Source organism: Exiguobacterium acetylicum, assembly GCF_022170825.1.
GTDB lineage: Bacteria > Bacillota > Bacilli > Exiguobacteriales > Exiguobacteriaceae > Exiguobacterium_A > Exiguobacterium_A acetylicum_B.
Genome location: NZ_CP081878.1, coordinates 2,212,306 through 2,269,976, shown reverse-complemented (window position 1 = coordinate 2,269,976; position 57,671 = coordinate 2,212,306). Strand labels below are relative to the sequence as shown.

At 48.0% G+C, this 57,671-nt stretch carries 53 protein-coding genes, 1 other RNA gene, 1 pseudogene and 3 other annotated features (2 of these 58 only partly in view); of the genes and pseudogenes, 50 read left to right on the top strand and 5 right to left on the bottom strand.

The features are described from left to right. From hemA to K6T22_RS11965, 8 genes are all read left to right on the top strand, one after another. Positions 1 to 565, top strand: partial view of a glutamyl-tRNA reductase gene (gene hemA / locus K6T22_RS12000; protein ID WP_238237458.1) — the final stretch only. 776 nt of this gene lie to the left of the window's left edge; the window shows 565 of its 1,341 coding nt (coding positions 777–1,341); its start codon lies off the left edge, out of view; the stop codon is at positions 563 to 565. Between the two features lie 83 nt (positions 566 to 648). Next, positions 649 to 1,575: a hydroxymethylbilane synthase gene (gene hemC / locus K6T22_RS11995; RefSeq protein WP_053453979.1), complete on the top strand. Its 927-nt coding sequence runs from the start codon at positions 649 to 651 to the stop codon at positions 1,573 to 1,575. Continuing rightward, positions 1,565 to 2,245: a uroporphyrinogen-III synthase gene (locus tag K6T22_RS11990; protein WP_238237457.1), complete on the top strand. Its 681-nt coding sequence runs from the start codon at positions 1,565 to 1,567 to the stop codon at positions 2,243 to 2,245. The genes hemC and K6T22_RS11990 overlap by 11 nt, the downstream gene beginning before the upstream one ends. Next, positions 2,242 to 3,231, top strand: a complete 990-nt coding sequence (gene hemB / locus K6T22_RS11985) for a porphobilinogen synthase (RefSeq protein ID WP_023468970.1) — start codon at positions 2,242 to 2,244, stop codon at positions 3,229 to 3,231. The genes K6T22_RS11990 and hemB overlap by 4 nt, the downstream gene beginning before the upstream one ends. Then, positions 3,228 to 4,538, top strand: a complete 1,311-nt coding sequence (gene hemL / locus K6T22_RS11980; RefSeq protein WP_133207589.1) for a glutamate-1-semialdehyde 2,1-aminomutase — start codon at positions 3,228 to 3,230, stop codon at positions 4,536 to 4,538. The genes hemB and hemL overlap by 4 nt, the downstream gene beginning before the upstream one ends. Positions 4,539 to 4,592: 54 nt before the next feature. After that, positions 4,593 to 4,822: a binding site (T-box leader), on the top strand. Between the two features lie 50 nt (positions 4,823 to 4,872). Further along, positions 4,873 to 7,509, top strand: coding sequence for a valine--tRNA ligase (locus K6T22_RS11975; protein WP_425293139.1), 2,637 nt, complete (start codon positions 4,873 to 4,875; stop codon positions 7,507 to 7,509). A 54-nt stretch (positions 7,510 to 7,563) separates the two neighbouring features. After that, the gene (locus K6T22_RS11970) at positions 7,564 to 8,793 is read left to right on the top strand and encodes a bifunctional folylpolyglutamate synthase/dihydrofolate synthase (RefSeq protein WP_238237456.1); all 1,230 of its coding nucleotides are present in this window, start codon (positions 7,564 to 7,566) and stop codon (positions 8,791 to 8,793) included. A gap of 73 nt (positions 8,794 to 8,866) precedes the next feature. Continuing rightward, positions 8,867 to 10,651 (top strand): hypothetical protein, encoded by a 1,785-nt coding sequence (locus K6T22_RS11965; protein ID WP_238237448.1) that lies wholly within the window; start codon positions 8,867 to 8,869, stop codon positions 10,649 to 10,651. A gap of 32 nt (positions 10,652 to 10,683) precedes the next feature. Here K6T22_RS11965 and K6T22_RS11960 read toward each other — a convergent pair whose 3' ends face one another. Genes K6T22_RS11960 through K6T22_RS11950 form a run of 3 tightly spaced genes read right to left on the bottom strand, consistent with a single transcriptional unit; the run spans position 10,684 to position 13,445 of the window. Then, a complete protein-coding gene (locus K6T22_RS11960) occupies positions 10,684 to 12,393 on the bottom strand; it encodes a type II secretion system protein (protein WP_238237446.1) in 1,710 nt (569 codons plus the stop codon). Positions 12,394 to 12,409: 16 nt separating this feature from the next. Next, positions 12,410 to 12,997, bottom strand: coding sequence for a PilW family protein (locus tag K6T22_RS11955; RefSeq protein WP_238237444.1), 588 nt, complete (start codon positions 12,995 to 12,997; stop codon positions 12,410 to 12,412). Further along, a complete protein-coding gene (locus K6T22_RS11950; RefSeq protein WP_238237442.1) occupies positions 12,951 to 13,445 on the bottom strand; it encodes a type IV pilus modification PilV family protein in 495 nt (164 codons plus the stop codon). Before K6T22_RS11950 ends, K6T22_RS11955 begins: the two co-directional genes overlap by 47 nt. 159 nt (positions 13,446 to 13,604) lie before the next feature. Here K6T22_RS11950 and K6T22_RS11945 point away from each other — a divergent pair, with 159 nt between their 5' ends. From K6T22_RS11945 to K6T22_RS11835, 23 genes are all read left to right on the top strand, one after another. Continuing rightward, positions 13,605 to 14,963 (top strand): VanW family protein, encoded by a 1,359-nt coding sequence (locus K6T22_RS11945; protein ID WP_238237441.1) that lies wholly within the window; start codon positions 13,605 to 13,607, stop codon positions 14,961 to 14,963. Positions 14,964 to 14,979: 16 nt separating this feature from the next. Continuing rightward, on the top strand, positions 14,980 to 15,294 hold the full coding sequence (locus K6T22_RS11940; RefSeq protein ID WP_238237437.1) for a hypothetical protein: 315 nt from the start codon (positions 14,980 to 14,982) through the stop codon (positions 15,292 to 15,294). Positions 15,295 to 15,302: 8 nt separating this feature from the next. Then, complete coding sequence (locus K6T22_RS11935; protein ID WP_238237436.1) at positions 15,303 to 16,967, top strand: GspE/PulE family protein; 1,665 nt, start codon at positions 15,303 to 15,305, stop codon at positions 16,965 to 16,967. Continuing rightward, a complete protein-coding gene (locus tag K6T22_RS11930) occupies positions 16,964 to 18,010 on the top strand; it encodes a type IV pilus twitching motility protein PilT (RefSeq protein ID WP_238237434.1) in 1,047 nt (348 codons plus the stop codon). Before K6T22_RS11935 ends, K6T22_RS11930 begins: the two co-directional genes overlap by 4 nt. A 4-nt stretch (positions 18,011 to 18,014) precedes the next feature. After that, positions 18,015 to 19,232: a type II secretion system F family protein gene (locus tag K6T22_RS11925; RefSeq protein WP_238237433.1), complete on the top strand. Its 1,218-nt coding sequence runs from the start codon at positions 18,015 to 18,017 to the stop codon at positions 19,230 to 19,232. Positions 19,233 to 19,370: 138 nt separating this feature from the next. Then, positions 19,371 to 19,880 (top strand): type II secretion system protein, encoded by a 510-nt coding sequence (locus K6T22_RS11920; RefSeq protein WP_238237431.1) that lies wholly within the window; start codon positions 19,371 to 19,373, stop codon positions 19,878 to 19,880. A 56-nt stretch (positions 19,881 to 19,936) separates the two neighbouring features. Continuing rightward, complete coding sequence (locus tag K6T22_RS11915) at positions 19,937 to 20,692, top strand: prepilin peptidase (protein WP_238237430.1); 756 nt, start codon at positions 19,937 to 19,939, stop codon at positions 20,690 to 20,692. Positions 20,693 to 20,710: 18 nt separating this feature from the next. Then, positions 20,711 to 22,450 (top strand): type IV pilus biogenesis protein PilM, encoded by a 1,740-nt coding sequence (locus K6T22_RS11910; protein WP_238237428.1) that lies wholly within the window; start codon positions 20,711 to 20,713, stop codon positions 22,448 to 22,450. Beyond that, positions 22,447 to 23,169, top strand: a complete 723-nt coding sequence (locus tag K6T22_RS11905) for a tetratricopeptide repeat protein (RefSeq protein ID WP_238237425.1) — start codon at positions 22,447 to 22,449, stop codon at positions 23,167 to 23,169. The genes K6T22_RS11910 and K6T22_RS11905 overlap by 4 nt, the downstream gene beginning before the upstream one ends. A gap of 107 nt (positions 23,170 to 23,276) precedes the next feature. After that, positions 23,277 to 23,852 carry a Maf family protein gene (locus tag K6T22_RS11900; protein WP_238237424.1) on the top strand — a complete coding sequence of 192 codons (576 nt, stop codon included), beginning with the start codon at positions 23,277 to 23,279 and terminating at the stop codon, positions 23,850 to 23,852. Between the two features lie 46 nt (positions 23,853 to 23,898). After that, positions 23,899 to 24,531, top strand: coding sequence for a RadC family protein (radC, locus tag K6T22_RS11895; protein WP_050677672.1), 633 nt, complete (start codon positions 23,899 to 23,901; stop codon positions 24,529 to 24,531). Between the two features lie 162 nt (positions 24,532 to 24,693). After that, positions 24,694 to 25,728 (top strand): rod shape-determining protein, encoded by a 1,035-nt coding sequence (locus K6T22_RS11890; RefSeq protein WP_029342258.1) that lies wholly within the window; start codon positions 24,694 to 24,696, stop codon positions 25,726 to 25,728. Between the two features lie 14 nt (positions 25,729 to 25,742). Further along, positions 25,743 to 26,627 carry a rod shape-determining protein MreC gene (gene mreC, locus K6T22_RS11885; protein ID WP_238237423.1) on the top strand — a complete coding sequence of 295 codons (885 nt, stop codon included), beginning with the start codon at positions 25,743 to 25,745 and terminating at the stop codon, positions 26,625 to 26,627. Then, positions 26,620 to 27,123, top strand: a complete 504-nt coding sequence (mreD, locus tag K6T22_RS11880; protein ID WP_023468949.1) for a rod shape-determining protein MreD — start codon at positions 26,620 to 26,622, stop codon at positions 27,121 to 27,123. Before mreC ends, mreD begins: the two co-directional genes overlap by 8 nt. 3 nt (positions 27,124 to 27,126) lie before the next feature. Continuing rightward, positions 27,127 to 27,801: a septum site-determining protein MinC gene (locus K6T22_RS11875; protein ID WP_238237422.1), complete on the top strand. Its 675-nt coding sequence runs from the start codon at positions 27,127 to 27,129 to the stop codon at positions 27,799 to 27,801. Positions 27,802 to 27,851: 50 nt separating this feature from the next. Then, the gene (gene minD, locus K6T22_RS11870; RefSeq protein ID WP_029342255.1) at positions 27,852 to 28,655 is read left to right on the top strand and encodes a septum site-determining protein MinD; all 804 of its coding nucleotides are present in this window, start codon (positions 27,852 to 27,854) and stop codon (positions 28,653 to 28,655) included. Positions 28,656 to 28,718: 63 nt separating this feature from the next. Beyond that, a complete protein-coding gene (locus tag K6T22_RS11865) occupies positions 28,719 to 30,059 on the top strand; it encodes a ribonuclease E/G (protein ID WP_238237419.1) in 1,341 nt (446 codons plus the stop codon). Positions 30,060 to 30,132: 73 nt separating this feature from the next. Next, positions 30,133 to 30,202: a sequence feature (ribosomal protein L21 leader region), on the top strand. 15 nt (positions 30,203 to 30,217) lie between these two features. Further along, a complete protein-coding gene (rplU, locus tag K6T22_RS11860; protein WP_012370978.1) occupies positions 30,218 to 30,526 on the top strand; it encodes a 50S ribosomal protein L21 in 309 nt (102 codons plus the stop codon). A 3-nt stretch (positions 30,527 to 30,529) separates the two neighbouring features. Next, positions 30,530 to 30,868, top strand: a complete 339-nt coding sequence (locus tag K6T22_RS11855) for a ribosomal-processing cysteine protease Prp (protein WP_023468945.1) — start codon at positions 30,530 to 30,532, stop codon at positions 30,866 to 30,868. Positions 30,869 to 30,882: 14 nt separating this feature from the next. Further along, a complete protein-coding gene (gene rpmA, locus K6T22_RS11850; RefSeq protein ID WP_012370976.1) occupies positions 30,883 to 31,161 on the top strand; it encodes a 50S ribosomal protein L27 in 279 nt (92 codons plus the stop codon). A 68-nt stretch (positions 31,162 to 31,229) separates the two neighbouring features. Further along, positions 31,230 to 31,712, top strand: a complete 483-nt coding sequence (locus K6T22_RS11845) for a Spo0B domain-containing protein (protein WP_238237416.1) — start codon at positions 31,230 to 31,232, stop codon at positions 31,710 to 31,712. A gap of 15 nt (positions 31,713 to 31,727) precedes the next feature. Continuing rightward, on the top strand, positions 31,728 to 33,023 hold the full coding sequence (gene obgE, locus K6T22_RS11840) for a GTPase ObgE (protein ID WP_238237414.1): 1,296 nt from the start codon (positions 31,728 to 31,730) through the stop codon (positions 33,021 to 33,023). Between the two features lie 53 nt (positions 33,024 to 33,076). Further along, positions 33,077 to 34,345 (top strand): hemolysin family protein, encoded by a 1,269-nt coding sequence (locus tag K6T22_RS11835; RefSeq protein WP_238237412.1) that lies wholly within the window; start codon positions 33,077 to 33,079, stop codon positions 34,343 to 34,345. Between the two features lie 45 nt (positions 34,346 to 34,390). On the opposite strand, the gene K6T22_RS11830 is transcribed toward K6T22_RS11835, so the two are convergent. Further along, positions 34,391 to 34,933 (bottom strand): transcription repressor NadR, encoded by a 543-nt coding sequence (locus K6T22_RS11830; RefSeq protein ID WP_238237410.1) that lies wholly within the window; start codon positions 34,931 to 34,933, stop codon positions 34,391 to 34,393. Positions 34,934 to 34,957: 24 nt separating this feature from the next. Next, positions 34,958 to 36,040, bottom strand: a complete 1,083-nt coding sequence (locus K6T22_RS11825; protein ID WP_238237409.1) for a cysteine desulfurase family protein — start codon at positions 36,038 to 36,040, stop codon at positions 34,958 to 34,960. A gap of 97 nt (positions 36,041 to 36,137) precedes the next feature. On the opposite strand from K6T22_RS11825, the gene K6T22_RS11820 reads away from it, so the two are divergent. From K6T22_RS11820 to K6T22_RS11725, 19 genes and pseudogenes are all read left to right on the top strand, one after another. Beyond that, positions 36,138 to 37,607 carry an L-aspartate oxidase gene (locus K6T22_RS11820; RefSeq protein ID WP_238237407.1) on the top strand — a complete coding sequence of 490 codons (1,470 nt, stop codon included), beginning with the start codon at positions 36,138 to 36,140 and terminating at the stop codon, positions 37,605 to 37,607. Further along, positions 37,522 to 38,373, top strand: coding sequence for a carboxylating nicotinate-nucleotide diphosphorylase (gene nadC / locus K6T22_RS11815; protein WP_337927078.1), 852 nt, complete (start codon positions 37,522 to 37,524; stop codon positions 38,371 to 38,373). Before K6T22_RS11820 ends, nadC begins: the two co-directional genes overlap by 86 nt. Next, positions 38,363 to 39,460 carry a quinolinate synthase NadA gene (nadA, locus tag K6T22_RS11810; RefSeq protein WP_238237406.1) on the top strand — a complete coding sequence of 366 codons (1,098 nt, stop codon included), beginning with the start codon at positions 38,363 to 38,365 and terminating at the stop codon, positions 39,458 to 39,460. The genes nadC and nadA overlap by 11 nt, the downstream gene beginning before the upstream one ends. A gap of 162 nt (positions 39,461 to 39,622) precedes the next feature. Then, the gene (gene ruvA / locus K6T22_RS11805) at positions 39,623 to 40,216 is read left to right on the top strand and encodes a Holliday junction branch migration protein RuvA (protein WP_023468936.1); all 594 of its coding nucleotides are present in this window, start codon (positions 39,623 to 39,625) and stop codon (positions 40,214 to 40,216) included. A 4-nt stretch (positions 40,217 to 40,220) separates the two neighbouring features. Further along, on the top strand, positions 40,221 to 41,216 hold the full coding sequence (gene ruvB, locus K6T22_RS11800) for a Holliday junction branch migration DNA helicase RuvB (protein ID WP_238237404.1): 996 nt from the start codon (positions 40,221 to 40,223) through the stop codon (positions 41,214 to 41,216). 4 nt (positions 41,217 to 41,220) lie between these two features. Further along, entirely contained in the window at positions 41,221 to 42,261 is a 1,041-nt protein-coding gene (gene queA / locus K6T22_RS11795; protein WP_238237398.1) for a tRNA preQ1(34) S-adenosylmethionine ribosyltransferase-isomerase QueA, read from the top strand. After that, complete coding sequence (gene tgt, locus K6T22_RS11790; RefSeq protein ID WP_029342245.1) at positions 42,261 to 43,406, top strand: tRNA guanosine(34) transglycosylase Tgt; 1,146 nt, start codon at positions 42,261 to 42,263, stop codon at positions 43,404 to 43,406. Before queA ends, tgt begins: the two co-directional genes overlap by 1 nt. 72 nt (positions 43,407 to 43,478) lie before the next feature. Next, positions 43,479 to 43,769 carry a preprotein translocase subunit YajC gene (yajC, locus tag K6T22_RS11785; protein WP_029342244.1) on the top strand — a complete coding sequence of 97 codons (291 nt, stop codon included), beginning with the start codon at positions 43,479 to 43,481 and terminating at the stop codon, positions 43,767 to 43,769. Between the two features lie 153 nt (positions 43,770 to 43,922). Continuing rightward, positions 43,923 to 46,134: pseudogene (secD, locus tag K6T22_RS17325) on the top strand (protein translocase subunit SecD). Between the two features lie 72 nt (positions 46,135 to 46,206). Then, complete coding sequence (gene recJ, locus K6T22_RS11770; RefSeq protein ID WP_238237395.1) at positions 46,207 to 48,516, top strand: single-stranded-DNA-specific exonuclease RecJ; 2,310 nt, start codon at positions 46,207 to 46,209, stop codon at positions 48,514 to 48,516. Further along, positions 48,495 to 49,013 carry an adenine phosphoribosyltransferase gene (locus K6T22_RS11765; RefSeq protein WP_214771006.1) on the top strand — a complete coding sequence of 173 codons (519 nt, stop codon included), beginning with the start codon at positions 48,495 to 48,497 and terminating at the stop codon, positions 49,011 to 49,013. The genes recJ and K6T22_RS11765 overlap by 22 nt, the downstream gene beginning before the upstream one ends. A gap of 141 nt (positions 49,014 to 49,154) precedes the next feature. Then, the gene (locus tag K6T22_RS11760; protein WP_023468927.1) at positions 49,155 to 51,353 is read left to right on the top strand and encodes a RelA/SpoT family protein; all 2,199 of its coding nucleotides are present in this window, start codon (positions 49,155 to 49,157) and stop codon (positions 51,351 to 51,353) included. Between the two features lie 14 nt (positions 51,354 to 51,367). Next, on the top strand, positions 51,368 to 51,817 hold the full coding sequence (gene dtd, locus K6T22_RS11755) for a D-aminoacyl-tRNA deacylase (protein WP_238237390.1): 450 nt from the start codon (positions 51,368 to 51,370) through the stop codon (positions 51,815 to 51,817). A 45-nt stretch (positions 51,818 to 51,862) separates the two neighbouring features. Beyond that, positions 51,863 to 52,084: a binding site (T-box leader), on the top strand. Between the two features lie 42 nt (positions 52,085 to 52,126). Further along, positions 52,127 to 53,407 carry a histidine--tRNA ligase gene (hisS, locus tag K6T22_RS11750; RefSeq protein ID WP_035406530.1) on the top strand — a complete coding sequence of 427 codons (1,281 nt, stop codon included), beginning with the start codon at positions 52,127 to 52,129 and terminating at the stop codon, positions 53,405 to 53,407. Next, a complete protein-coding gene (aspS, locus tag K6T22_RS11745) occupies positions 53,404 to 55,170 on the top strand; it encodes an aspartate--tRNA ligase (RefSeq protein ID WP_238237386.1) in 1,767 nt (588 codons plus the stop codon). Before hisS ends, aspS begins: the two co-directional genes overlap by 4 nt. Before the next feature lie 63 nt (positions 55,171 to 55,233). Then, positions 55,234 to 55,818, top strand: coding sequence for a DNA-3-methyladenine glycosylase (locus K6T22_RS11740; protein ID WP_238237384.1), 585 nt, complete (start codon positions 55,234 to 55,236; stop codon positions 55,816 to 55,818). A gap of 291 nt (positions 55,819 to 56,109) precedes the next feature. Beyond that, positions 56,110 to 57,294 carry a DASH family cryptochrome gene (locus K6T22_RS11735; RefSeq protein ID WP_238237383.1) on the top strand — a complete coding sequence of 395 codons (1,185 nt, stop codon included), beginning with the start codon at positions 56,110 to 56,112 and terminating at the stop codon, positions 57,292 to 57,294. A 74-nt stretch (positions 57,295 to 57,368) separates the two neighbouring features. Continuing rightward, positions 57,369 to 57,558, top strand: a non-coding RNA gene (gene ssrS / locus K6T22_RS11730) — 6S RNA. A 94-nt stretch (positions 57,559 to 57,652) separates the two neighbouring features. After that, on the top strand, positions 57,653 to 57,671 hold the 5' end (the start) of the coding sequence (locus K6T22_RS11725) for a tRNA threonylcarbamoyladenosine dehydratase (protein WP_053453937.1). It continues 746 nt past the right edge of the window; only the first 19 of its 765 coding nucleotides appear in the window; it begins with the start codon at positions 57,653 to 57,655; its stop codon lies beyond the right edge, outside the window.

Sequence of the window (57,671 nt, the reverse complement as noted above, 5' to 3'; positions counted from 1 at the left end):
GGAAGACATCGCGGCAGCGCAATTGTTCCGGCACGATCGCCCATTCCTCTTGATTGATATCGCTGTTCCACGTGACATCGAACCGACTGTTGGTGATTTGCCAGGCGTTCACTTGTATGACGTCGATGATCTCACATCAATCGTTCAACAAAACATGGCGGAACGGATGAAGGAAGCAGCGAAGATCGAACGACGAATCGAAGCGGCGATCGCTGAGTTTGAAGGATGGATGACGACACTTGGTGTCGTGCCAATCATCACGGAACTCCGAGACCAAGCGTTACGGATTCAACAAGAAACGATGCAGAGCTTAGAACGGAAATTACCGGAGATGTCAAAACGAGAGAAAACCGTCATCGGTAAACACATGAAATCCATCATCAATCAGTTGTTGCGTGAACCGTTATCTTATATCAAAGATGCGGCAGCGAAACCAGATGCCGATGAGCGGATTGCACAGTTCATGGATACGTTTGCATTAAATGAAGACTTGTTCGAAGGTTTTGAAGAAGACGTCATGACGTCAGAAGAGACAACACCTTCCGCAAAAGCTGTGAACCGGTGAACAAAGCACGATTTGTGTTACAATAGAAAATGCATGGGGCGGACTTGTGCCGCCCCTTTATCATTGTACAGGGGGATTTTAGCATGCGAAAAATCATTGTTGGATCGCGAAGCTCGAAGCTAGCGATGACACAGACGAAATGGGTCATTGACCAGTTGAAACAAGCCGGCGCACCGTATGAGTTCGAAATTAAGAACATCATCACAAAAGGGGACCGCATTTTGGATGTGACGCTCTCGAAAGTCGGCGGAAAAGGATTATTCGTAAAAGAGATCGAACAGCAGATGATTGATGAAGAAATCGATTTTGCCGTTCATAGCATGAAGGATTTACCTTCTGAATTGCCAGACGGTCTCATCATCGGTGCAACACCGGCACGTGTTGATGCCCGTGATGCCTTGATCACGAAAACAGGAGAAGGCCTTGCTTCCTTGCCAGAAGGTGCAATCGTTGGTACGAGTAGCTTACGTCGCGGATCGCAATTGCTAAAACTCCGCCCTGATTTAAAAATCGAATCGATTCGTGGAAATATTGATACACGACTCGATAAATTAAAGAACGGTCCATTTGACGGGATTCTGCTTGCAGCAGCTGGTCTACAACGGATGGGTTGGTCTGAAGACGTCGTTTCGGAATATCTTTCAACAGAAGACATGATTCCAGCTGTCGGTCAAGGGATCCTTGGCATCGAATGTCGGGAACATGACCAGGAAGTACGCGACCTCTTGCACCTGATCCATGATCAGATGACAGAAAAAGTGGCTTACGCAGAGCGTGCTTTCTTAGCAGCAATCGAAGGTAGCTGCCACGTTCCTGTCGGTGGATTTGCAACGATCAACGAAGACATGTCAACGACACTTGTCGGATTCATTGGATCTGTTGATGGAGAGCAAATCTTACTCGAACGTGAATCAGGTCTGGATCCGATGCAACTTGGTCAAGATGTTGCCGAACGTTTGCTTGCTTCGGGTGGTCGTGAGATTCTCGCGACGCTTCCGGATGACTTATAAGCAGGTTCTGTTTACAGGGAGTCGACCACTGACGAACGAGCAGGTGGCTCGACTACACGCATTTGCGATTGAGAGTGTACACTATCCGGTCATTGAAACGCGACCTGTTTCGTTTACGTTACCGCAGGGAATTGATTGGCTCATCGTGACAAGTCCGAATGGTGTCCACCGGATTGCTGACGCGTTGCCTGAATTAACACAGACCAAGATCGCAGTCGTCGGTCGAAAGACGGCGGACGTGCTTTTAAAGTACGGAAGACAAGCCGATTTCGTACCTTCGACTTTTACAGGAGATGCGCTCGTCGAAGAGCTTGGACCATACTTGTCTGACGGTGATCGTATTGTGTTTGCGCGGGGGAATCGGTCGCGTCAAGCACCAGTCGATCAGTTACGGAAACTGAATCGATTTACGATTGAGGATATCATCACTTATGAAACCGTCACACGTCGACTACCTGAAGCACTTGTCAAAACTGTCACCTATATTGGACTGCAGAGTCCTTCCGCTGTCGAAGCGATTGCTCCGTTAGCCCCGCAGGCGACATTCATCGTTATCGGGACGATCACAGAGCAAGCAGCGAAAGCAGCCGGACTTCAACCGATTCATGTCGCCCGTGAATTCACGGTCGATGGCATGATTGATCGTATCATTGAGGAGGAATCAGCATGAACACATTAGAATACGCACGTCACCGTCGTTTACGTCATACCGCATCACTCCGGTCACTCGTCCGCGAGAATCAATTGCATAAATCGGATTTGATTTATCCAATCTTCGTCGCTGAAGGTGAAGATATCAAACGGGAAGTCAGCTCGATGCCTGGCGTCTTTAACTTATCACTCGATCACTTGACGGCTGAGATTGAAGAAGTCGTCGCACTTGGAATCGAATCGGTCATCTTATTCGGTGTTCCGCACGACCATTTAAAAGACGAGCAAGGATCAGGTGCGTTTCACGATCATGGGATCGTTCAAGAAGCGACACGTCTCGTTAAGAAGGTTGCTCCGCAGCTAACGGTCATTGCCGACACATGCTTATGTGAGTATACGTCGACGGGTCACTGTGGGATCGTCGCTGACGGTACGGTCGATAATGATGCATCATTACCGCTCCACGTCAAAACAGCGATCTCGCAAGCACGGGCTGGTGCTGACGTCATCGCTCCATCATCGATGATGGACGGATTCGTCGCAGCGATTCGCCAAGGGTTGGACGAGAACGGCTTTAGCCACATTCCTGTCATGAGCTACGGCGTTAAATATGCGTCTGCTTATTATGGTCCATTCCGCGATGCGGCAAACTCGGCACCGGGAGAAGGCGACCGGAAAGGCTATCAAATGGACCCAGCAAACCGTCGTGAAGCGTTCCGCGAAGCAACAGCGGACGTTGATCAAGGAGCTGACTTCATGATAGTCAAACCAGCACTCGCGTTCATGGACATCATTCGTGATGTGCGCGAGCGGATCGATTTACCGATCGTTGCGTATAACGTATCAGGTGAGTATGCCATGGTGAAAGCAGCAGCCTTGAACGGTTGGATCGACGAAGAACGAATCGTCCTTGAGACGATGCTTGGCTTTAAACGAGCAGGCGCTGATTTAATCATCACCTATTTCGCAAAAGACATTTGTCGTTACCTGGAGGGGTCGAAATGAGCTTAATTAACCAGAACTCAAAATCAAAAGCAGCATTCGAGCGGGCCCTCCCGCTCATGCCGGGTGGCGTCAACAGCCCGGTACGAGCGTATAAATCGGTCGGGATGACACCGATCTTTGCAGATCACGCAAAAGGCTCAAAGCTCTATGATATCGATGGAAAAGAGTATATCGATTACGTCTTGTCATGGGGACCGATGATCCTCGGGCATGCTGATCCAATCGTCACGTCGGCGATCCAAGAACAGGCAACACGTGGCTGGAGTTACGGGACACCAACGGAAATCGAATCGGCTATGGCGGAAGTCGTCATCAGCCGTGTACCGTCAGTCGAAGTCGTTCGGATGGTCAACTCAGGGACAGAAGCAACGATGGCAGCGCTTCGTCTTGCGCGTGGCTATACAGGTCGGACGAAAATCCTCAAGTTCGAAGGCTGTTACCACGGTCATGGTGACTCGCTCTTAATCAAAGCAGGTTCAGGTGTCGCGACACTCGGACTACCGGATTCACCAGGGGTTCCGGCGCAAATCGCGAGCATGACGTTGACGGTTCCGTACAACGATTTAGACGCTGTTCGGATTGCGTTCGAAAAACACGGCGACGATATCGCCGGTGTCATCGTCGAACCGGCTGCTGGGAACATGGGCTTCGTCCCACCAGAACCAGGATTCCTCGAAGGCTTACGAGAGATCACATCGGAAAACGGCGCTTTATTGATCTTTGACGAAGTCATGACTGGGTTCCGTGTCGGCTTCCATTGTGCGCAAGGACACTTCGGTGTCACTCCAGACATCACGTGTCTCGGAAAAGTCATCGGCGGCGGAATGCCAGTCGGTGCTTACGGCGGACGTCGTGACATCATGGAACAGATCGCACCACAAGGTCCAATCTATCAAGCGGGTACGTTATCCGGGAACCCACTCGCGATGGCAGCGGGTCTAGCGACACTGACACAATTGAAACCAGAACACTATGAAGAGTTCGACCGGAAAGCGAGCCGTCTGTCAGAAGGCTACCTGAACGCTGCAGCGAAATATAACATTCCGCTGACGACGAACCGCGCAGGCGCGATGTTCGGTGTCTTCTTTACGGATGAACGCGTCACGAACTTCGAAAAAGCGAAAACATCGAACCTTGAGATGTTCCGTTCGTATTATCAAAAGATGGCGGCGCGTGGTGTCTTCTTACCACCGTCACAATTCGAAGGTCTCTTCCTGTCGATCGCCCATACGGACGAAGACATCGAACGGACGATTGAAGCCGTCGAATTGACGTTCCAAGAACTCCAAGTTGAATTTGGTCGTTAAGCAGTTCTTGACGATTACTTGAAGTCTCGGCTAAAATGAGTAAAGAAGAAAATGGCAACAGCGATGACGGGAAGAGTAGTCCTGTATTCGTACCGGCGTAGAGAACACATCCTTGGCTGAAAGATGTGACGGGCGAACAGGAGGAAGGTCACCCCACGAGCTGGTATCGTGAGTCTTACGAGCGATATCCGTCCTCCACACGTTACGTGGCTCGAGGGCATCCGATTTTGGATGAACTAAGGTGGTACCGCGGAAAAAAGCAACGGCTTTCTTTCGTCCTTAGCATAGGACGAGAGAAGCCGTTTTTATTATGGACAAAAAGGGAGCGATCAGGATGCAGGAATTATCAATGCCAACGAAGTATGATCCGCAGGCAACGGAAGAAAAATGGTACGACTTTTGGGTGAAAGGTGACTATTTCAAAGCCGATCAGGATCCAGAAAAAGAGCCGTACACGATCGTCATTCCACCACCGAACGTCACAGGTAAATTGCACCTTGGTCACGCATGGGACACGACGTTACAAGACATGCTGACACGGATGAAGCGGATGCAAGGATTTGACGTCCTTTATCTACCAGGAATGGACCATGCCGGTATCGCGACGCAAGCAAAAGTCGAACAAAAACTGCGGGCAGAAGGACAATCACGTCTTGAAATGGGTCGTGAGAAATTCCTCGAGCAATCATGGGCATGGAAAGAAGAGTACGCGTCAACGATCCGTGCACAATGGGCAAAACTTGGTCTCGGACTCGATTACTCGCGTGAACGCTTCACGCTTGACGAAGGATTGTCAGAAGCAGTTCAGGAAGTCTTCGTGAAACTTTACGAAAAAGGCTTGATCTACCGCGGCGAATACATCGTCAACTGGGACCCGGCAACAAAAACAGCGATCTCGGATATCGAGGTCATCTATAAAGATATCGAAGGTGCGTTCTACCACTTTAGCTATCCATTAACGGACGGTTCAGGTCACGTGGAACTGGCGACGACGCGTCCCGAGACGATGCTCGGTGATACAGCGATTGCCGTGAACCCGAAAGATGAGCGGTACGCTCACCTCGTCGGAAAAACAATCACGTTACCAATCGTTGGTCGCGAGATTCCGATCGTTGCCGATGATTATGTCGATATGGAGTTCGGTACAGGTGTCGTGAAGATTACACCAGCCCACGACCCGAACGACTTCGAAGTCGGTAATCGTCACGAGTTACCACGTGTCCTCGTCATGAATGAAGATGGAACGATGAACGAGAACGCAGGGAAATACGAAGGTATGGATCGCTTCGAATGCCGGAAACAAATCGTTGAAGATTTAAAAGCAGAAGGTGTTCTAATCAAAATCGAACCACACTTGCACTCTGTCGGTCACTCGGAGCGTTCAGACGCGATCGTTGAGCCGTATCTTTCACTCCAATGGTTCGTCAAAATGGAACCACTCGCGCAAAAAGCACTCGAGGAACAACAAGGACCAGACAAGGTCAACTTCGTTCCACAACGCTTTGAAAACACGTATGTACGCTGGATGGAAAACATCCGTGACTGGTGTGTCAGCCGTCAATTGTGGTGGGGACACCGGATTCCGGCTTGGTACCATAAAGAAACAGGCGAAGTTTACGTTGGTAAAGAAGCACCAACTGACATCGAGAACTGGGAGCAAGACAACGATGTCCTCGATACATGGTTCTCGTCAGCGCTCTGGCCGTTCTCAACGATGGGTTGGCCGAACACAGACGCAGCGGATTATCAAAAATACTTCCCAACATCAACACTCGTTACGGGTTATGACATCATCGCTTTCTGGGTATCACGGATGATCTTCCAATCGTATGAATTCACGGGACAACGTCCATTCCAAGACGTCTTGATCCACGGATTGATTCGTGATTCGGAAGGACGTAAGATGTCGAAATCACTCGGGAACGGGATTGATCCTATGGATGTCATCGAGAAGTACGGTGCCGATTCACTGCGTTGGTTCTTAACAACAGGATCGACGCCAGGAAATGACCTCCGCTTCTACTGGGAAAAAATCGAAGCAACATGGAACTTCTCGAACAAATTGTGGAACGCAAGCCGTTTTGCTTTGATGAATATGGACGGTCTAACGTTCGATCAGATCGATTTGACAGGTGAGAAATCACTAGCAGACAAGTGGATCCTGACACGTTTACAGACGACGATCGACGACGTGACACGTCTGTCGGATAAATACGAGTTTGGTGAAGCAGGGCGTATTCTCTATCACTTCATCTGGGAAGACTTCTGTAACTGGTACATCGAGATGGCGAAGTTACCACTCAACGGGGAAGACGAAGCAGCGAAGCAGACGACACGTTCGGTTCTCGCGTATACACTCGACCGGATCATGCGTCTGATGCATCCATTTATGCCGTTCATCACGGAAGAAATTTGGCAGCACTTACCGCACGAGGGAGAAACGATCACACGTGCCGCATGGCCAACACGTAATGCGTCACTCGACTTCCCGGAAGCTGTTCCAGCGTTCGAGGCAGTTCAGAATGTCATCCGTTCAGTTCGTAATATCCGCGCTGAAGTCAACGCACCGATGTCGAAACAGATTCAATTGTTCATCTCGACGAACGATGCACGCGTTCAAGACGACTTGTCGTCAAACAGCTCGTACTTGCAAAAATTCACGAACGCATCTGAACTCCGGATCGAAGAACAGATGCCAGCACCTGAAAAAGCGATGAGTGCGATCGTGACGGGAGCAGAATTGTTCATCCCGCTCGCGGACTTGATCAACATCGAGGAAGAAATTGCCCGTTTGAACAAGGAACTCGTCAAATATACGAAAGAAGTCGAACGGGTCGAGAAAAAACTCAACAACCCTGGCTTCGTCGGTAAAGCACCGGCACATGTCATTGATGAAGAAAAAGCGAAGGCACTTGACTACACGGAAAAACGTCAAGCTGTCGAAGCACGCATCAACGAACTCTCACACTAATAACAGCAGTGGCTCAAGTCTCCTTGAGCCACTTTTTTTAAAGGAGCGAACAGCATGAGGACGCGAGAAGATGTATTGGAATGGTTATCGAGCTTACTAGCATTCGGCGTCAAACCAGGTCTTGAACGGATGCAGGCGATGTTACTGGAATTACAGATTGACCCGGACGCGATTCCAACGATTCATGTCGCTGGCACGAACGGAAAAGGATCGACGGTTGCGTTCTTACGTGAGATGGGAATTGCGGAAGGATTACGAATCGGGACGTTTACGTCGCCGTATATCATTCAGTTCGAGGAACGGATCATGTTGAACGGGGTACCGATTGCAGAAGATGATCTCGTCGCAGCTGCGATCGCTGTTCAAGCTGCTATCCAGCACATCGATCCGGCACTCGGTACGGTCACTGAGTTCGAGGCATTAACAGGACTTGCTTTCTATTATTTTGATCAGATTCGTCCCGATTTCGTCATTTATGAAGTCGGACTCGGTGGATTGTATGATTCGACGAATGTTTTCAAGAAGCCGGTCGCAGCGATCATCACGTCGATCGGGCACGATCATCAAGCGATTCTCGGAGATACGCTCCAAGAGATTGCTTTACAGAAGTTCGGCATCATCAAACAAGGGACGCCGGTCATTGCCGGGAAACTGCAGGAAGAACTGACGGTGCCTTTAATGGCGTATTGTGGTGACCGGAATGCGACGTTGAAATGGAGTCAGGAAGCAATCATCCGTTACCGCTTAAAAGAGACGGGGACTTGGGCGACATATGATGGGATTCCAGAGACCCGCTTAGGTCTAGAAGGTCATCATCAAGTCCATAATGCAGCGAACGCTGTTATTTGTGCGCGACGACTCGGATGGTCGAAAGCGGCGATCCGAAAAGGGTTACGGGAAGCAAAACATCCGGGGCGGTTTGAAATCATCTCGCGCAAACCACGGATCATTCTCGACGGTGCACACAACCCGGAAGGCATCACAGCACTCGTCGAACGGTTAAAGGAAGAATCAAAACCGGTGACATTACTCTGTTCAATATTGCGTGATAAAGACCGGACAGCGATGCTTGAGCAGTTACGCAACATCACACCAGATATTTACGAGACGACATTTGATTTTCCGCGAGCGCGGACACTCGATGAGTTAAAACAAGACGGAGCCAACGTAACGACGGTCGAAGCATTCTTCAATCAATTAAGCGCAGAGCGAACATATGTCGTGACGGGATCGCTCTATTTTATTAGTGAAGTACGAAGATACTGGGAATTAATTAAAAAATAGGTAAAAAGTCGTGAAAGGGCGTACAATGAAGTAATAGTGTCATTATAAAATTCATGTACAAGGAGCGTCCTTGATGAAAACTTATAAACTTCTGGCTTCACTTGTATTCATCGTCTTTTTACTCGGTATAGGTCTCGGTTACACGAGTGCGAAAAACAGTTGTTTCGATAATGGAACACCAATTGCCTCCCGCGATTTAAACGTTCAAAAAGCATTCGTGAAAAACACAACGCCTAACAGCGATGACGATCTAGTCGCTATGGACTATTCGATTGAATTAAATCGGATTGGTCAAAAATACATTACCGGTAATTGTGGAAACTCGAAGTCTGGGACGTTCGCGATCGGGGAGCTCAATTTCGAAGAACTTCTACCGGAGGGATTTACGTTTGAAGGGGTTGTCATGGAAGGTCTAAGTACGAAGCTGTTAGCTTCAACTGATTTAATCCAAGACGGGAAGACGGTCTTCTTTGAAAAAATAAATAACACGACAACACAACAAAAAGTAATATTGCATTTCCCGCATGTCGTAGAATTTGAACCGGTACGCGCCGGGAAAAGTGGGAATGGAGCAATTAAGTCATGGGATCCCTATGTTGTTCGCTATGATGAAAATGGGAAACTGATTAGTAAGACTTCAGGAAACACACTGACTTGGCGTTTCATATTACGAACAGCATCAAAAGCTGGAACGGTTACGTTTAACGGGACACAAGCGCTGTTTAATTCGACAGCATCCGTAAATCAATCAATGAAACGTCCGAACGGGAATGCATGGGGCTATTGTAAATTTCCTGATCACAAAAAATGTACATCGGATAGCTCATTGATCGAGTATGAGACACCGTTCGAGACTGCAACACTTCAACTCTACAATCGACCGACACTAAGTAGTTCTAGGTCCGATTTGTATGTCAATGAAACAGCTGCTTATACGTTCAAATGGAGTGAAGCATTTTCCAATACGAAGTCGACTTTTACGACGGATACAAGCTATTTAACGTTTAGTACACCGACTAATACTGCACCACAAATCACGACAAGTCTTTCCGGCGTTCGACCGAAAGAATCATCTGTGATTAACGTGACAACTGTATTCTCAGATTTCAAGAAGCTCAATGGTACGTCGATTTCCTTGAATCATTCTGTACCGATTGCTGTAAAGTTACCAAAAATCGTCTTAGCGGGATCATTTGCCGATTCCTTGAAAAAGGAGATCAAAGTAAATCAATCGGATACCCTTGCATTTCGTCTTGTGACACAAGAGAATCAATCGTTCACACCGACTAAACCATTCACGTACACGGTTACGTCATCACTTCCTGCGGCTCTTCCTGTTACCTCACCGACGAATTTATTTACGGTACCTTTGAATGCTAAAGCAAGTGCCAATGAAGTCACGGTGACGATTGGACTAAAAGATTTCTCCGGCAGTACTGTCGAGAAGAAACTGAAGATCATTGAAGATGGAGTTTCATTAAGTGCAAACGAGTTGAAAGTTCAAGTTGGCTCGAATGCAACACCTCTGTATGGATTCCGGGATCAAGCAGGAAGTAACGCCATTCCGACATGGTTTTCTGGTTATCGTTTAACGATTGAATCAGGCGATACGGATGCGATTGAAATCGTACCATCGAATACCGCTAATCGACCGATGATTAAAGGGAAATCACGTGGAAAAGTTTATGTCCGGTTGACAGCTCTTGAAACGGTCAAAATTGACACGGATAATGATTCGAAAACATCTCCAGTGGATCAGTTACAACCGAAACAAGTGAACGGTAGTGATCTGTCCGTTCGCTTCAAAGTACTCGTTTATGAGGATCCGACGCAAATCAATACAAGTGATTTATATTAAAACGAAAACACACAGTCGCAGCTGTGTGTTTTTTATTGGGTATCTTTCCGTTGAGGTGGTTCGACGTACAGATGAATACGATCGGTTACGGGAAGTGAGGCCAGTTGATTTTTAATGATATTGGCATCGTAATTCAATTGAAGACGTGATTGCTGACGATCGCTCGAACTACGCATCCGGGAAACGAACTCTGTTAAATCTGTTGGACTAGTCGTCGTCGTAAAACTACCACGGAATGTATTGATTGTTAAATTACCTTTCGTAAACAATCCACCAGAAATCGATAAGTTCGATCCAACGGTATAAATGCGATTGTTCGTCATCGCATCACTATATAAAAAGGCTTCAATCTCGTTCGTCGTTTGCGAAAATTTATCAAATCGGTTAATCAATAACTCGCCTTTACTGAGCAAAACCATCGAGTTGTTTTCAATCGATGAGATGTTTGCGTCGTCAATCGTCGTTTTCCCAAGAACAAAAATCGTTGTATTAAACGCTACATTTCCACTGATTTTTAAATCTCCGATGACGATCAAAGGGCGAGAAATCTTCAATGGATTCGTCAACGTACGCACACTTTGAATCGATAGATTACCATTTAAAATAATCGGACTTTCTGAAAAGCTGATATCTTGATCAAGTAAAATTGCTGATAAAGGCGTTGTATAACTAGCATTAGTGACGAACAAATTATCATTCGGATTGTCGATGGTCAGACTCTCGTCGAATACGGTGCTTGTCGCAGTAATCGGAAGAATTTTAATGCCATTTGTTTGTGGCAATGCAGTTCGTAGTTTTTCTACATCGATTTGTTTATCGGCTGTAGCGATATTTGATTCCTGAATCGGTAAGTTATGTCGATGTAAATACTCGATGAACGAGTAGAGATAGTTGAGTGACGAGAACTCGTACGGTGTTGAGACAACACGTGTCAATTCGGAAGAATTAAGCCATGAGGAGACGGGTTCTGAGGCATCTTGCCACGAAGAGACGAATTCGCTACAGAACTTATCAGCCGTATTACAAATCTCAAACGGTTTTAAAGCAGGATTTGGCGTTGGTGGGCTGACGTTAATGACGCCTTCGATGATCGGCTTAGCTGTCCAGTTCCCAGCGATAGATGGCGAATAAGCAGTTCCTTTGTAAGCGAATAACGGAATTTGTGATAAGCGAATCGGTTTAGTCGAAAAGACATTTCCTTTAATGCTTGGGGCACCATTAAGAGTCAACTGATTTTCCGAGCCGAGTACATGATATAAGAAGCTTGGAAGTGTCGAGAGTGAGACACGTTGCGTATACGTTCGTTTCAATTCCGGTTGATCTGAAATATGAGAAGAGACGATGGCTGTGATTTCGACGATCTTGACGTTGTCGAGATCTTTTACTGATGCATTTGCTGAAGTCACGAGTTTATATTGATACGTTCCGATCGACTGTGTCCCTTTTTTTAAGAGACTTTCGTATGTAACGGGTGTTGTCGTGTTCGGTGTATACATCAATTGTTCTAGTTGTTGTTTAAAATCAGCTGAGACAGGACGTGTCGTCGGAAAGGTATTGTATAGTTTCGCAACTCCTTCATTCAGTAACGAACGTGCTTCATAAGAGATGGAGACTTCTGTTTTTCGAATTTCTGTAGAGCGTTTCGTCTGCAGATTAATACCGATGACGACAAGTGCAAGTGTTGAGACGACTGCTAGTGTGACGAGAACAAAAATCAAAGTATAGCCTTCTTGTTTTTTCATAGTTAATATTTCACCTCTAGAAGCCGATACCACTTTGAAGGGAAAGTAATTTCTCTTCTTGTGTGGATTGAATTTTTAAAGAAATTTCTAATATTCCGTGCTGGTAATAGGTGACACCATTGATTGTCATCGGAGTCGCCTTTTTGATCCGAAACTGAGAAGCATCACCAGTATTCGATAACAGTAACTCGTCTTCTCGATCAGTCAATGTCAGTGCCCCTTCACCAAAGCGAAGCACTTTGATCGGATTTGGATTCATGATCATGTTTTGGTCATTGATCCGAACGAGCAAGCCAGAGTCGGGATCGACATTTAACGGGGTTGCGTCATAGAGCGATAACGTCTGACCGTCTTCGCTCAATCGTACGAAATCGTAACCACTCGTCGTAATATCAGATAAGACGGAACTAATCATGATATCCGCCTCCGTTCGAACGTCACTGATGGCATCCGTTTCCTTAAAACTTTTTGCACCAAGTAGGAAAACGGTTAAAACGACCGCACTCAGTATCGATGCAATGACGATACTGACTAAAATCTCAACCAGTGACAAGCCTTCATCGCGCCGATAAATCAAACGGAAATTCTTGATTAAGCTGTTCATTACTTAAGACTCCTTTTAAGGAAAATAGAATATCATTCGATTGATCCTGTTTGATTGTAAAGGTGGTGTTTAGTAAGCGAGGATCGTTACTTGTAGTTGAATTAACTTGTAGGTTGATTCGGTATTGTGTTCCGTTGATGACAGGCGCGAATACTTGATTACAGATGGCTACATTCGAATCACTAGATGGACAGATATCAAATGTATCTTTTCCGACCTGTGTCTTCAATTGATTGAAGTACAGGGGAGAGGTCTTGACGAGTGTTTCCCGCTGTAAGTAAGAAGCCGCATAGGAAGTAAGATTGGCCGCTGTCGTCTCATCCATACTCGAGTGGCTTGAACGTAAAGATTGAGAAAAGATACTGATTAAGGCAATCGATACAATCGACAAGATAACGACGCTGACGAGTACCTCAATTAAAGAAAATCCGCTTTCTTTCTGAACCATGAAATGAACTCCTTTTGAAGAATAGATATAATGCCACATATTTTTAAAATGCAAAAGAAAACAGTATATGTAAGGAAAAGGCTACGCTTTCACTTATTCATTCATTATAATGGAAATACTAGATACCTGAAATGATTAATTGATACAGAAAGGAAACAGATGATGATTAACTTTAAGCGTTTTGCTGTACATACTCTTTTACTCGTTTTACTCGTCGCCCTCATCTATGTCCCTTCGTTTGCCTTGATTTCATTTACTGGCAAAGCGACAGAAACTACAACGTTTTCGGAAACGGCACGAATCGGATCTGTACCCGTTAGTGGTATGGAGCGTAACGAAGCGAAGTCAACTGTGGAAAAAGCAGTGACAGAATGGACGAAGAAGACACCACTGACGACCGGGACCGGGGAAGAAACGACACCGATTCCAACGAATGTCGTAGCAATTGACGTTGCGACGGCCGTCAAAAAAGCATCTTTGAAAAAAGGTGGCGATTTGGTTGTCCGAATTGAAAAAGTGAATTTAGAAAGTTATTTAGCGTCGCAACCGATTAGTTATACAGCGGAACAAAAACAAGCATTTGAAGGATGGTTAATTAAAACAAGTAAGACGTTAGCTGAAGGCAATTATGATCCAGCTGAAACAGACACGACGTCGGATACTTCTGAAACAGTCGTCTCAAGCGTCGCATTTACGACACGTTCTGCTGCTGAAGAGCAAATGATCACTGCGATGGCAAACGTCGAGATTAAAGCAGGTCAACTGATGAACGTTAAGACATACGGCATGGACGCTGTAGCAGGATCCTACGTCGGTAGTAAATTGTATGAATTGTTTGCAAAAACACCGTTTGAGATTGTGGAACGGATGCCACACAGTACGTTACCAGACGGGATCACACTCGGCTATGATGTACGAATCGATGAAAAAACAGACTTCGCCGTCCGCAACACACAAGCCGTGTCGTATCGACTGGTCGCAGTTCAAAACGGCAGTGACGTCACGTTGGAACTTCGTGGAACGCCATTCAAAGAGACGGTCACCACTGTCTTAGAAGGAGAAAAAACGATTCCTTATCGGACGATCACACGTTACTCGTCAACATTGACAGCGGGATCAACAAGCGACACACAAGCGGGTGAAGACGGAAAATCAATTGAGGTCTATCGTGTCGTGAAGTCAGTGAAAGGCGAAAAGAAACAATTGCTAGCGCTTGACTTTTACGCAGCGATTCCTGCAATCGTCACAAAAAGTAATCAAGCTGAACCTGTACCAGTGACACCACCAGTTGATGAAACAACAGACGATGGCGGAACGAATACGACAGAACCATCTACAGATACACCATCTACAGACACGCCAGCAACTGACACGACGGAACCAAATACGACTGTGGATACGCCAGAATCACCAACGACACCGGATAATCCGACATCACCAACATCTCCGAGTAGTGATGAGACAGGCGACCCAGCGTCACCAGTCGATGACGAAACGACTGGTGAACCTGTCGGCTAAGAAAGGGGAAATAGCGATGAATTGGACGACGATTGCGATTGAATTAGGTATCATCATCGGTCTCGCTACGATTGTATGTGGCTTAATGTTTGCCGTTAACATTCCATATGTCACTTCAATGGCAGCTAAAGCAATTTTATCGATAGCAACGATTGTCATCGTGACATTGATTTATTTCAGTATTCAACTTGATTGGATGACGAATCCAATCGTACCGGTTGGAATTTTCATGTTGTGCGTGATCACGGCTGCTGTGACGAGTGTGATTGATGAAAAGAAACAACGACCGGATGTGTTAGAAGCAGAAGAAACATGGCACGCGGAAGGATGACGATTTAAATGGCAATGAAGCGAAAGCGATTGGGTGAAATGTTAATTGAAGAGAGTGTCGTGACAGAAGCGCAAGTGAATGAAGCGTTGACCGTCAAACGTTCGACTGAAAAATTAGGAGATGCCCTTTTACGATTAGGTCATTTGACGGAACAACAACTATTGGAAGCCTTACATCATCAACTTAACATTCCAATCATTCAGTTATATAACTACCCGGTAGATGTCGCTGTCACGAAATTGATCTCAAAAGACTTAGCTCAGCGCCACAATCTTGTTCCGATTTATCGTGAAGGGAACCGGCTATTCATTGCGATGGCTGATCCTTTGGACTTGATTGCCATTGATGACTTACGGATGCAAACCGGTCTATTGATTGATGTCGGAATTGCTACACGTGAAGAAGTCAGACGAACGATTTTAAAGTATTACGACATTGATTCCTCATTACGAGAGTTGCTTGAGTCGGACGACGTCATGACGAATGAACAGATTGCTGACGTCGTGAATCGAGAAGAGGCGCCTGTCATTCGTCTCGTCAATCAAATTCTTGAAAATGCCATTGCACAACGTGCGTCAGATATTCACATGGATCCGCAGGAATCGTCGATGACGATTCGGATTCGGATTGATGGTGAACTTCGGACGGAAAACAACTATCCAAAACAAGTACAAAACATCTTGACGACACGAATCAAAGTCATGAGTGAACTTGATATTACAGAATCCCGTTTACCGCAAGATGGACGAATCAAGTACGTCTTCAATGGTTTGCCGTATGACTTCCGGGTTTCAACCTTACCGACCGTTTACGGCGAAAAGGTCGTCATTCGGATTCTCGACAGCTCGAACTCGAATATCTCAATCTCAAAAATCGGCTTTAGTTCGCGTAACGAATCACAATTCAGAGATATGCTGAAGCGTCCAAACGGGATTATTTTGATTACCGGTCCAACCGGTTCCGGGAAATCCTCGACGTTATATGCAGCGTTGAATGAATTGAATGATGAGTCACGCAATATCATCACCGTTGAAGACCCAGTCGAGTACCAAGTTGACGGCATCAATCAGGTGCAAGTCAATGCGAAGATTGGTCTGACGTTTGCAAGTGGTCTTCGCTCGATTCTCCGTCAAGATCCAAACGTCGTCATGGTCGGAGAGATTCGAGACATTGAGACAGCGGAGATTTCAATTCGTGCCTCGCTGACAGGGCACCTTGTCCTTTCAACTTTACACACGAACTCTGCCGTCAGTTCAATCACCCGATTAATCGATATGGGTGTTGAACCGTTCCTTGTTGCGGCATCCGTCAGTGGTTTGATTGCACAACGACTCGTTCGTCGAGTTTGTCGCGATTGTGGAGAAGTGCATCCAATCTCGAAGCGAGAACAGGAATTGTTTGATCAAGAAGAAATCGAGGCGACGACAGTCATGCGGGGACGCGGTTGTCCGTCATGTAACATGACAGGTTACCGTGGACGTGTCGCGATTCAGGAAGTGATCATGATTGATGAAGTCTTGCGGCGGATGATCATGAACCAATCGACAGAGGGCGAAATTACCGCTCATGTCAAATCACAAGGACAACGTTTTTTACTCGCAGATGGGTTATCGAAAGTAGCACAAGGCATCACGACGACAGAAGAAATATTACGGACGGTGATTTCTGAATGAACAGTACGATTGAACGTGCGCAAATCGAGGACATATTACGTTCCTCCAAAGAACGAGATGCATCCGATGTCCATATTACGGCGGGGTCGCCACCTGTTTTTCGAATCAATGGAACGTTAGCCCCGTTTGGTACGGAAAAAATGAAGCCCGTCATCATTGATGGATTCGTTCGCTCCTTGATTACAGACGAGATGTATCAACAGTTAAAGCAAGATCGGGACATTGATTTTTCGTTTGGAGTACCGGGCGTCGCTCGGTACCGGGTCAACTGTTTTTATCAACGGGGCGCATTATCGATGGCTTTTCGAACGATCCCGACGGAAGTGCCGACGCTTGAACAATTAGCACTGCCTCCTGTTCTGAAACGTTTTTTGACGAAACCGCACGGCTTGATTCTTGTGACTGGTCCAACCGGATCTGGAAAGTCAACGACGCTCGCAGCGATGATCAATGAAATCAATCAGACGATGTATAAACGAATCATCACACTTGAAGATCCGATCGAATACTTACATAGTCACCATAAAAGTCTGATTGATCAGCGGGAAATTGGAATCGATGCGCCACGCTTCGCAACCGGATTACGGTCGGCACTTCGTCAGGATCCGGATGTCATCTTGCTCGGTGAGATGCGAGATCTTGAGACGATTGCAACTGCCGTTACGGCTGCTGAAACCGGTCACCTCGTCTTCGCAACGGTCCATACGTCGACGGCTGCCTCAACGGTTAGTCGGATCATTGATGTTTTCCCGTCAGAGCAACAAGACCAGATTCGGGCTCAGCTAGCGAACGTCCTGGCTGGCGTTATCTCGCAACGACTGATGCCCCGTACGGACGGAACAGGGCGTGTCGCGGCACTTGAAATCATGGTCGATACACCAGCCGTTTCAAACTTAATTCGGACCGGTAAGGAATATCAGATTCAATCTGTCTTACAGACAGGTAAACAATATGGCATGCAGACGATGCAAATGGCGTTGCAGGACCTCGTTAGCCGAGGATTGATTCCAGCATCTGCTGCAACGCCGTACATATCGGGGTGAAAACATGGCAGTATTCACGTATGAAGGTCGCACGATGGCCGGTAAACGAAAGAAGGGTAAAATCACGGCGCTGACGAAACGAGAAGCCGCAGAAAAATTGCGAACGGATCAGATCGCTGTGACATCACTTGAGAAACAAGAGTCGAAAGGACTGAATACGGAGATTACGTTTCTTAGTCCTAAACCGAAAATCGAACATCTCGTCATGTATGCGCGTCAGTTTGCAACACTTGTGCGGTCGGGTGTCTCAATCGTCAAAGCAACGGAGATTCTTCGGAAACAGACGGAATCGAAGCCACTTGAGCGAGCACTGATTGAAGTCGAGGATGACTTACGCAGTGGAATTCAATTTTCAAAAGCGATCGAAAAGCATCCCCGTGTCTTTGATACGTTTTTCGTCAGTATGGCGATGGCAGGGGAAGCGAGTGGTAACTTAGAGGAAGCACTTGAGAATATCGTGACACAGCTTCAAAAACAGTATGAGATCAAACGGAAGGTCATCTCGGCACTGATTTACCCGGCAGTCGTTTCGCTTGTTGCGGTAGGAGTCGTCGTATTCCTGATGATGAACGTCGTACCGACGTTTGCGTCGATTTTCGATCAACTCGGGAGCGAATTACCGTTGATTACGAAACTCGTCGTCGCAGTATCAGATTTCTTTGTCGCATACTGGTGGGTCATGTTGTTAGTGTCCTTTGGGTTGATTGGATTACTCTACTTTAATTTAAAGAACGAGCGACAACGTCTCTTTTTTGATCGTTTTTTACTAATTATCCCTGTTTTTGGTCCGCTGATTCAAAAGTCACAAATTGCCTTGATGACGCGTGGTTTGTCTGTTCTGTTGAACGCATCGGTCCCGATTTTGGCATCGCTTGATATTACGGAACGGATCGTTACGAATCGGATCATCCGTAAAGGGATTGCTAGTGCTAACGAAGCAATGGCACGCGGAATTCCAATGCACGAGCCGCTTGAGAAAAACAAATATTTTCCACCTCTCGTCACGCAGATGATTGCGATCGGAGAAGAGACAGGACGTCTCGATTCAATGCTGACAGAGGTCGCGAACTTCTATGAGACGGAGGTTGAGACGACGACGGACCGATTGAAGTCGATCATTGAGCCATTATTAATCGTTGTCTTAGCGGCAATTGTTGGTGTCATCGTCATTGCAGTCGTCGTACCGATGTTTAAAATTTACTCGGATATACAAGCGAGTTGACAATTGTAAAAACATTTACCTGATATGAAAAAAAGTCATTTTCTACAAAAAATATGGTGCTACTATAATAGTATTCATATGGATAGTATTACCTACTAACCAAAAACAGTGAAAAAGTACTAGGGAGGCATAACAAAAATGGTAGAACGTTTGAAAGAAATCTGGTTAGATGCAAAACAAATGCGCGATGAGCGCGGATTGACGTTGATCGAGTTACTCGTCGTCGTCGTTATCTTAGGAATCATTGCAGCAATCGCTGTCGTCGCAATTGGTGGATTGATCGAGAACTCACGTAAGGATGCGCAAGTATCGAATGCGAAACAACTTGTGAGTGCAGCAAAGTTGAAGGCTTCTGCTGATGCAGCCGGAATTAAAACTGGTGATGAACTTGATTTCAAAGACGATGGTACTGGCGAATTAGATAACTATATTGATTCGTTAAAAGACCCAATGAACGAAGATAAGGATTATAAGACTGCTACTGTCACAGTTGCTAAAGTGGACGGTGGAAAATTCACTTATAAAGTGAAACTAGTTGGAGCTAACGGAGTCGCTTATTTTGAAAACGTAAAAGATACTGACTTAAAACGTGCAACGGTTTCAGATGATCAAGAAACTGTTGCTGCAACACCAACACCAGAATCATAATAACACCCCCTCCTCGGGGGTTTTTTTCTGAACTTTTTTGAAAGGGAGGTCGTGTTATGACGATCGTCTTCACGGTTTATTTTTTCTTGTTAGGCTTACTCATCACGTCGTTTACGAACGTCGTCGGTCTGCGCGTTCCGATCGGGGAGTCGATTGTTCATCCGCGCTCCCATTGTCCGACGTGTGGACATGTCTTAGGACCGCTCGAATTGACTCCAGTACTCGGTTATGCTGTGCTCGGAGGGAAGTGTCGCTCTTGCGGACAGTCAATCTCAATCAAGTATCCAGCGCTTGAATTACTCGGAGGGATTCTCTACGCCTATGCCTTTTGGCAGTTCGGCTGGTCGATGGAACTGGCGTTATCACTCGTCTTGACGAGCTTGCTGTTTATCCTAACGATGTCGGACTTAGCGTATATGCTGATCCCGAATAAAATTTTACTAATCTTTTTGCCGATTGCCTTGATTGTGCGCTACCTTTCTCCACTCGAAAACTGGTATAATCCAATTATTGGTGGAATCGTCGGGTTCGTTCTATTATTCGTCATTTTTCTTGCTTCCCGGCGTGGTATGGGGGCAGGGGATGTCAAGCTGTTCGGACTGCTCGGAATCTTCCTTGGACCGCTTCACGTCGTCATTGCCTTGTTCGTCTCGGCATTCGTCGGATCCGTCCTTGGCTTAACGTTACTTGGACTCGGACGCGTGAAGCGAAAACAACCAATTCCCTTTGTTCCGTCGATTGCTGTCGGAACATTACTGACATATTATTTTGCGGATGATTGGGTATCGTGGTACCTCGATTTACTGCTTTAAGAAAGGAAGAACGTACATATGGCGCAACGGCGTAAAGGTACTTATATCTACTTTAATTTCACCGATGTCGCAATTTTCGGTGCGGTCGTCAAAAAAGGCGTCATTAAGCGCCGGGCAGTCGTCGCGCTGCCGCCAGGAACACTGCAAGGGGGCTGGTTACAGCCGGAAGCTTCGCTTGATTTCATCTTTGATGGGCTACTGACGAAACTGAAAGTCCCGCGTGGTTCGCAAGCCGTACTTGCGCTTGATGGTTCACTCGTCCTCGCCCGGAAACTGGATATTCCGGAGACAATCGAGACGAATCAAATCCGCGGCTACTTGTTCATGGAGATCGGACATAGCATCGTCTTACCGTTTGAAGAACCGTACTTCGATTACACCGTTCTTGAAGAGGACGGGAAACGAGAAATCATGCTGTATGCCGCACCAAACGAAGCGCTGAAGCAGTATACACAACTGTTCAAACAAAAACACTTGCGCCTCGTTGCTGCCGAACCACAGCCGCTTGCGACCTATTTCGGAATTGAAGCCCATCATCCGGTCACGACGGACGCTGATACGTTATTGATCTGGAATGCGAATGCGACGAATCACCAGTTGATCATCATCGAAGATCACGTCCCGCGTCTGATTCGCTCGGTCGATACGTTTGCGGCTGACGCGTGGGACGTTGACGTCATCGACGATCAGCTGCATTATCGCTATCGCTCGGATGATCCGACAGTCGAACTCGTCTTAGACGAGATGTTGCTTGAGTTCTCGCGTGTGCTCGATTTCTATCGCTTTTCGCTCGCGCGCGAAGGGCGAGAAATCACGAACGTCGTCCTTGCTGGGGACTTCCCGTTCCGTGATGAACTGGCGACCCGTTTCCGATCAAACTTTGATTTAAGTCTCGATGAGATTCCAGATATGATGACAATCGACGGGCAGTCGATTCCACGGGCATACTTACCGCTTGCTGGTCTTGCCTCACCACGAAAAGACCGGATCAACTTGTTACCCGAGAATGATGAAGCACCGAAGTACCCACTTGTCGCTTCACTCATCCTATTATTGTTCGGCGGACTCGCTGGTGGTTATCTCTACTGGCAAACCGATCAATTCGCTGACCGCGTCGAATCAACGAACGATCAAATCCAGATCGTCCGTCAGCTGCAGTCAGAGTCGGATCAATCCGCGAAACAAGAAGTTGCACAACTCAAACAGACGGTCGAAGGACTTGAGACGACACCACGTCCTGCCGTGCCGACGCTTGAGCGGATTACTCGTTATCTACCAGAACGCGGTTATATTCTTCAATTCGCCTATGGTGCGGATCATGCCGTGACAATGACGACACAATTCGAGACGCTTGATGAACTGAACGATTTTTACCGCGAGCTGTTGACGGATAAAGTCTTCTCAGGAACGAATCTTGCGAGTGTGACGACACGAACGATGAACGAAAAGGCAGACGTCGTCACGACAACGACAGTTGACCCGACGACCGGACAAGAAGTTCCGACGACGGAAATTACACCGTCTGACGATGCCAAATCAGAAGAACCACGTTATATCGGACAATTCTCGTTGAACGTCAATCCGACGGAAGTCGTCAAGGGTGAGACGAACGAAGCCGATCCAGAAGTACCGAAGGAAGATCAGCCAGCTGAAACGGAAACGGATAGCTCGACGGAAGCGACTCCTTCGACCGATTCGACGACGGAGACGACTGATCCGAATGTAACGACTGAAATCGAGGAGGTGCCGGACAATTGAAACGTTATAGTAGCTATATCCTCCTCGGTCTAACGATTATAATCGTCCTCGGTGCGGTCGGTTACTTTGGTTATACGACGTATACGACGCATCAAACATTGCAAGAAAAAGAAGCGACGCTGAAGCGAGAACAGATGGTGCTCGAGCAAGCGAAAGCGAATGAACAGAAAGTTGACGTCGCCGAGTCAAGCTTCTTGCAGCAAAAAGTGCCGGTGACGGCGTCAAACGATGACGTCATCGATGCGATCAATGCATCGAGTCAGATTGCCGGTGTCAAAGTCCAGTCGATCACGTTTGGTCAGGCGACAGAAGTAGCACCACAGTCACCGGTGACATCAACACCTGCTGTTGACGGAGCGATGGCGACGGAATCGGACCAGGCTGAAACAACTGCCGCCGCACCCGTCACCGCTAACGCAACGCCATTGCCGGCATCACTAACGGTCGAAGCCCCATCTTATCTTGAACTGATGGCATTCTTAAAGCAAATAGAACGGACGGATCGGATTACGGTCTTGCGTCAGATCCAGTTATCGGGACCGGAAGAACCGGGGCCAGGTAGTGGGACGGTCTTACTTGAGGATGAGATGCTCTCGTTCACAGTGGAAATCGAATCGTATTATCGTCCGGATTTGACGAAGTTGTCACCGGATAAACAAACGCCACTCGAGGAGAAGACACCGAAGTCAGATCCATTTGTCGATGTGACAGGAAATTAAGATTAAACAAGCGGTTCCTAGTCTATTAGGGACCGCTTGTTTTTTGTTAGACTAAACGATGACTCGAATTATCCGATTCGAAATTAACGGGAAAGAACGTGATACTAATGATAACGCAACCACACTTGATTCTAGCGTCGGCTTCACCACGCCGGGCGGAACTCTTGCAACAAATCGGAATCCCTCATGCAGTCGTACCAGCGAACGTCGTCGAAGAGGCACCGTACCCGATGTCACCACATGAATACGTTCGTCATTTGTCGCAAAAGAAAGCGCGAGCGATCACAGCGGACGGTGTCATTCTAGCTGCCGATACCGTTGTTGCAATTGACGATCTGATCCTCGAGAAGCCGGCAGATATGGTCGAGGCACGAGCAATGCTTGCCCGTCTATCAGGACGCGCTCATGAGGTCGTGACAGGGGTGACGATTCGCTTTGGTGAGAAGGAAGAGACGTTCGACGTGACGACACATGTCCGTTTTGGTGCATTGCCAAACGAGTGGGTCGAAGGCTATATCGCGACGGCCGAGCCCTACGATAAAGCAGGCGGATATGGTATCCAAGCGATGGGTGGTCTGTTCGTCGAGGCGATCGAGGGCGATTACTACAATGTCGTCGGACTGCCGATCCACGAAATCACGAAACGTCTCGCGTCCTTTGAAATCAAGCCGATGTTTGCGTAATTCTGAAACAGAGAGGTCGGATGCTGTGATTGAATGGCCGAAGGATATGGTTCAGTTGAAAGGCTTGGCACAAGCGACGACAGTCGAGTTGCTGGCGTGTCTCGTCCGAAGTGGAACACGCGACCGGACACCGCTTGAAATCGCGGAAGAATTACTGCACATCTATCCTTCATTGATCGAACTCGAGGCAGCTGGAGTCGGTGGACTTGAAAAAGCCCCTGGGGTCGGGAAGGCAAAGGCATTACAAATCATGGCTGGACTGGAACTCGGTCGGCGTCTCGTCACAGAACCGAAATGGGTTCGACCGACGATCCGCTCACCGGAAGACGCGGCGGAACTGTTGTTAGAAGAGATGCGTCTCTATCAGCAGGAGCACTTCATCTGCCTGTATTTGAATACAAAAAATGAGGTCGTCTCGAAAAAGACGTTATTCATCGGAGGATTGAACACGTCAATCGTCCACCCGCGAGACGTTTTTCGGGAAGCGATTCGCTGCTCGGCTGCGAACTTCATTGCCGTCCATAATCATCCGTCCGGTGATCCGACGCCAAGTCGGGAAGATATTGAGGTATCAGAGCGACTTGTTGAGGCAGGTCGGCTCATTGGAATCAGTTGTCTTGACCATATCATCATCGGGCACGGACAATTTATTAGTATGAAACAGCGCGGATTTATGTAAGAATAACGTCTGAAGGGAAAGGTTCGATTCTTTCCGTCAGACGTTTTTTTATGTGTTTTCTAAGGCGAACTGTAAACAAGCTGTAACGTTTTAACGCTTTCCAATGAAGGCTTTTCCGTTATAATTAGTGAAGTGTATTCTCAGAGAGGGGTTTTTTGAATAATGTTTGGATCATTCAGCCGTGAAATCGGCATTGACTTAGGTACGGCTAACACGCTTGTGTATGTAAAGGGGCAGGGAATCGTCGTCCGCGAACCGTCCGTCGTCGCCTTCCGTACGGATACAGGAAAAATTGAGGCTGTCGGTAACGCAGCGAAAAACATGATCGGTCGTACGCCGGGTAACGTGACTGCACGACGCCCGATGAAAGACGGGGTTATCGCGGATTATGAAACAACCGCTACGATGATCAAATATTTCATGGATCAAGCTTCGAAGAAAAAAGGCTTGTTCTCTTCCAAGACGAACGTCATGATCTGTGTACCAAGTGGTATCACATCAGTCGAAAAACGTGCCGTTGAAGATGCAGCGAAACTCGCAGGTGCGCGTGAAGCGTACACGATCGAAGAACCATTTGCAGCAGCAATCGGTGCCGGTCTTCCAGTTTCAGAACCAACAGGCTCGATGGTCGTCGATATCGGTGGTGGTACGACAGAAGTTGCTGTCATCTCACTCGGTGGTATTGTAACAAGCCAATCGATCCGTGTTGGTGGCGATGAGATGGACGAATCAATCATTCGTTACATCAAATCGAAATACAACTTGATGATCGGGGAGCGGACAGCTGAGACGTTGAAAATGACGATCGGTTACGCTCGCATCGATGAAGAATCAGAGAACGAAACGATGGAAATTCGTGGACGTGACCTCGTGACAGGTCTTCCGAAACAGATCGAAGTCACAAGTGCAGAAATTTGCGATGCACTTTCGGATACGGTCGAAGCGATTCTTGCAGGTGTCAAACACACGCTTGAGCAGACGCCTCCTGAATTATCAGCAGACGTCATGGACCGCGGAATCGTCTTGACAGGCGGTGGGGCACTCTTGAAGAACCTCGACGCTGTCATCGAAGACGAAACACGTATTTTGACACTCGTTGCGGAAAACGCACTTGATTGTGTCGCAATCGGTACAGGAAAATCACTCGAGATGATGAATGTCCTTCGTTCGAAATCAGGCATCTCGCAAAAAAGATAAGGACGGGATGAGCGATGAAGCGATTTTTAAATAATCGAAAACTGCTCATCACACTCCTTAGTTTTCTCCTTTTGGTGATCTTAATCGGGATTTCGCTGCAAGGGCGTAACCAATCCCACTGGTATCAAAGCTTCGTGCGGGATACCGTGGGCGTCGGTCAACGCCTTTTCGCGACACCGATTGGCTGGATTGATGATACGGTCACTTCGATTAAAGAAGTGCGTGACGTGTACAAAGAGAATGAACATTTGAAATCACGCTTGAGTGACTATGCCGGTAATGCCGTCAAAGTCCGTGATCTTGAACGTGAGAATAAAGAATTGAAAGATATGCTCGACCTGAATGGATCGATTCGCGACTATAAATTGTTACCAGCAGAGATGATCGGTCGGACATCATCCGAATGGCAACGGTTCGTCACAATCAACATCGGCGAACAAAAAGGAGTCAAACCGAACATGGCTGTCGTAACAGCAGATGGACTAATCGGTCGCGTCATCCAGGCGAGCGCTTATACTTCCCTCGTGCAGTTGATGTCGGATACGAGTCGAACGAATAACGTCTCGGCAACGGCTGACGACACGAAAGGAAAAGGAGTCTTCGGTACGATCGAAGGTTTCGATGAAGAAACGAAATTCCTCAAGTTCACGAAAATTCCGAATGACGCGAAGCTGAAAAAAGGGCAGACCGTCACGACGTCTGGTCTCGGTGGAAAATATCCGAGTGGGATCGTCATTGGGAAAATCGAGGAAGTGAAAGCCGATCAGTATGGGGCTTCGAAAATCGCATACGTCAAACCGGCAGCAGACTTCGAACAGTTCGGTCATGTCTTCGTGATTGAACGCGAAGCGAAAGAACCTTTCGCTGAGACCGATAAGGGAGGGGACACTCGTGAATAACGTTAAGTTGTTTTTCGCCGTGTTCCTTCTTTTTATCTTAGAAGGGACGCTGTTCGCTGGACCGCTCGGTGATGGTTCACCGTATGTCATTCATGCGACATTGATCGGTTTAATGTTCCTCGGTCGGTACGGAAAACTCGAACAGGCACTCGGATTCGGACTCGTCTTCGGATTGCTCTATGATTTCGTTTACTCGGATATCATCGGCATTTACTTATTTGCGTTATCCGCCATTCCGCTTTTTAGTAGCTTCGTGCTAAAATATGTAAAGGAGAACGTATTGACGATTCTCGTCACGTTCACGTTTAGTGCCATTTTGTATGAACTCGATATATATTTCTTCACGGCTTCGGTCGTTGGTGTCGGGGTTTCCTTCCAGGAACTTGCGACACAGATCATTCCAAGGAGTCTGGTTGCCCAGTTGATCGGGATCATCATCCTGTATTACCCGATGACCCGACTCGTGCAGTCGACCCTTGACGAGAAAAGAGGATGAGTCATGATTGAGCGTAAACGTTATGTAACGATGAAAGGTCATCGTGGTGGCCTCGCCGTCTATGTGAATGAAAGGTGCAGTGTGGATGAATTTCTTGACGATTTAGAGTTGACGCTTGCGGACAAATCCGTCGAGAACGGACGCGCCGTACCCATCACCTTCTTCTTCGGTCGACGTTACGTCGATGAAGGGGTGTTGACGGCCGTCGAATCTATCGTCGCGCGACATGATTCCTTCTCTTTCAAAGGTTATGACAGTGAGTGCATCACGAAGGACGAGGCAAAAGCCTTGTACGGAGAGCGAACGTTTCATTACTTCGGTGGAACGGCACGCAGTGGGCACGTATTAGACGTCGAAGGTTCGATCGTCATCATCGGAGATATCAATCCGGGAGCGGTCGTTCATGCGACAGGAAGTATCTATTGTCTCGGTGCTTTGCGTGGTACCGTTCATGCGGGGAAAGGTGGCAATACGGAAGCGGTCGTCGCGGCGAGTGTGCTCCAGCCGAAATGGGTTGCGGTCGCTGGAACCATCCACGAGGAACCGGATGACGCACCGATTCCTGCGCTTGACATGGGTTGTGCATTTTTAGGTGAAGACGGGGTCGAATTCTCCCGCCTTCAAACCGTTCCGCTCGCGCGGATGGATCAGTTTGCGATTGATAGTGAAAGAGGGTGACGGATATGGAACAAGTGAAAGAACAGGTACATATGGAGGCGAAGACGAACATGGGACGCGCCATCGTCGTCACATCCGGAAAAGGCGGCGTCGGGAAAACGACGACGACTGCAAACATCGGAACAGCACTTGCATTGATGGGACATTCGGTTTGTCTCGTCGATACGGATATCGGGTTACGCAATCTGGATATCGTGCTTGGTCTCGATAACCGGAGTATCTATAACATCGTTGACGTCGTGACAGGGCAATGTAAGTTGCACCAAGCACTCGTCCGCGATAAACGTTTTGAAGAGATGTATCTGTTGCCTGCTGCTCAATCAAAGGATAAGTCCTCCGTCACACCCGAACAGGTGAAGGCAATCATCGATACACTAAAACTCGAATACGACTTCGTCTTGATTGACTGCCCAGCAGGGATCGAACAAGGGTTCATGAATGCGATTGCTGGAGCGGATGAAGCCGTCGTCGTGACGACACCAGAAAAAGCAGCTGTCCAGGATGCGGACCGGATCATTGGAATGCTTGAGCGCTCAGAACGTAACATCGTTCCGAAACTCGTCATCAACCGGGTCCGTTCACACATGATGGCGTCTGGCGATATGCTCGACATCGATGAGATCATGCGCATTCTCTCGATTGATCTGCTTGGTCTGATCATCGATGATGAAGAAGTCATCGCTGCTTCGCACCGTGGTGTCCCTGTGACGATGAATCCCGATAACCGGGCTGGACTCGGCTACCGAAACATCGCGCGCCGGATTCTTGGCGAATCCGTACCACTGCTTGATTTAAATGAACAACCGCAAAAAGGGTTCTTCGTCAAATTGAAGAAGATGCTTGGGATGAAATAAGAATGGGAAATTAGACTAGGACGACATCGTCGCGCCTAGTCTAATTTTTTTGGAGGGATCAGTATGCGATGGATTAGTGAACAGACCGCCTCGCTCGAACGACTGGCATTGGTCGAAGGTGGTCGATTGATTGAATACCATGAACGGATGCGCGACGAGATTCGCGTTGGTACTTTCGTCTATGCTAAGGTCGATCGATTGCATCCGACGCTCGGGGCAGCGTTCTTAATCGCGACCGACGGTACACCGCTGTACTTACCACTTAATGAGACGGTAGAAGTACTGCGTCGTTTTCCGGATGTACCGACGATCGGACAAGCTGTTCAGGTCGGGCAGACGTTACTCGTCCAAGTCGTCAAGGAAGGCGTCGCACCGAAACAGCATAAGGTAACGCAGAACATCACCTATGGGGGGCGTTATCTCGTCTATTTCCCGTACGGTCGGCGGGTCCGTTTTAGTCGGAAGCTGGATTTAGTCGTTCAGCGCCAACTAGCGGAGCAACTGACGACGACAGACGAAGAAGGCATTCTCTACCGGACGGAGGCAGCAAAAGCGTCAATCGAGGAATTAAAGCAAGAGCTGCAGTCGTTGCGGACACGGCATAAAGAACTCATGCAGTCTCCTCGTCTCGAACAAGATGAGGCGTTGATCGTCCAAGAAGCAAAACGGCTTCCACATGTCACAGAAGCGCTCGTCATGACACGTCAGGAAAAGGAACGACTCGAATTACTTGGTCTGTCTGTCGAACGGTCGTTGCGAAAAGGACGCTTGCCAGAGATGGAGAAGATTGATGGGGCAATCGAGAAAGCGATGCAACGCGTCGTCTGGCTCGACGGAGGGGCGTATCTCTTGATTGAAGAAGTTGAAACGATGACTGTCATCGACGTCAACAGCGGGAAGACGATTTCCGTTAAGGAACAAAAGCGGACGTTTGACCAAATCAATGAAGCGGCTGCCGTCGAAGTCATGCGTCAATTACGATTGCGCAACATTAGCGGTATGATTGCGATTGATTTTCTCCGTGGCTCAAGTAAAGGTCAGACACGTGTGACCCAGCTCTTAAAAGAGCGAGCAGCACTCGAGACAAAACAAATCGAAGTCTATGGCTTTACGAAAATGGGTTTATGCGAACTGACACGACAACGCCATGGAAAATCACTACAGGAACGCTCGCAGGAATCCGGTCAGTGGACACGATTAAGCGTCTATCGGTTAATCGAACCGAAGTTGCTTGAGATCGCGACTTACGCGGAAGCAGTCGTGATTCGGGCACCGCGTCATCTGCTGCAAGACGAATTCGTCTCCCGCCAACCGCTCGAAGTGCATGTGCTTGAAGGCGATCCAGCCGTCCTGTTCACGGGGTCGTCACAGGACTGTCTCGATTTCGTCAAGCGATCGGAATAATCCTTCAGAACAGCATTGACAAGGTGGAAGAACGTTTGGTATTCTGAATAACGTTAGTTCGTTTGGAAGCACCAAATGACTACAACCGCACAGACCGGGTTTTAAAGCATCTGCTGCCCGCGATGGCGAGTCTGAGTTCCTAAGAGGAGGTGCACGTAATGTACGCAATTATCAAAACTGGTGGTAAACAAGTCAAAGTCGAAGCTGGCCAAGAAATCTACGTTGAGAAATTAAACGCAGACGTCGACAGCACAGTTGAATTTGGTGAAGTATTGATCCTTGGTGGTGACGATGTTAAAGTCGGCGCTCCACTCGTAGAAGGTGCGAAGGTCGTAGCAACGGTCATCAAACACGCTCGCGCGAAAAAGATCACTGTCTTCAAAATGAAAGCGAAAAAGAACTACCGTCGTAAGCAAGGTCACCGTCAACCTTACACGAAGGTCCGCATCGAGAAAATCGAAGCGTAAGCCATGATACGTGTCAAGATTCGACGAGATGAAGCGGAACTCGTCCGCTCCATCGAAGTGACAGGACATGCCGAGTTTGCAGAACCAGGTCTCGACCTTGTCTGCGCCGGCGTATCGTCGGTGATCTTCGGGGCATACAATGCCATAGAAGCATTACTCGGGCAGGTCCTGCTCCTTGAAATGGCAGAACAACAAGAGGGTGGCTACTTTTATGTAGAACCGTACGCTGACTTAGCACCGGATGTCAGTGAACGCACCCAATTGTTACTTGAGGCGACTTTGGTCCAGCTTGGTACCATCGCTGAAAGTTACGGTGAGTTTATCCAACTTGAACAAGTATAGGAGGTGGATTCCACATGTTGAAACTTAATCTTCAGTTCTTCGCATCGAAAAAAGGGGTAGGTTCGACAAAGAACGGTCGTGACTCGCAATCGAAACGCCTTGGGGCGAAACGTGCAGACGGTCAAACTGTTTCTGCTGGTTCAATCCTCTACCGTCAACGCGGTACGAAGATTCACCCAGGTATGAACGTCGGACGTGGTGGCGATGATACACTTTTCGCAACTGCAACTGGTGTCGTTCGTTTCGAACGTCTCGGACGCGACAAGAAACAAGTCAGCGTTTACCCAGCATAAGGATCGACGAAGCAGACTCTAGCCACTTTCGAGGGTTAGGGTCTGTTTTTTTTAGGAGGGAACGACCGATGGAGGAACAGCAGGTACTTGATCTTTTAAAGACTCTTCGTCACGAGTGGTTGAACCGGATACAACTCGTCCGTTCGTATGGCGCGATCGGAGACGAACAAGCAGTCGAGTCAATCTGTTCGGCGTACCGGGAGCAAGCATCTCGGGAAGGACGTCTAGCGCAAATCGGATTGCCGAAAACCGCACTGGCGTTACTGCAAGCTGAATGGTCAGGCAAAACTGTGACGTATGATGTCATCGGAGCACCCCACATGGAAGATGAGCGGTTGAAACGACTCGTCGAAGCAGCCATCGCCATGATTGATGTAGGAGTAGGAGAAGTATCCGTGACCTTCCACGAGGGCGTGACCATCGAGATCTATCGGGATCTACTAGATATGTCGCGCCTTGAGAATCTAGTGACGCCGATGGAAATCGAGTCGCAGACGGAAAATGAGTGTGTGATTGAGATTGAAAGTCTTCCATTTGAGGAAGAGAAGTAAGAGGAGGGATCCGACATGTTTGTCGATCAGGTAAATATTTATGTAAAAGCAGGTGACGGAGGACGTGGGCAAGTAGCGTTCCGTCGCGAGAAATACGTTCCAGACGGTGGTCCAGCCGGCGGTGACGGTGGTCACGGGGCTCACGTCGTCCTCGAAGTCGACGAAGGACTTCGGACATTGATGGACTTCCGTTACAAACGTCACTTTAAAGCAGTCCAAGGTGAAAACGGAATGTCAAAAGGGATGCACGGTCGTAAAGCTGAGCATTTAGTCGTCAAGGTTCCACCAGGCACGGTTGTCTACGATGATGATACGGACGCGGTTATCGCGGATCTCGTCCATCACGGACAACAAGCAATCGTCGCAAAAGGCGGACGTGGCGGACGTGGGAATACACGTTTTGCAACACCTGCCAACCCGGCGCCTGAGCACGCAGAAAACGGTGAGCCGGGAGAAGAAAAATACTTGAAGCTTGAACTGAAGATGCTAGCAGACGTTGGTCTCGTCGGCTTCCCGAGTGTCGGGAAATCAACGATGTTATCCGTCGTTTCAGCAGCACGTCCGAAAATCGGAGCGTATCACTTCACGACGATCACACCGAACATCGGTGTCGTCGAAACGGAAGATAGCCGTAGTTTCGTCATGGCTGACTTACCAGGATTGATTGAAGGCGCAAGTGAAGGTGTCGGACTCGGTCACCAGTTCCTCCGTCACGTCGAGCGGACGAAAGTCATCGTCCACGTCATCGACATGAGTGGAATGGAAGGACGCGATCCGATTGAAGACTACAATATCATCAATAAAGAACTCGCAGACTATAATCTTCGTTTGACAGAACGTCCACAAGTCGTCGTCGCAAACAAGATGGACATGCCGGATGCGGCAGAACATCTCGAAGCATTCAAGGAAGCTTTCCCGGATCTTGAAGTATTCGAGATTTCAGCAGCAACCCGTCAAGGATTACGTGATCTCTTATTCCGGATCGCTGACCTCGTCGATGCGACACCAGAATTCGGTCTAGAGGAACTCGAAGAGAAAACAGCGACACCACGTGTCGTCTACGGTTACGAAGCACCAGAAGCCGGCTTTACGATTTCAAAAGATGAAGACGATTGCTTCGTCATCAAAGGACCTCGAATCGAAAAACTCTTCACGATGACGAACTTCATGCGTGAAGAGTCGATTAAACGTTTCGCTCGGACACTTCGTCAAATGGGTGTCGATGAAGAGTTACGTCGTCTTGGTGCGATTGACGGTGATGTCGTTCGAATCCGTGATTTCGAGTTCGAATTCGTCGAGTCATCATTCTAAGCGGTTTATTCCATTAGGAAACGGAGTGTGAAAGCATCGTGGACCCATTGCCCATGATTTCATTCGTTTGGTTAATTCCGATTCTCGTGTTATCCGCGTTTTTCTCCTCATCCGAGACAGCACTCGCGAGTGTCAATCGGTTGCGGTTGTTGCATCAGTCAGAAGCGGGGGACGCGCGTGCGTCCCGCGTGTTTCGTTTGCTTCAACGTTATGAGGAGACACTGACGTCGATTTTGATTGGTAATACACTCGTCAATGTCGGATTCGTCTTGTTTGGTGGCTGGTGGATCATCCAGTTCGTCGAGACGGTGGCGACGCAGACTGTTGCGTTTCTTGCGCTGTTCTTTCTGTTGCTGTTGTTTGGCGAATTGATTCCGAAATCGTACGCTCGTGAGCATACAGAGCGTTACGTATTACTGATCGGACGTCCACTTCGTTTCTTCTTACTGTGTTTTCGACCGCTTGTTTTCCTGTTACTCCGCTTACGCCAGTTGGCACTTCGGTTGATGGGAGCGGATCCGAAAGGACCGCTCGTGACTGAACAGGAACTCAAGGCACTCGTTGATATCAGTCAGGAAGAGGGCATCATGGGTCTTGCAGAGGCTGAACTCGTCCATCAAGCGGTTGATTTTCAACATGCGACGGTCGAGGATGCGTTGACGCCACGAATGGACATTCAGGCGATTGATATCGATGCACGATTCGAAGACATCCTCGCAGAAGTGCAAAAAGGCGGCTATTCCCGTCTACCGGTCTATAAGGACTCGATTGATCATGTCATCGGTGTATTATCGGAACGGGACTTTCTACGAGCGTATGTGAAGAACGGCTCCGTTGATATCCGAGAATGGATTCGACCCGTGTCATTCGTCGTTCCACAGACACGGTTGATGGATTTGTTACCAGAACTTAAAATCAAGCAATCTCATATGGCTGTCGTCCTTGATGAATTCGGGGGCACGGCTGGTCTCATCACCCTTGAGGATATTTTAGAAGAGATCGTTGGTGAGATCTGGGATGAACACGATGAATCATTGGAGTACACGAAACGAATTGGTCCAGAGCAATATGAATGTCTAGCGGAGTATGATATTGAAGACTTCTGCCAGCAATTTCAATTGACGATGCCAGATACGGATGCCCAGTCTCTGGGTGGATGGATCATGGAAGAGAGTGGACAGCTACCGGAAGTCGGAACAGCGATGCAGTATGAACGTGTCACGTTGACCGTCTTGCATATCGAAAACCGACGTGTCCGAAAAGTCTTAGCGACCTTTGATCGTCCATCTGCGATGCCAGATACACGACTTGAACCGATTTAAATACAAAAACCGCTTATTCCTTAGGAATAAGCGGTTTTTGTATGTTCAGACATCAAGTTCTGAAACGAGGATTCCGAGACGATCGAGTTTTGCAATCGCTGCTTCGAGTGCTTCCTCATAATCGGCCTCAAGAGTATGGATATGGACTCCGTCCGTTAGGCTCGAGAGTGGAGTAGCTTGTGTCTCCTCCAGTTGCTCGAGTAATACGCGGACATCGCGACGACTTTTCAGCATTAGTTCTCCCGTAATGAAGCCATAGACCGGATGTTCAATGATGACATCGCGAACGACGACTCCTTCATCGACGATGGCGTCACACTCATCCTTTAATTGATCGATGCCATGACGACAAACGATTTTCCGGCGTAATTTCGAACCGTCGACTTCCGGGTCATTGATGAAATAACCACGAGCTGTCGCAATGACAGGATACCCTTTTGCTTTTAATAACGATAAATCTTGAACGATGACTTGTCTGCTAACGCCCGCTTGTTTAGCGAGTGCTGTTCCCGTGACAGGCTGTTCACTTTCTTCGATCATACGAAGTAATGATTTCCGGCGTTCTTCTCCGGAGATGCGTTTCCCCATCATGTCTCCTACCTTTCTCCAGTGTCATGAGATCGTGTTTAACGCATCGATGCACTGTGCGATTTCTTCGTTCGTCGTTGTTCTTCCAAAGCTAAGTCGAATCAACCCATGAGCAGATGATTCATCAAAACCAATCGCACGCAATGTCGCGTTCGGACCGTTTTCTCCGGCTCGGCAAGCACTACCAGCGGAAACTGCGATTCCAGCACGATTCAAAGCGAGTAATACGTATTGACCATCGCGTTGTTTCGTATGGATGGCACAGATGGAAGCGAGTTGGGTCGGCGACTCAATCATCGTGTAACGAGACGAAGACAATGTTTTTTTTAGCATACCACGAAATTGACGGCTTGAAGCTTGGATTCCTGGATTTTCTAATCGAGACGCCTCACAGGCAGCGATGAATGCCGCAATTCCTGGAATGTCAACTGTACCCGGACGAATTCCGTACTCGTGATGTCCTTCGTAATAGGGACTAAAGAGTGGTCGCCGCAGATAGAGGGCGCCTAATCCTTTGGGTCCATATACCTTATGGCTACTCATCGTATAGGCGTCAAAGGCGTCGATGTTGATCTCATCTTTTAAAAACCCTTGGACTCCATCGCAATGAAATAGAACCCCGTTTGATTGACAATATGCCGCAATTTGCTCGACTGGAAACCGGAAACCCGTATCCGAATTAATGTGTTGAATTGAGACGACACCGATCTCATCTGTACAAGCCGTGACGAATTGTTCCCAATCGAACGTTCCGTCTGGTAATAAAGAAAGGTGACGTGTTTCTTGCGCCCAGCGCGCAAGCGGAAGCAAGACCGAGTCGTGTTCACATTGAAGTGTCAAGACAACTGACCTGTTACTTTGTCGCATCAAATGTGTCAAAGCGATGTAATTCGCTTCTGACCCGCTCCCTGTAAAGATGACGGTTCCTTCCTGTTGATTCAATTGTTGCATCAGATATTGACGCGCACGCTTTAGCAAACGCTCTGCGTCACCACCGATGTCATGAAGAGAAGAACTGTTGCCGTAGAACGACTGAGCGGCTTGTTGATAATGTTCAAGCGCTTGTGGGTGTAGCGGAGTCGTCGCTGCGTAATCGAGATAGATCATGAAAAATCCTGTCCTTTCGTCTTGTCACTCAGCTAAAAGTATGCCAAACTTATTGTCAAGTCAATAGTAAACTTTTAGGTATAGAGGTGTAAAACATATGTCTTTACATAAAAAGATCGAGACAGATGTATTGATCATCGGAACAGGGCTTGCGGCAATCTCTGTCGCTTTGCATTTACCACCAGGAACCGAAGCGTTACTCGTCACGAAAGGTACTCGTTTTGAGACGAACTCCGTCCGAGCGCAAGGTGGCATTGCTGCAGCTTACGCTGAAGTTGATCATCGAGGTCATTTTGAAGACACGTGTCAGGCAGCAAAAGGAAGATTCAAGGAGACTGTCGTTGATTACGTGACGCGATCTGGAACTGAGGCGATGGAATTTCTACTACGGTATGGTGTCAAGTTCGATCAAGATGATGCTGGTTATATGCTTGGTCGAGAAGGGGCGCACCGTTTACCTCGTATCTATCACTGTGGCGGGGACGAAACCGGTAAACGGATCATGGAAACCTTAGTGCCACGTGTGCCGTTCCCAATTCTTGAGCAGACGTGTATTACGGAATTGATTCAAGTGGATGGACAGGTGTTAGGTGCAGTCGGATATAGAAACGGCGAACCAGTTGAAATTATGGCGCGGGCAACGATTCTTGCAACTGGTGGAGTGGGTGGATTATTTGCTGCATCAACGAATGATCCTACGATTCAAGGAGACGGCATTGCCCTCGCCTTTGAAGCAGGGGCGAGTATTCGCGATCTTGGATATATCCAGCATCATCCGACAGTACTCGTTCATAATGGACGTTCGGAAGGATTGATCACGGAAGCGTTACGTGGAACAGGAGCAATTCTTGTGACGAAAAGCGGCGAGCGCATCATGGCGGATCATCCGATGCGAGATTTAGCGGCGCGAGATGAAGTCGCTAAACGAATCCATGAGGTGCGAAAACAGGAACCAGTCTATCTCGATACGTCAAACGTCGTCGACCGGACAAAACGGTTTCCAACGTTTGTTGAAAAATGTGAAAAACTGAACATAAATCCAGATCTCGTTGAAATCGCACCAGGCATCCACTTCCTGATGGGCGGGATCGAAACGGATCTGACAGGGCGGACGAATGTCGAAGGACTTTACGCGGTCGGCGAGACAGCATCGATTGGACTACACGGTCGAAATCGCCTGGCGTCGAACTCGCTCCTTGAATGTGTTGTCATGGGAAAAACAGTAGCAGAACAGCTCGAGTTGTTACCTGAACGTACAGTAGAACGAGTTAGACGACGTCCTGGACCCGTGTGTTCTGTGACAGCTTATGTGTCACAAGTGATTGGTGTTGAGATGAATGTCGAACAGATACAGAAGAGCTTGGATGAATTAAAAAGTTGGACGTTAGAGAAATTTGGACAGGATGCGGAAGAAAATCGATTACGTTACGTTACGGCATGTTTGTTGCTTGAAGGGGCACGGATTCGATTGACAGGAGAGGATGAGAACGTTGAACAAGTGGCAGTTACGGCAACAGCTGGAAGCATTTTTAGTGGAGGACATCGGACACTGGGATATCACGAGTGAAGGATGTTTGACAGGAAAAGAGCGTGGGACGGGTCGTTTTTTAGCAAAAGAAGACGGTGTCTTTTGTGGAGCAGACATCATTCGGGAGATGGCGTATCTTTTACAGGTCGACGTAACCCTTCATGTAGCAGAAGGCACTGTCGTGACGCGTGGAACGCTCCTTGCCGAGTGGTCGGGTTCATTACAGGACATCTTAAGCGGGGAACGAGTCGCCTTGAACCTTGTTCAGCGTCTGTCCGGAATCGCGACGAAGACACGTCAAGCGGTCGAGGTAACAGCAGGACGAATCCGAATCACGGATACACGAAAGACGACACCTGGATTACGAATGTTAGAAAAACACGCGGTCCGAGTAGGTGGTGGATACAGTCATCGCGGGCGGCTCGATGATGCGGTCATGATCAAAGATAACCACATCACAGTCGCGGGATCGATTACGGAAGCCGTGACGCGAGCAAAACGTGTCGCAGGTCATACGACACCAATTGAAGTCGAAGTCGAGACGGTAGCGGAAGTGCTCGAGGCAGTGGCAGCAGGAGTCGATATCATCATGCTCGATAACCGGACACCAACAGAAATCAAACAGCTCCGACAATTGATTCCACAGCATATTACGGTCGAACTTTCTGGCGGTATCACGATTGAAACGTTACCCGACTATGCAGATAGCGGCGCAGATGTCATCTCGCTTGGGGCACTCACGCATTCAGCAACAGCGCTCGATATCAGCATGAAAATCGAAGGAGGAAAAAAAGATGTCATTTGATCTATTACGTCACGAGGGAATTCCGGCGTCGTACTTACAGCAATCAGAAGCAGACTTGATCGCCATCATCGAAGGGGTCAAAGAACGGATGGGCAGTCGCTTGTTCTTACCTGCCCACCACTATCAAAAAGACGAAGTCGTCCAGTTCGCGGATGCGACGGGAGATTCGCTCCAGCTCGCGCAAGTCGCGAAGCAGATGACAGGAGCCGAATACACAGTCTTCTGTGGCGTCCACTTTATGGCAGAAACGGCAGATATGTTGACGGATTCGTCACACACGGTTGTCTTACCTGATATGCGTGCTGGTTGTTCGATGGCAGATATGGCGAACGATACGCAAACGGAGCGTGCCTTTACAATCTTGACGGAACGGTTCGGGGAGTCGATCTTGCCGTTGACGTACGTTAATTCAACAGCAGCGATCAAAGCTTTCGTCGGTCGTCACGGTGGGGCAACGGTAACGTCATCGAACGCTGTCCAGATGGTCGAGTGGGCACTTGCTGAACGAGACATCTTATTCTTCTTACCCGATCAACACCTCGGTCGCAATACGGCACACGCTCTTGGGATTCCGCTAGAACAGATGGCGATTTGGGATCCGATTAAGGATGAACTCGTTTTTGACGGAGAAGATCAAGATGTCCGCGTTATTTTATGGAAAGGGCATTGTTCGGTGCATGAAAAATTCACGGTCGGTCAAATCGAGCAGTTCCGTAAGACGGATCCAGAGCGAAAGATTCTCGTTCACCCGGAATGTTCGCATGAAGTCGTGTCGGCGTCTGATTTAAACGGATCAACGGCGTATATCATTCAGCAAATCGAGCAGGCTGCACCGGGAACAAAGTGGGCGATTGGAACAGAGATGAACCTCGTCAATCGACTCGCAACGACCCATCCAGAACTCGATATCGTGTCGCTTAATCCGTTCATGTGTCCTTGTCTGACGATGAACCGGATCGACTTGCCGCACTTAGCATGGGCGCTTGAACAAGTCGAAGCAGGAGAGCCGGTTAACATTATTACGGTCGACGCAGAGACGACGCGGCATGCTGTGTTAGCACTCGAACGGATGCTCGAAAGATCGTAAGTACAGATGAGTAGCGTGGTCGCATAAGCGATCACGCTTTTTGGTTCCATGTTCTCGAGAGCGAACGTATGTATTGATTTTTGCTGAAGAACGCTTTGAAGCCAAACGAAGATGTATGCTACAATAACACGAGAGTTTGTTTAAAGATGGGAGCGTTCCACATTGATAGAATTCGTACGCGGCGAAGTCGCTTATGTCTGTGCAGAATTCGTGACGGTAGAAGTCGGCGGGATTGGCTACAAAATCGTAGCACCGAACCCGTTTTTTTATCGGACCGGAGACGAACAGATCATCGTATATACGTATCACTATGTCCGTGAGGACCAAGAAGTCCTATTTGGATTCCGTTCCCGTCGTGAGCGTGCTTTGTTCACGAAGTTGCTTGGTGTAACAGGGATTGGACCAAAAGGAGCACTCGCAATCGTCGCATCGGGGAATGTTGATGCGCTCGTTGAAGCGATTGAACAAGAGAAGGAAAGTTATCTCGTCAAGTTCCCAGGTGTCGGTAAGAAAACAGCGAAGCAAATGACGCTTGACCTAAAAGGGAAATTAGCGGAGCTTGCACCAGATTACGTGCCGAGCGAAGGCTTGTTCGCGCAAGGTAACGCTGAGTTGAACGAAGCCTGTGAAGCATTGACAGCACTCGGTTACAGTGATCGAGAAGTCGAAAAAGTCAAAAAAGCGTTGCAGGCAGAAGTCCTGTCGACGGATCAATATGTCAAACGGGCACTCCAGTTGTTATTGAATGTGAGGTGAGGACATGGAAGAGCGCATTTTGTCAGAATCCGCCCATGCGGAAGATCAAGAAGAGTGGAGTCTGCGTCCTCAGACGCTCGAGCAATACATCGGGCAGGAGAAAGCGAAGGGAAACTTGAGTGTCTTCATCGAAGCGGCAAAAATCCGTCAGGAAACACTCGATCACGTGCTTCTCTATGGCCCTCCGGGTCTCGGTAAGACGACGCTTGCAACAATCATCGCGAACGAGATGGGAGTCGGCATTAAGACGACAGCCGGTCCTGCAATCGAACGACCGGGTGATTTAGCGGCAATCCTATCATCACTTGAACCAGGAGACGTGCTCTTCATTGACGAGATTCATCGATTAAGTCGATCGATTGAAGAGATTCTCTATCCGGCGATGGAAGATTATTGTCTCGATATCGTCATTGGTCAAGGGGAACTCGCGCGAAGCGTGCGGATCGATTTACCACCGTTCACACTCGTCGGTGCGACGACACGTGCCGGGATGCTATCAGCACCGCTACGTGATCGTTTTGGCGTGACGCTGAAGCTTGAATATTATACGATGTCAGAGTTGTCTGCCATCGTGACGCGGACATCGCGTCTGTTCGGATTTGAAGCAGATCGTCTCGCGGCAGAAGCAATCGCGCTTCGTTCACGCGGAACACCGCGTGTCGCGAATCGCTTGTTACGGCGTGTTCGTGATTTTGCGCAAGTCGCGCATCAAACCGACATCGATGCCGCGCTTGCGACGAGTGCGCTTGATCGGTTGCATGTCGATGCGCTAGGACTCGACGATGTCGACCATCGTTTATTGCGTTCACTAGCAGAACGGTTTGCTGGCGGTCCAGTTGGACTCGAGACGATCGCAGCGACGATCGGGGAAGACGCCCAGACGATCGAGGATGTCTATGAACCCTATCTATTGCAACAAGGCTTTTTACAACGTACCCCGCGCGGACGTGTCTTAACACCGTTCGCCCGCCAACATTTAGGACTGAAAGAAGGAAATTGAACCAATGGATGTAAATTTATTTGATTTTCATTTACCAGAAGAACAAATTGCCCAAGTGCCATTGCTCGACCGGACGAGTTCAAAATTGATGGTCCTTGACCGGGAGACAGGTGCGATTCAGCATCAGCACTTCCATGATATCGTCGACCATTTTCGCGAAGGCGATACGCTCGTCATCAACGATACGAAAGTCTTGCCAGCACGCCTTTTTGGTGTGAAGGAAGAGACAGGTGGGAAGATCGAGTTGTTGCTCTTAAAGCAGACGAGTGACGATGTTTGGGAAACGCTTGCGAAACCAGCAAAACGGGTTAAACCAGGAACGATTTTGTCGTTTGGTGACGGATTACTCCGCGCTGAGTGTGTCGAAGCACTGGAAGACGGTGGACGAATCCTGAAGTTTTTCTATGACGGGATTTTCTACGAAGTGCTCGACCAACTCGGAACGATGCCACTGCCACCATACATTCATGAACAACTCGAAGATCAAGATCGTTACCAGACGGTCTACGCACGGGAGCGCGGTAGTGCTGCAGCACCAACAGCTGGTCTTCACTTCACACCGGAATTGCTTGAAGCATTAAAAGCGAAAGGCGTTCAAATCGCACCATTGACGCTACATGTCGGACTCGGCACATTCCGTCCTGTCTCGGTCGACGACGTCGATAGTCACAAGATGCACAGTGAGTACTACGAACTGCCGGAAAGTTCAGCCGCTCTGCTACGTGAAACACGCAAACAAGGCGGACGGATCATCGCGGTCGGTACGACGTCGACGCGGACGCTTGAAACGGTCATCCGTGACCATGGTGACTTCGTCGAAGCAACAGGCTGGACGGATATTTTCATCTTCCCTGGGCAAGAAGTCAAAGGGATCGATGGATTGATCACGAACTTCCACTTACCAAAATCGACATTGATCATGCTCGTGTCCGCATTATCGACACGGGAACACATTTTGCACGCCTACGAAGAAGCTGTCGCGAACGGCTATCGTTTCTTTAGTTTTGGTGATGCGATGTTCTTAACGAGAGAGGAACGAAACTAATGACAAAACACGCGGTAACATACGAACATATCAAAACATGTAAACAATCTGGAGCGCGGTTAGGAATCGTCCACACGCCGCACGGTAGTTTCGAGACACCGGTCTTCATGCCGGTTGGAACACAAGCGACGGTCAAGACGATGGCGCCGGAGCAAATCAAGGACATGAACGCGAACATCATTCTCGCGAACACGTATCACCTATGGGTGCGTCCTGGACACGACGTCATCAAGGAAGCGGGCGGTCTGCATAAATTCATGAACTGGGATGGCGCGATTCTGACGGATTCAGGTGGCTTCCAAGTCTTCTCGCTCGCTGACTTACGTAATATTTCGGAAGAGGGCGTTCACTTCCGGAACCACTTGAACGGGGATAAACTGTTCTTGTCACCGGAGAAAGCGATGGAAATTCAAAACGCACTCGGTTCAGACATCATGATGGCGTTTGACGAGTGCCCACCGTATCCTGCTTCTCATGAGTACATGAAAGCATCCGTCGAACGGACAAGCCGCTGGGCGGAACGTTGTCTTGCAGCGCACGAACGTCCACACGACCAAGCGCTGTTCGGTATCATCCAAGGGGGAGAATACGAAGACTTACGTCGTCAAAGTGCAAAAGATCTCGTAGCCCTTGATTTCCCGGGTTATGCGGTCGGTGGTCTGTCAGTCGGTGAACCGAAAGACGTCATGTACCGTGCACTTGAATTCACGACACCACTCATGCCGGAAGATAAACCACGTTACTTGATGGGCGTCGGTTCACCGGACGCATTGATCGAGGGCGCGATTCGCGGAATCGATATGTTCGACTGTGTCTTGCCGACACGGATCGCACGAAACGGAACGTTGATGACATCACAAGGACGTCTTGTCGTCCGAAATGCCAAATATGCACGCGATTTCCGTCCACTCGATGAGAAGTGTGACTGCTACGCATGTAAAAATTACTCGCGTTCGTACATCCATCACTTGATCCGGGCGCAAGAAACGTTCGGTCTACACCTTTGTTCGACACACAATCTTCACTTCCTCGTCAAGTTGATGGAGGGCGTTCGTCAAGCGATTCGTGAGGATCGTCTGCTTGATTTCAAGGAAGAATTCTTCGAAGAATACGGTTACAATTTACCGAACGCAAAGAATTTCTAACAAATCGTCTGACAAATCAATTCTTTCACGGTATAATGAACGTGATTTGAATGATAAAAGGAGCTGAATCAGATGGAAGGCTTAATCACATTCCTCCCGATGATCTTGATCTTCGTGGTGTTCTATTTCTTGTTGATCCGTCCACAGAACAAACGCCAGAAGCAAGTGCGTCAGATGCAAAATGAACTCTCACGCGGCGACTCGATCGTTACGATCGGTGGTCTTCACGGGGTTGTCCAAAAAGTTGACGACATGACGGTAACATTGAAGTCAGGCAATGCACAATTGACATTCAACCGGAGTGCTGTCGCAGAAGTGACGAAAAAATCTACTACTGTCATGGACGACGAAACTGTCGAATAAGGCATCGAAAAGGCGCTTTCCGAATTCCGGAGCGTCTTTTCTGTTTATATATGAGAAAAACGTTTGCTAAGATTACCATTTCTTTTGTAAGCTAGGGTAGGAGAACAAAGTTGTCTGAAAATATACTGGGAACTAGAGAAAGGACAATGTAGCATGATCAAGAAAGGGAAACTTGCCACATTCTTCATCGTCGTCATCGCGGTGCTCGTACTGATCGGTACGACATCGTCATGGTTGTTGAAGGATACGAAGCTCGGCCTTGACCTTAAGGGTGGCTTTGAAGTCTTGTATGAAGTACAACCGCTGAAAGAAGGAGACGTCATCGATCAAAATGCGATGAGTGCGACGCTGACGGCAATCGAGAACCGTGTCAACGTCCTTGGTGTCTCTGAACCGGATATCCGGATCGAAGGCGATAACCGGATTCGTGTTCAGCTTGCTGGCGTCAAGGATCAGACGGAAGCACGTCAAATCCTATCTTCGACAGCACAATTGTCATTCCGTGACATCAACGATAAGTTGTTGCTTGACGGTTCAGACTTAAAAGCCAAAGGGGCAAAAGTCGGTTATGATCCGAACACGAATGAACCACTCGTCGAACTGACGATGAAATCAAAAGAAAAATTCTATGAAGTAACACAACAGGTTTCGCAAATGCAACCACCTGCGAACCGTCTCGTTATCTGGCTCGATTACGAGAAAGGTGATTCGTACGAAAAAGAAATTCAAAAAGCGAACTCAAAAATCGTCTCGGATGCATCAGTCACACAACCGATCAACTCGGATAAAGCGATCATTTCTGGTGGCGATATCGATGCTGAGTATGGGAAACAATTATCGTCGATCCTAAACGCAGGAGCACTACCGGTCAAACTCGAGGAAATCTACTCGACATCCGTTTCGGCAGCGTTTGGACAGGATGCGCTCGATCAGACGCTCTTTGCGTCAGCAATCGGTGTAGCTGCGGTCTTCTTGTTCATGCTCTTGTTCTACCGAATCTCTGGATTCGTGTCGATCATCACGTTGCTGTTCTATATTTATCTCGTCATGATCTTCTTTAACGGGATCAATGCCGTCCTCACCTTACCAGGGATTGCGGCACTCGTTCTTGGAGTCGGGATGGCGGTCGATGCGAACATCATCACCGCTGAACGAATCAAGGATGAATTACGAAGTGGTAAATCGGTCTTGTCATCATTCAAAGCCGGTAACCGCCGTTCGTTCGGTACGATTCTTGATGCCAACTTGACGACGTTGATTTCTGCTGGTGTCTTGTACTACTTCGGTACAAGTACGGTCAAAGGATTCGCCATCATGTTGATGGTTTCGATCGCTGTCACGTTCGTCACGAACGTCTTTGTCTCACGTTACCTGATGCAACTCCTTGTCAGTAGCCGATGGTTCGATAAGAAGAAATCATGGTTCGGTGTAAAGGAGAGTGAAATCCGTGAGCTTTAATCCTACGAAATTCGATTACGTCAAACATCGTAAAGTCTATTTCGCAATCACGATTGCGCTTGTCATCGTGTCGGTCCTCTTGTTGTCGTTCCGAGGTCTGAACCTCGGGATTGACTTCACGCAAGGAACGCGCGTCGAGATTTCTTCTGAGAATCAAATCAAAGAAACGGATGTCCGCTCTGTCATCGAAGATGCCGGAATCGATGCGGAAGAAATCGATGGCATTCAATTCGCTCAAGGCGGAAAGTTAGCGAACGTCACGTTCGTTGGTGAATTCAGCCAAGAACAAATTTCTGAAATCAAACAATCGGTTGAAGCGGAATACAAAAAAGAACCGAGTATCTCGACAGTTTCGGCACAAGTCGGTCGAGAAATCGCCCGTAACGCGATCTATGCGGTCTTACTTGCGTCACTCGGGATCGTCATCTACGTCTCGTTCCGATTCCAACCGTTATACGGGATTGCAACAGTGCTCGCCCTATTACATGATGCGTTAATGATCATCGCGTTCTTCTCGTTGTTCCAGATTGAGGTTAATCTTTACTTCATCGCAGCCGTACTGACGATTATCGGTTACTCCGTCAACGATACGATTGTTACGTTTGACAGGGTACGAGAAAATCTTGGATTGGCTGAAAAAGGTGGACGGAAAGTCTCGTTTGATGAATTGGCACATATCGTCAATGAATCAATCCAACAGACGATCATCCGCTCAATCAATACGGTTATCACGGTCATCATGACAGCAGCAGCGCTCTATATCTTCGGTAGCGAAGCAATCCGTGGATTCAGTCTTGCACTGCTTGTCGGGTTGATCATGGGGATGTATTCTTCGATCTTCATCGCCGCGCAGCTCTGGCTCGTCATGAAAGGTCGGACGCTCGGTCGGACAAAACGTGCTTCTTAAAAGAGTATCCGCATCAGCTATCGCTGATGCGGATTTTCTATTATAATGGGGAAGTTGATTGGAGGGTTTGAGATGTACCATGCTAAAAAAACATGGCTTGATAAAGTCATTGATTCAGAACAGATCGAACAATTGACGGCGGATGGCACGATCTCTCCGCACGTCGCACAACTACTAGTCCAACGGGGGTTCACGACACGTGAAGCAGCCCGTGATTTTTTAGAGACCGATCAAATGGCATTCCATGACCCATTTGCTTTTAAAGACATGCCAAAAGTCGTCGAGCGGATTCAACGTGCCGTCAACGAGGGTGAGATGATTTTGATTTATGGTGACTATGATGTCGATGGCGTTAGTTCAGCAGCGATTCTCTGGCACGCCTTGATCGAAATCGGTGGCATGGCAGAGTGCTACATCCCGAACCGTTTCACAGAAGGGTATGGACCGAATGAAGCGGCATTTCGCTGGGCAGCAGAAGAAGGGTTCAGTCTCGTCATCACCGTTGACTGTGGGATTTCCGGCATCCACGAAGCAGATGTCCTCAAGGAACTCGGTGTCGACTTAATCATCACCGATCACCACGAAGCAAAAGAAACGTTACCGGATGCGTTTGCGTTGATTCATCCGGGTGTTGATCCAGACTATCCATTCTCGAAGCTTGCTGGAGCGGGTGTTGCCTTTAAAGTCGCGCATGCACTTCTTGAACGTGAACCAGTCGAGTTACTTGATCTTGCAGTGCTCGGAACGATTGCCGATCTCGTCCCGCTCGTCGGCGAGAACCGATTGCTTGCAATTCGTGGTATCGAGGCGCTGAATGCAAGTGAACGTCCAGGCATTCTTGCGTTACGTGACGTCTGTAGTTTAACTGAGGACGAACTAACCGAAGAATCAGTCGGATTTGCATTCGGTCCACGGATCAATGCGGCAGGTCGTCTTGATTCTGCGATGCCGGCGCTTGAGATGTTGCTTGCTGAAAGTAAGGACGAAGCACTTCATCTAGCAAAACAGCTCGATCAACAAAATAAACAACGCCAGGATATCGTTAAGCAGATTGCGGAAGAAGCAACGGCACTTGTCGAAGAACGATTCAAAGAAGACCGTGTACTCGTCGTCGATGCGGCAGATTGGAATCCAGGTGTCGTTGGGATTGTCGCGTCACGACTCGTCGAAAAATATCATCGTCCCGTCATCATGCTGTGTCATGATGCTGAAAAAGGAACAGCTAAGGGTTCAGGACGGTCGATTCCAGCCTTTGATCTTTTCGCTGAACTGACAAAGTGTGAAGACATCTTGCCGCACTTCGGAGGACATCCAGCTGCTGCCGGAATGACCTTATCCTCTGATGACGTCGAGATGTTACGACAACGACTGAATGAACAGGCAAGTACGTTACCGGATGATGCTTTCATTGCGACGATCGATGTCGACTTACGTCTGCAAGTCAGCGATATTTCAATCCAGTTGATTGAAGATATTCAGCGACTCGCACCATTTGGAATGGGGAATCCTGCGCCTCGAATCGTCATCGAGCAGGCGAAGATTCGTGATATGAAACGGATTGGTCGCGACTTGACGCATGTCAAGGCACTACTCTCGGGCGATGGGAAAGAACTTGACGCGATTGGATTTGGGTTTGGTGATCTCGTCGATGAAGTTTCGACTTTATCGGAAATTCACTTGATGGGGAGTCTGAACATCAATGAATGGAATGGGTTCCGTAAACCACAGTTGATGATTCAAGACGTCGCCGTCGAAGATGTCCAAGTATTTGATTATCGTGGGGGCAAACGTCCTTTAAGTGAGCTGTTCGCCTTACCTCATGAGACAACGACGTTCGTTGCCTTTACCGATGAGGTGAAAGAAAAGTATGCGGAACGTCCATTGAATGGTCCAATCCGACAAAATATCGTTTTCCTTGATCTTCCGGAAGAGGAAGCAGCATTTCATCCATACGTGCAACAGGCAGAACGGATTTACTGTGCCTTTAAGGATGAGGGCTATTATTTCGAAACAATTCCATCGCGTGAGGACTTTAAGCATTACTTCCAATATTTTGCGAAATGTCCACGTGATGAGCTCCGGATGGGTCTTGTACGTTTGTCGAAATCGCGAAAATGGACGAAACGATCGATTAACTTTATGCATTCGGTATTCTCGGAACTTGATTTTCTTGTTACAATGGAGGACGGGCTGCCGGGTGTGAACCCAAATGCTGCAAAACGAGATCTGACGGAAGCTCCGACGTATCAGCGTCATGAAGCGCGTCAAGAGCTCGAGCAACAATACATTTATTCGTCACTCGCTCAGTTGAAAGAGCGTTTTGATACTTTGGTAGAAGCGGCGAAGCAGGAGGAAAAGACATGGAGTTCAAACAGCATATAAAAGAGGTCGAAAACTGGCCGAAAGAAGGAATCAGTTTCAAAGACATCACATCACTCATGCAAAACGGACCAGTGTACAAACAATCGGTTGATGCACTTGTCGAATATGCGCGCAGTAAAGGTGCTGATGTCATCGCGGGTCCGGAAGCACGTGGATTCGTCGTTGGTTGCCCGGCAGCTTACGCGATGGAAATCGGATTCGTACCTGTACGAAAAGAAGGGAAATTACCGCGTGAGACAGTCCGTGTCGAGTATGGTCTTGAGTACGGAAAAGATGTCTTGACGATGCACGAAGATGCGATCCAACCGGGACAACGTGTCGTCATCCTCGATGACTTACTTGCAACAGGTGGTACAATCGAAGCAACAATCCAAATGATTGAAAAATTAGGCGGAACGGTTGCCGGAATCGGATTCTTGATTGAACTCGATGGTCTTGGTGGGCGCGAAAAACTCGAAGGTTACGATATTCTCTCATTGATTCGCTACGAAGACTAAAGCATGCATACTCTCTTGGTACATGGTGACCAAGGGGGTATTTCTTTTTATTTTGACATCTTCTCAAGATTTCACGATAATAAGAACTATATATTAGGGATTCCGTTGCAGACGATCCCGGGGACTGGGTGAGGAAAAGGGATGACAAACAAACAAATCGTAAATGTAGAAGACCTTCTCGCTCGATGTGCGGAATACATGACGCAAGCTGAAGTCAAAGACATCGAACGGGCTTACCAATTCGCGAAAGACGAGCATGATGGTCAATTCCGCCGCTCAGGGGAACCATACATCATTCATCCGGTACAAGTTGCCGGTATCTTAGTCGATATTGGTTTGGATGCAACGACAATCGTTGCTGCGCTTCTTCATGATGTCGTCGAAGATACGGACATTACACTCGAAGAATTAACAGAACGATTCGGCCCTGACGTCGCGATGCTCGTCGATGGCGTCACGAAACTCGGGAAAATCAAATATAAATCAAAACGTGAAGAGTTAGCGGAGAACCATCGTAAGATGTTCATCGCGATGGCAGAAGATATTCGCGTCATTTTGATTAAGCTCGCTGACCGTCTGCACAATATGCGGACATTGCAACACATGGTCAAGGAAAAACAAGTCCAAAAAGCAGAAGAGACACTTGAAATCTTTGCGCCGCTTGCCCACCGTCTCGGGATTTCGACGATCAAGTGGGAGCTTGAGGATATCAGTCTGCGCTATATCAATCCGCAACAGTACTACCGGATTGTCTCGATGATGAAACAAAAACGGACGGAACGAGAAGCGCTCGTTAGTTCGGTCATCGAAGAGGTCAATGAAGTACTCGATGATGTGCAAATCGCGGCAGAAGTCGATGGACGTCCGAAGCATATCTATTCCATCTATAACAAGATGCAAAACTCGAAAAAAGAGTTCAGTGAAATCTATGACTTGATGGCTGTCCGCATCATCGTTGATTCGATCAAGGACTGTTACGCTGTTCTCGGAATCATTCATACGCAATATAAACCGATGCCAGGACGCTTCAAAGATTATATCGCCATGCCGAAGCCGAACATGTATCAATCGCTGCATACGACGGTCATCGGACCGAAAGGCGAGCCGCTCGAGGTCCAAATCCGGACACGAGACATGCATTTCATTGCCGAGTACGGGATTGCCGCTCACTGGGCGTATAAAGAAGGTAAGGAACAAGAAGCAAAATCAGGCTTTGAAGATAAGATTGCCCATTTCCGTGAAATCCTTGAATTACAGAAGGATACGGCTGATGCTGAAGAATTCATGGAATCGGTCAAAGTCGACTTCTTTAGTGACATGTTGTACGTCTTTACACCTAAAGGTGACGTCATCGAACTCCCGAAAGGCTCTGTTCCGATTGATTATGCGTACCGGATCCATACGGAGATCGGTCACCGGACGATCGGGGCGAAAGTCAACGGACGAATGGTCCCGATTGATTATAAGCTGAAGACCGGCGACATCATTGAAATCGTCACTTCAAAACACAGTTATGGTCCAAGTAAGGACTGGCTCAAGATTTGTGTATCGAGTCAGGCGAAGAACAAAATCCGTCAATGGTTCAAACGTCAGCAACGCGAAGAGAATGTCTCAAAAGGACGGGAACTGATCGAAGCGGAAGTCAAGAAACTCGGATTCGAGCCGAAGGAAGTCATCAATGAGAAGACGCTCGAAGACGTGACGCGGAAGTTCAACTTCGCGCAAGAAGAAGACATGTATGCTGCTGTTGGCTATCATGGTCTAACCGCTGCTCAAGTCGCGCATAAATTGACGGAAAAATTACGCAAAGACAAAGAATCAAAAAATCTTGAACTCAACGAAGCAATCAGTGAGATGAAAACATTCGATCGTCCGAAGAAAGAAAATCCAGAAGGCGTTCGCGTCAAAGGCATCGACAATATGCTCGTTCGGATGAGTCGTTGTTGTAACCCGGTTCCAGGTGACGATATCGTCGGCTATATCACACGTGGACGTGGCGTCTCGATTCACCGGACCGATTGCTTGAACGTCATTCATGAACAAAATCCGGAACGTCTGCTTGAAGTCGAGTGGGAACATGAAGGCAAAGCAGTCAAAAGCTATAATGTTGAAATCGAAATTTCCGGATTCGACCGGGCAGGATTATTGAACGATGTCCTGCAGTCGGTATCTGCGACGAATACGAATATCGTTGCCGTTAGTGGGAAAGGCGACGACAGTAAGCAAGCAAAAATCACGATGACGATTGCGATCAACAACGTCAATCATTTACAGAAAGTCGTCGATCGCATCAAACAAATCTCTGACGTGTATGCTGTACATCGCGTCATGATGACGTAAGGAGCGGATGAGTCATGCGAGTCGTATTACAACGAGTCAAAGAAGCAAGTGTCACAGTCGATCAGGAGGTCATCGGTCAGATCAAGCAAGGATTCCTCTTGCTTGTTGGGGTCACGCATGAAGATACGATCGAACAAGTGAACTGGTTAGCTGATAAAATCGCTGGACTCCGCGTATTTGAAGATGAGGAAGAACAGATGAACCGCTCGTTGCAAGATGTCGACGGTCAGATTTTATCCGTCTCGCAGTTCACGCTGTATGGCGATGTTAAAAAAGGGCGTCGTCCTGCCTTCACGGAAGCGGCGAAACCGGATGTTGCCAACGAGTTGTATGAAGCGTTCAATGAACGCCTTCGGTCGCAAGGACTGACTGTCGAAACCGGACAATTCGGAGCGATGATGGATATTGCGCTCGTCAATGATGGACCGGTGACATTGATTCTTGAAAAAGAAGCAAACGCTTGACAGGAACCGAGAGACGAGGCAATATTAGACGTAACCAAATGATTCATATGACCGAAGACGAAGAGGAGTAATCAAGACCTCGTCTGCTTAGAGAGTTGCCCCTTGGCTGAAAGGGCGAACAGACGAACTCGATGAAAGACCCTTCCGAGGTATCTTCCTGAACCGATAGTAGGGAAGGTCGTACGCAGGCGTTAACTGCACCGAGTGGTCAAATGTGATTTGACAACCAGGGTGGTACCACGGGATCTTCAAGTTCTCGTCCCTTTGCGGACGAGGACTTTTTTGTATTCAAAAAAGGAGGAATTTGAGATGAAATTACCACGCGGTACGTTTGATGTCCTTCCAGGGACCGTCGAACGCTGGCAGTACATCGAACAACAATTACGTGAAATCAGTAAGCGTTACAACTATAAGGAAATCCGGACTCCGATTTTTGAGGAGACAGAACTCTTCAAACGTGGCGTCGGTGAGACGACGGATATCGTTCAAAAAGAGATGTTCATGCTTGAGAAACGTGGGAAAGATCAGTTGACGTTACGTCCAGAAGGAACGGCTGCCGTCGTTCGTTCATTCGTGACGAACAAGCTGTTTGGCTCACCGAATCAACCGACGAAATTGTTCTATATCGGACCGATGTTCCGCTATGAACGTCCGCAAGCAGGTCGTTTCCGTCAGCTACACCAATATGGAGTCGAAGCACTCGGGAGTGAACAACCGGCGATCGATGCAGAAGTCATCAGTCTCGCAATGAGCATCTACCGTTCATTCGGATTAAAGCACCTCAAGCTCGTCATCAACACACTAGGGGATAACGAAAGTCGTGCGGCACACCGGGCAGCACTCGTCGAACACTTCAAACCGGTCGTTCACGAGTTATGTCAGGACTGTCAGAACCGTCTCGAAACGAATCCACTTCGTGTTCTCGATTGTAAGGTCGACCGCGATCACCCGAGTATGGCGACGGCACCATCGATTCTCGATTATTTAAACCCAGCATCAAAAGCTTACTTCGACGAAGTCTTGCTTCACTTAGATGCACTCGGTATCGAGTATGTCGTTGACCCGACGCTTGTCCGCGGAATCGATTATTACAATCACACGGCGTTTGAGATCATGTCGGAAGCAGAAGGTTTTGGAGCAATCACGACACTATGTGGCGGTGGACGTTACAACGGTCTCGTCGAACAAATCGGTGGACCAGCAACACCAGGAATTGGATTTGGAATCGGCATCGAGCGCCTCTTGATGGCACTTGAAAACGAGAACGTCTTACCAGCAGTGGACGATCAAATCGATGTCTTCATCGTTGCGCAAGGTAGTGACGAAGTCGAAAAGACGGCAACACGTCTCCTACAATTGATGCGTCTTGAAGGACTCGTCGCGGATCGGGATTATCTCGGTCGGAAATTCAAAGGACAATTCAAAGCGGCGGATCGCTTGAAGGCACGTTATACAGTCATCCTTGGGGATGAAGAAGTCGAGCGTGGCGCAGCAGCGCTCAAGAACATGGCTACAGGGGAGCAGACGGACGTTCCGTTATCAGCAGTCGCTGATACAATCGTCGCGAAATTAAAGGAGGAAGCACAATGATCGGACGCACGCATATGAACGGTCAGGTGACGGAAGACGTCATCGGACAACACGTTCAACTTAAAGGATGGGTTCAAAAACGACGTGACTTAGGAGGATTGATCTTCCTAGATCTCCGCGACCGGAGTGGTATCGTCCAAATCGTCTTCCAACCGGAAAATGAGCAGGCACACCGCCTCGCAGAATCGATTCGTTCAGAGTATGTCCTCGACATCAAAGGACACGTCATCGCCCGTGAGAATCCGAACCCGAACATCCCAACTGGGCAAGTCGAAGTCGTCGCGGACGAAGTCGTTATCTTGAACGCAGCGAAGATGACACCATTCCCGATCAGTGAAGAAGCGGAGCAGACATCAGAAGATTTACGTCTCAAATACCGTTATCTCGACTTGCGTCGTCCTTCGCTCCAAGAGACATTCCGTCTTCGTTCGAAAGCATCGAACATCATGCGGAACTTCCTCGACGAGCAGGACTTCCTTGAAGTCGAGACGCCGATCTTAACGAAATCAACACCAGAAGGCGCACGTGACTATCTCGTCCCAAGTCGTGTCCACCCAGGTGAATTTTACGCCTTGCCACAATCCCCACAATTGTTCAAACAATTGCTGATGGTGTCTGGTTTTGAGCGCTACTTCCAAATTGCACGTTGTTTCCGTGACGAAGACTTACGGGCAGACCGTCAACCGGAATTCACGCAAGTCGACATCGAGACGAGCTTCATGGACATCGAAGACTTATATGCGATGATGGAGTCGATGATGACGCGTGTTATGAAAGAAACGCTTGGCAAAGACATAGTAACACCATTCCCACGCATGCCGTATGCAGAAGCGATGAGCCGTTATGGTTCGGATAAACCGGATACACGTTTCGGTCTCGAATTGATTGACGTTGCGGAAGCGGTCAAAGGTGCAGGATTCAAAGTATTCGACATGGCGCTTGAAGCAGATGGCGAAGTCAAGGCGTTGAACGTCAAAGGTGCCGCTGAACGTTTCTCACGTAAAGACATCGATAAGTTACAAGAATTCACAGCAATCTATGGTGCAAAAGGTCTTGCTTGGGTCAAAGTGACAGCAGAAGGACTAAACGGTCCAATCGCGAAATTCTTTGACGAAGAAGCAACGGCTCGCCTGATTGCGGCGACCGATGCAGAAGCAGGCGACTTGTTATTATTCGTCGCAGCCAAAGCATCGATCGTAGCAGACAGTTTAGGGGCGCTCCGTCAGAAGTTAGCGAAGGAACTTGACTTGATCGATGAGTCAGTCTTTAACTTCCTTTGGGTGACGGACTTCCCACTTGTCACGTATGAAGAAGAGGATGGTCGTTTCTACGCGAACCACCATCCGTTCACGATGCCGCGTCGTGAAGATCTCGAATTACTCGAGACGGATCCTGGAAAAGTCCTCGCAGTCGCGTATGACCTCGTCTTGAACGGATATGAGCTTGGCGGTGGATCACAACGGATCTACGAGCGCGATATCCAAGAGCGGATGTTCAAATTGCTTGGCTTCACAGAAGAAGAAGCAAACGAGCAGTTCGGCTTCTTGATGGAAGCATTCGAATACGGAACACCACCACATGCGGGGATCGCACTTGGTTTAGACCGTCTCGTCATGTTGCTCGCAGGACGTTCGAACTTACGCGATACGATTGCGTTCCCGAAAACAGCATCAGCAAGTGATCTGTTGACGGCAGCACCGAGCCCGGTTTCAGATGCGCAATTGAACGATCTCTCGATTCGGACAGCAGTTAAACAATCGTAAACTTCGACAAGCGAATCTTCCGGTATAGGAAGGTTCGCTTGTTTCATGGAGGAGGAAGAACGAATGGAACGACAGTTTTTTGAACGCTCACCCGTTGAAGTCGGACCAGATTTCTTAGGGACACAGATCACGGTTGATGACGTGACGATGCGAATCGTCGAAGTCGAAGCTTATCTTGGTCCGCACGATCAGGCAGCGCACTCGTTTTCCGGTAAACCTACGAAACGGACAGCACCGATGTTCGGTCCACCGGGACATCTGTACGTTTATTTCACATATGGTATGCATCACTGTATGAATGTCGTCTGTGGGCATGAAGGGGAAGGATATGGACTCTTATTACGAGGGGCTGAAATCATAAGTGGGCATGATCTTGTCGCAAAACGTCGTTTTGGTTGTTCTTACGCAGAGTTGACGGCAGTTCAACGACGGAATCTCGTCAATGGACCGGCAAAATTGTGCCAAGGGTTCGGTCTAACGACAGCAGATTCGGGTCAAGATCTTTATCAAGCCCGTTTTCGACTCGTTGCCGACCCGGTCGATGCGATCGTCGAGACGACACGAATTGGTATTCCAAATGCCGGAGAAGCGACAGCATACCCTTGGCGTTTTTATGTAGATACGAGTGAAGGTGTCAGTAAACGCTAAAAAAATGGACGCTCCGGTGAGGAGACGTCCATTTTTTATTTAGGATTGTTGATTGATTTTTTAGATTGTTGCTTTTTATAGAATTTATAGACGATTGGTCCAACCGTCGTTACAAGCGTCATTAATGTTCTGAGTTTACCACGTTTTGCTGCCATTGATTCATTCACTCCTCTAGTTTGTTGTACTAATCATATTCCACGAAAACAACGTCTTAAAACCTCATAGGCACATCGAGTGGTTTTCCGGGTAGCATAGTCGGGTCATAGTATAAGGAGAAGGGAGACGATCAATATGGGAGCAGTCGTTTGGTATCGCAATGATTTACGAGTGGATGACCATGAAGCACTTCGGAGCGCGTGTGAAGAACATGACACGATTCGTGCTGTGTACATCAAACATCAGAAAAAACGGGATTTTGAAAGAGGGACGCAACAAGCAAGATTCGAGCAGGAGACACTAGAGAATTTAGCAAGTCATCTGTCCCAAATTGGGATCACGTTAGATATTCTAGAGGGTAAGGTGCATGAGGTGCTCGACTCTTACGTGCAACCGGATGATACGGTCTATTTCCATAAGATGACCGGAACGGAAGAAGCAGCAAGTGAGAAGTATATCGAAGACAAATATTCGACGCGTTCTTTTGAGACGCAGACGTTGCATCGTCGAGAAGATATTGGAAGTGATGAGCTAAAGCGTGTCTTTACGGCATTTCGAAAACGTGTCGAAGCAAAAGGTACGTTTTACGATCCGCTTGATCCACCGTCAGGTATTGATGTAATGAAAGAAGAGTCGGTTGCAGCAAATCCAGAAATTGCATTTCCGTTTCGTGGAGGAGAATCAGCAGGGAGGGCACGTTTGCGAGAGTATCTTGCTGAGCCTGTGTTTACTTATAAAGAAACACGCAATGGCTTCTTACGAAATGATTCTTCGAAGTTATCTGCTTGGCTAGCGAACGGGTCACTATCATCACGTCGCGTCATGGCTGAATTGCAAAAAGCCGAGCGAGAAAAAGGAGCGAATGAATCGACGTACTGGTTGTATTTTGAGTTATTGTGGCGTGACTTCTTCCATTTGACGATGCGCGAGACAGGAAGTCGTTTATTTCGATCAGGTGGACTACAAGAAGGGCAACGCACTTGGAAGAGGGACGAGGCAGCAGTCGAACGCTGGATAGAAGGTGAAACGGGAGTTCCATTCGTCGATGCCTTCATGAACGAGATTCGAGAAACCGGATGGATGTCGAACCGAGGAAGACAGATCGTTGCGAGTTATCTCATCCACGAGTTAAAGCAGGACTGGCGTATCGGAGCACAGTATTTTGAACAGCAATTAGTTGATTATGACGTCGCTTCAAACTATGGTAACTGGGCGTTTATCGCGGGTGTCGGAAATGCGACACGGACACCACGATTCGATCCCGTATTCCAACAACAGCGATATGATCCGAATCAAGATTTCACGAAACGCTGGACCTGAAAAAAGCATTCTTTTCTGGAGTGGGAAGTAGTTGCATTTCAGAAGGGAGGATGCTATATTAAATGCATCAGATGGGGTTCCTGAATTGTACGAGAGCCGCCTTTTATCTTTGAGCCACTCTTTTTTGATAGGGAGTTTGACGTTCCAACTAGTAGTACATGCCTCGTAACACAGCAGGAGGACGTACGAATAGGAATCGGATAAGACACCCACCTGCACAGCAGGTTCAAAAATAAGGTATCGACACGGCACTTCGGGTCCCATCGTCTTATTATTTTTATCGTTTGACACGTCGCATGACGTTTTTTTTTATGATATAATTCCGAGTAAAACAGTATGAGTATTGTGAGGTTATGAGATGTTACATCAATTTTCGC

Coding starts and splice junctions, on each gene's coding strand:
- radC (WP_050677672.1), top strand. CDS start 23,899: ATGGTTCAGTTGAAAGGCTTGGCACAAGCGACGACAGTCGAGTTGCTG.
- dtd (WP_238237390.1), top strand. CDS start 51,368: ATGCGAGTCGTATTACAACGAGTCAAAGAAGCAAGTGTCACAGTCGAT.
- K6T22_RS11855 (WP_023468945.1), top strand. CDS start 30,530: ATGATACGTGTCAAGATTCGACGAGATGAAGCGGAACTCGTCCGCTCC.
- hemB (WP_023468970.1), top strand. CDS start 2,242: ATGAACACATTAGAATACGCACGTCACCGTCGTTTACGTCATACCGCA.
- hemC (WP_053453979.1), top strand. CDS start 649: ATGCGAAAAATCATTGTTGGATCGCGAAGCTCGAAGCTAGCGATGACA.
- K6T22_RS11920 (WP_238237431.1), top strand. CDS start 19,371: ATGGTAGAACGTTTGAAAGAAATCTGGTTAGATGCAAAACAAATGCGC.
- K6T22_RS11990 (WP_238237457.1), top strand. CDS start 1,565: ATGACTTATAAGCAGGTTCTGTTTACAGGGAGTCGACCACTGACGAAC.
- K6T22_RS11950 (WP_238237442.1), bottom strand. CDS start 13,445: ATGGTTCAGAAAGAAAGCGGATTTTCTTTAATTGAGGTACTCGTCAGC.
- K6T22_RS11845 (WP_238237416.1), top strand. CDS start 31,230: ATGGAGGAACAGCAGGTACTTGATCTTTTAAAGACTCTTCGTCACGAG.
- K6T22_RS11915 (WP_238237430.1), top strand. CDS start 19,937: ATGACGATCGTCTTCACGGTTTATTTTTTCTTGTTAGGCTTACTCATC.
- rpmA (WP_012370976.1), top strand. CDS start 30,883: ATGTTGAAACTTAATCTTCAGTTCTTCGCATCGAAAAAAGGGGTAGGT.
- K6T22_RS11975 (WP_425293139.1), top strand. CDS start 4,873: ATGCAGGAATTATCAATGCCAACGAAGTATGATCCGCAGGCAACGGAA.
- K6T22_RS11875 (WP_238237422.1), top strand. CDS start 27,127: ATGATTGAGCGTAAACGTTATGTAACGATGAAAGGTCATCGTGGTGGC.
- K6T22_RS11825 (WP_238237409.1), bottom strand. CDS start 36,040: ATGATCTATCTCGATTACGCAGCGACGACTCCGCTACACCCACAAGCG.
- nadA (WP_238237406.1), top strand. CDS start 38,363: ATGTCATTTGATCTATTACGTCACGAGGGAATTCCGGCGTCGTACTTA.
- K6T22_RS11965 (WP_238237448.1), top strand. CDS start 8,867: ATGAAAACTTATAAACTTCTGGCTTCACTTGTATTCATCGTCTTTTTA.
- hisS (WP_035406530.1), top strand. CDS start 52,127: ATGAAATTACCACGCGGTACGTTTGATGTCCTTCCAGGGACCGTCGAA.
- obgE (WP_238237414.1), top strand. CDS start 31,728: ATGTTTGTCGATCAGGTAAATATTTATGTAAAAGCAGGTGACGGAGGA.
- K6T22_RS11970 (WP_238237456.1), top strand. CDS start 7,564: ATGAGGACGCGAGAAGATGTATTGGAATGGTTATCGAGCTTACTAGCA.
- K6T22_RS11735 (WP_238237383.1), top strand. CDS start 56,110: ATGGGAGCAGTCGTTTGGTATCGCAATGATTTACGAGTGGATGACCAT.
- tgt (WP_029342245.1), top strand. CDS start 42,261: ATGACAAAACACGCGGTAACATACGAACATATCAAAACATGTAAACAA.
- K6T22_RS11940 (WP_238237437.1), top strand. CDS start 14,980: ATGAATTGGACGACGATTGCGATTGAATTAGGTATCATCATCGGTCTC.
- mreC (WP_238237423.1), top strand. CDS start 25,743: ATGAAGCGATTTTTAAATAATCGAAAACTGCTCATCACACTCCTTAGT.
- K6T22_RS11955 (WP_238237444.1), bottom strand. CDS start 12,997: ATGAACAGCTTAATCAAGAATTTCCGTTTGATTTATCGGCGCGATGAA.
- queA (WP_238237398.1), top strand. CDS start 41,221: ATGGATGTAAATTTATTTGATTTTCATTTACCAGAAGAACAAATTGCC.
- hemL (WP_133207589.1), top strand. CDS start 3,228: ATGAGCTTAATTAACCAGAACTCAAAATCAAAAGCAGCATTCGAGCGG.
- K6T22_RS11835 (WP_238237412.1), top strand. CDS start 33,077: ATGATTTCATTCGTTTGGTTAATTCCGATTCTCGTGTTATCCGCGTTT.
- K6T22_RS11820 (WP_238237407.1), top strand. CDS start 36,138: ATGTCTTTACATAAAAAGATCGAGACAGATGTATTGATCATCGGAACA.
- K6T22_RS11760 (WP_023468927.1), top strand. CDS start 49,155: ATGACAAACAAACAAATCGTAAATGTAGAAGACCTTCTCGCTCGATGT.
- K6T22_RS11865 (WP_238237419.1), top strand. CDS start 28,719: ATGCGATGGATTAGTGAACAGACCGCCTCGCTCGAACGACTGGCATTG.
- recJ (WP_238237395.1), top strand. CDS start 46,207: ATGTACCATGCTAAAAAAACATGGCTTGATAAAGTCATTGATTCAGAA.
- K6T22_RS11740 (WP_238237384.1), top strand. CDS start 55,234: ATGGAACGACAGTTTTTTGAACGCTCACCCGTTGAAGTCGGACCAGAT.
- K6T22_RS11930 (WP_238237434.1), top strand. CDS start 16,964: ATGAACAGTACGATTGAACGTGCGCAAATCGAGGACATATTACGTTCC.
- K6T22_RS11765 (WP_214771006.1), top strand. CDS start 48,495: ATGGAGTTCAAACAGCATATAAAAGAGGTCGAAAACTGGCCGAAAGAA.
- rplU (WP_012370978.1), top strand. CDS start 30,218: ATGTACGCAATTATCAAAACTGGTGGTAAACAAGTCAAAGTCGAAGCT.
- K6T22_RS11890 (WP_029342258.1), top strand. CDS start 24,694: ATGTTTGGATCATTCAGCCGTGAAATCGGCATTGACTTAGGTACGGCT.
- minD (WP_029342255.1), top strand. CDS start 27,852: ATGGGACGCGCCATCGTCGTCACATCCGGAAAAGGCGGCGTCGGGAAA.
- aspS (WP_238237386.1), top strand. CDS start 53,404: ATGATCGGACGCACGCATATGAACGGTCAGGTGACGGAAGACGTCATC.
- K6T22_RS11910 (WP_238237428.1), top strand. CDS start 20,711: ATGGCGCAACGGCGTAAAGGTACTTATATCTACTTTAATTTCACCGAT.
- K6T22_RS11830 (WP_238237410.1), bottom strand. CDS start 34,933: ATGGGGAAACGCATCTCCGGAGAAGAACGCCGGAAATCATTACTTCGT.
- ruvB (WP_238237404.1), top strand. CDS start 40,221: ATGGAAGAGCGCATTTTGTCAGAATCCGCCCATGCGGAAGATCAAGAA.
- K6T22_RS11960 (WP_238237446.1), bottom strand. CDS start 12,393: ATGAAAAAACAAGAAGGCTATACTTTGATTTTTGTTCTCGTCACACTA.
- yajC (WP_029342244.1), top strand. CDS start 43,479: ATGGAAGGCTTAATCACATTCCTCCCGATGATCTTGATCTTCGTGGTG.
- K6T22_RS11945 (WP_238237441.1), top strand. CDS start 13,605: ATGATGATTAACTTTAAGCGTTTTGCTGTACATACTCTTTTACTCGTT.
- K6T22_RS11935 (WP_238237436.1), top strand. CDS start 15,303: ATGGCAATGAAGCGAAAGCGATTGGGTGAAATGTTAATTGAAGAGAGT.
- K6T22_RS11925 (WP_238237433.1), top strand. CDS start 18,015: ATGGCAGTATTCACGTATGAAGGTCGCACGATGGCCGGTAAACGAAAG.
- K6T22_RS11900 (WP_238237424.1), top strand. CDS start 23,277: ATGATAACGCAACCACACTTGATTCTAGCGTCGGCTTCACCACGCCGG.
- nadC (WP_337927078.1), top strand. CDS start 37,522: ATGAGAACGTTGAACAAGTGGCAGTTACGGCAACAGCTGGAAGCATTT.